The 57,671-nt window shown below is 73.7% G+C and carries 43 protein-coding genes (2 of these 43 cut by a window edge); 28 read left to right on the plus strand and 15 right to left on the minus strand.

The features are described from left to right. The 4 genes from ACZ6ZI_RS11685 to ACZ6ZI_RS11700 form a co-directional block, all read right to left on the minus strand. Window positions 1–957 carry the 5' portion of a cytochrome P450 family protein gene (locus ACZ6ZI_RS11685; protein ID WP_469518890.1) on the minus strand. The gene continues 213 nt to the left of window position 1, outside the view, so 957 of the gene's 1,170 nt are visible here — the first part of the coding sequence; it begins with the start codon at window positions 955–957; the stop codon falls past the left edge of the window. Then, window positions 954–1,178, minus strand: coding sequence for a hypothetical protein (locus tag ACZ6ZI_RS11690; protein WP_469518892.1), 225 nt, complete (start codon window positions 1,176–1,178; stop codon window positions 954–956). Before ACZ6ZI_RS11690 ends, ACZ6ZI_RS11685 begins: the two co-directional genes overlap by 4 nt. 142 nt (window positions 1,179–1,320) lie before the next feature. Next, window positions 1,321–2,124 (minus strand): siderophore-interacting protein, encoded by an 804-nt coding sequence (locus tag ACZ6ZI_RS11695; protein WP_469518894.1) that lies wholly within the window; start codon window positions 2,122–2,124, stop codon window positions 1,321–1,323. Window positions 2,125–2,137: 13 nt separating this feature from the next. Next, window positions 2,138–3,361, minus strand: coding sequence for an MFS transporter (locus tag ACZ6ZI_RS11700; RefSeq protein ID WP_469518896.1), 1,224 nt, complete (start codon window positions 3,359–3,361; stop codon window positions 2,138–2,140). A 64-nt stretch (window positions 3,362–3,425) separates the two neighbouring features. Here ACZ6ZI_RS11700 and ACZ6ZI_RS11705 point away from each other — a divergent pair, with 64 nt between their 5' ends. After that, a complete protein-coding gene (locus tag ACZ6ZI_RS11705; RefSeq protein WP_469518899.1) occupies window positions 3,426–4,415 on the plus strand; it encodes an ArsR/SmtB family transcription factor in 990 nt (329 codons plus the stop codon). A gap of 93 nt (window positions 4,416–4,508) precedes the next feature. Next, window positions 4,509–5,885, plus strand: coding sequence for an FAD-binding oxidoreductase (locus ACZ6ZI_RS11710; protein ID WP_469518901.1), 1,377 nt, complete (start codon window positions 4,509–4,511; stop codon window positions 5,883–5,885). 95 nt (window positions 5,886–5,980) lie between these two features. Here the strand turns inward: ACZ6ZI_RS11710 and ACZ6ZI_RS11715 are convergent, their stop codons facing one another. From ACZ6ZI_RS11715 to ACZ6ZI_RS11750, 8 genes are all read right to left on the minus strand, one after another. After that, the gene (locus ACZ6ZI_RS11715) at window positions 5,981–7,366 is read right to left on the minus strand and encodes a hypothetical protein (RefSeq protein WP_469518902.1); all 1,386 of its coding nucleotides are present in this window, start codon (window positions 7,364–7,366) and stop codon (window positions 5,981–5,983) included. A 109-nt stretch (window positions 7,367–7,475) separates the two neighbouring features. After that, window positions 7,476–8,828 carry an MFS transporter gene (locus tag ACZ6ZI_RS11720; protein WP_469518905.1) on the minus strand — a complete coding sequence of 451 codons (1,353 nt, stop codon included), beginning with the start codon at window positions 8,826–8,828 and terminating at the stop codon, window positions 7,476–7,478. 31 nt (window positions 8,829–8,859) lie between these two features. Further along, window positions 8,860–10,116: an ATP-grasp domain-containing protein gene (locus ACZ6ZI_RS11725; protein WP_469518907.1), complete on the minus strand. Its 1,257-nt coding sequence runs from the start codon at window positions 10,114–10,116 to the stop codon at window positions 8,860–8,862. A gap of 46 nt (window positions 10,117–10,162) precedes the next feature. Beyond that, window positions 10,163–11,362: an ATP-grasp domain-containing protein gene (locus ACZ6ZI_RS11730; protein WP_469518909.1), complete on the minus strand. Its 1,200-nt coding sequence runs from the start codon at window positions 11,360–11,362 to the stop codon at window positions 10,163–10,165. Window positions 11,363–11,450: 88 nt separating this feature from the next. Then, a complete protein-coding gene (locus ACZ6ZI_RS11735; RefSeq protein ID WP_469519576.1) occupies window positions 11,451–12,536 on the minus strand; it encodes a hypothetical protein in 1,086 nt (361 codons plus the stop codon). 71 nt (window positions 12,537–12,607) lie between these two features. Beyond that, window positions 12,608–13,963, minus strand: coding sequence for an aldehyde dehydrogenase family protein (locus ACZ6ZI_RS11740; RefSeq protein ID WP_469518911.1), 1,356 nt, complete (start codon window positions 13,961–13,963; stop codon window positions 12,608–12,610). A 1-nt stretch (window position 13,964) separates the two neighbouring features. Continuing rightward, complete coding sequence (locus ACZ6ZI_RS11745; RefSeq protein WP_469518913.1) at window positions 13,965–15,182, minus strand: DUF362 domain-containing protein; 1,218 nt, start codon at window positions 15,180–15,182, stop codon at window positions 13,965–13,967. Window positions 15,183–15,249: 67 nt separating this feature from the next. Beyond that, window positions 15,250–15,921 carry a cyclase family protein gene (locus ACZ6ZI_RS11750; RefSeq protein ID WP_469518914.1) on the minus strand — a complete coding sequence of 224 codons (672 nt, stop codon included), beginning with the start codon at window positions 15,919–15,921 and terminating at the stop codon, window positions 15,250–15,252. Between the two features lie 396 nt (window positions 15,922–16,317). Between ACZ6ZI_RS11750 and aroF the strand changes: the two genes are divergently transcribed. From aroF to trpD, 15 genes are all read left to right on the plus strand, one after another. Next, the gene (gene aroF / locus ACZ6ZI_RS11755; RefSeq protein ID WP_469518916.1) at window positions 16,318–17,388 is read left to right on the plus strand and encodes a 3-deoxy-7-phosphoheptulonate synthase; all 1,071 of its coding nucleotides are present in this window, start codon (window positions 16,318–16,320) and stop codon (window positions 17,386–17,388) included. Window positions 17,389–17,410: 22 nt separating this feature from the next. Next, entirely contained in the window at window positions 17,411–18,538 is a 1,128-nt protein-coding gene (locus ACZ6ZI_RS11760) for a class I adenylate-forming enzyme family protein (RefSeq protein WP_469518919.1), read from the plus strand. A gap of 2 nt (window positions 18,539–18,540) precedes the next feature. Then, complete coding sequence (locus ACZ6ZI_RS11765; RefSeq protein WP_469518921.1) at window positions 18,541–20,118, plus strand: isochorismate synthase; 1,578 nt, start codon at window positions 18,541–18,543, stop codon at window positions 20,116–20,118. Between the two features lie 5 nt (window positions 20,119–20,123). After that, window positions 20,124–20,993 (plus strand): ATP-dependent sacrificial sulfur transferase LarE, encoded by an 870-nt coding sequence (larE, locus tag ACZ6ZI_RS11770; RefSeq protein ID WP_469518923.1) that lies wholly within the window; start codon window positions 20,124–20,126, stop codon window positions 20,991–20,993. Further along, window positions 20,983–21,774, plus strand: coding sequence for a nickel pincer cofactor biosynthesis protein LarB (gene larB, locus ACZ6ZI_RS11775; protein WP_469518925.1), 792 nt, complete (start codon window positions 20,983–20,985; stop codon window positions 21,772–21,774). The genes larE and larB overlap by 11 nt, the downstream gene beginning before the upstream one ends. After that, window positions 21,771–23,096, plus strand: a complete 1,326-nt coding sequence (larC, locus tag ACZ6ZI_RS11780; RefSeq protein WP_469518928.1) for a nickel pincer cofactor biosynthesis protein LarC — start codon at window positions 21,771–21,773, stop codon at window positions 23,094–23,096. Before larB ends, larC begins: the two co-directional genes overlap by 4 nt. Window positions 23,097–23,099: 3 nt before the next feature. Then, window positions 23,100–24,293: an NAD(P)/FAD-dependent oxidoreductase gene (locus ACZ6ZI_RS11785; RefSeq protein ID WP_469518930.1), complete on the plus strand. Its 1,194-nt coding sequence runs from the start codon at window positions 23,100–23,102 to the stop codon at window positions 24,291–24,293. A gap of 108 nt (window positions 24,294–24,401) precedes the next feature. Further along, the gene (hisC, locus tag ACZ6ZI_RS11790; RefSeq protein WP_469518932.1) at window positions 24,402–25,505 is read left to right on the plus strand and encodes a histidinol-phosphate transaminase; all 1,104 of its coding nucleotides are present in this window, start codon (window positions 24,402–24,404) and stop codon (window positions 25,503–25,505) included. 364 nt (window positions 25,506–25,869) lie between these two features. Next, the gene (locus ACZ6ZI_RS11795; protein ID WP_469518934.1) at window positions 25,870–28,812 is read left to right on the plus strand and encodes an AfsR/SARP family transcriptional regulator; all 2,943 of its coding nucleotides are present in this window, start codon (window positions 25,870–25,872) and stop codon (window positions 28,810–28,812) included. Window positions 28,813–28,905: 93 nt separating this feature from the next. After that, window positions 28,906–29,940, plus strand: coding sequence for a 2,3-diaminopropionate biosynthesis protein SbnB (sbnB, locus tag ACZ6ZI_RS11800; RefSeq protein ID WP_469518936.1), 1,035 nt, complete (start codon window positions 28,906–28,908; stop codon window positions 29,938–29,940). A 113-nt stretch (window positions 29,941–30,053) separates the two neighbouring features. Beyond that, window positions 30,054–31,595, plus strand: a complete 1,542-nt coding sequence (locus ACZ6ZI_RS11805) for an anthranilate synthase component I family protein (protein WP_469518938.1) — start codon at window positions 30,054–30,056, stop codon at window positions 31,593–31,595. Further along, entirely contained in the window at window positions 31,592–32,188 is a 597-nt protein-coding gene (locus tag ACZ6ZI_RS11810; protein ID WP_469518940.1) for an anthranilate synthase component II, read from the plus strand. The genes ACZ6ZI_RS11805 and ACZ6ZI_RS11810 overlap by 4 nt, the downstream gene beginning before the upstream one ends. 23 nt (window positions 32,189–32,211) lie before the next feature. Further along, window positions 32,212–33,531: a class II 3-deoxy-7-phosphoheptulonate synthase gene (locus tag ACZ6ZI_RS11815; RefSeq protein WP_363053039.1), complete on the plus strand. Its 1,320-nt coding sequence runs from the start codon at window positions 32,212–32,214 to the stop codon at window positions 33,529–33,531. A gap of 262 nt (window positions 33,532–33,793) precedes the next feature. Next, a complete protein-coding gene (locus ACZ6ZI_RS11820; RefSeq protein ID WP_469518942.1) occupies window positions 33,794–33,997 on the plus strand; it encodes a hypothetical protein in 204 nt (67 codons plus the stop codon). A gap of 35 nt (window positions 33,998–34,032) precedes the next feature. After that, entirely contained in the window at window positions 34,033–35,130 is a 1,098-nt protein-coding gene (trpD, locus tag ACZ6ZI_RS11825) for an anthranilate phosphoribosyltransferase (RefSeq protein ID WP_363052702.1), read from the plus strand. Window positions 35,131–35,253: 123 nt separating this feature from the next. On the opposite strand, the gene ACZ6ZI_RS11830 is transcribed toward trpD, so the two are convergent. From ACZ6ZI_RS11830 to ACZ6ZI_RS11840, 3 genes are all read right to left on the minus strand, one after another. Then, entirely contained in the window at window positions 35,254–36,615 is a 1,362-nt protein-coding gene (locus tag ACZ6ZI_RS11830; RefSeq protein ID WP_469518944.1) for a cation:proton antiporter, read from the minus strand. Beyond that, window positions 36,602–37,312, minus strand: a complete 711-nt coding sequence (locus ACZ6ZI_RS11835) for a flavin reductase family protein (protein WP_469518946.1) — start codon at window positions 37,310–37,312, stop codon at window positions 36,602–36,604. The genes ACZ6ZI_RS11830 and ACZ6ZI_RS11835 overlap by 14 nt, the downstream gene beginning before the upstream one ends. Before the next feature lie 105 nt (window positions 37,313–37,417). Beyond that, a complete protein-coding gene (locus ACZ6ZI_RS11840; protein ID WP_469518948.1) occupies window positions 37,418–39,022 on the minus strand; it encodes a tryptophan halogenase family protein in 1,605 nt (534 codons plus the stop codon). Window positions 39,023–39,200: 178 nt separating this feature from the next. On the opposite strand from ACZ6ZI_RS11840, the gene sbnA reads away from it, so the two are divergent. From sbnA to ACZ6ZI_RS11895, 11 genes are all read left to right on the plus strand, one after another. Then, on the plus strand, window positions 39,201–40,238 hold the full coding sequence (gene sbnA / locus ACZ6ZI_RS11845; RefSeq protein WP_363052710.1) for a 2,3-diaminopropionate biosynthesis protein SbnA: 1,038 nt from the start codon (window positions 39,201–39,203) through the stop codon (window positions 40,236–40,238). A 126-nt stretch (window positions 40,239–40,364) separates the two neighbouring features. Continuing rightward, on the plus strand, window positions 40,365–40,628 hold the full coding sequence (locus ACZ6ZI_RS11850; RefSeq protein ID WP_249768267.1) for an acyl carrier protein: 264 nt from the start codon (window positions 40,365–40,367) through the stop codon (window positions 40,626–40,628). Beyond that, entirely contained in the window at window positions 40,625–41,893 is a 1,269-nt protein-coding gene (locus tag ACZ6ZI_RS11855; protein WP_469518951.1) for a beta-ketoacyl-[acyl-carrier-protein] synthase family protein, read from the plus strand. Before ACZ6ZI_RS11850 ends, ACZ6ZI_RS11855 begins: the two co-directional genes overlap by 4 nt. Beyond that, entirely contained in the window at window positions 41,890–43,014 is a 1,125-nt protein-coding gene (locus ACZ6ZI_RS11860; RefSeq protein ID WP_469518953.1) for a beta-ketoacyl synthase N-terminal-like domain-containing protein, read from the plus strand. Before ACZ6ZI_RS11855 ends, ACZ6ZI_RS11860 begins: the two co-directional genes overlap by 4 nt. 134 nt (window positions 43,015–43,148) lie before the next feature. Then, entirely contained in the window at window positions 43,149–43,892 is a 744-nt protein-coding gene (gene fabG, locus ACZ6ZI_RS11865) for a 3-oxoacyl-[acyl-carrier-protein] reductase (protein ID WP_469518955.1), read from the plus strand. A 46-nt stretch (window positions 43,893–43,938) separates the two neighbouring features. Further along, complete coding sequence (locus ACZ6ZI_RS11870; protein WP_469518957.1) at window positions 43,939–44,673, plus strand: DsbA family protein; 735 nt, start codon at window positions 43,939–43,941, stop codon at window positions 44,671–44,673. Then, entirely contained in the window at window positions 44,670–46,169 is a 1,500-nt protein-coding gene (locus ACZ6ZI_RS11875) for a condensation domain-containing protein (protein ID WP_469518959.1), read from the plus strand. The genes ACZ6ZI_RS11870 and ACZ6ZI_RS11875 overlap by 4 nt, the downstream gene beginning before the upstream one ends. Further along, window positions 46,166–47,422: an FAD-dependent monooxygenase gene (locus tag ACZ6ZI_RS11880; protein WP_469518961.1), complete on the plus strand. Its 1,257-nt coding sequence runs from the start codon at window positions 46,166–46,168 to the stop codon at window positions 47,420–47,422. Before ACZ6ZI_RS11875 ends, ACZ6ZI_RS11880 begins: the two co-directional genes overlap by 4 nt. A 137-nt stretch (window positions 47,423–47,559) precedes the next feature. After that, the gene (locus ACZ6ZI_RS11885) at window positions 47,560–47,787 is read left to right on the plus strand and encodes an MbtH family protein (protein WP_363052724.1); all 228 of its coding nucleotides are present in this window, start codon (window positions 47,560–47,562) and stop codon (window positions 47,785–47,787) included. A gap of 82 nt (window positions 47,788–47,869) precedes the next feature. Beyond that, window positions 47,870–53,131 (plus strand): amino acid adenylation domain-containing protein, encoded by a 5,262-nt coding sequence (locus ACZ6ZI_RS11890; protein WP_469518963.1) that lies wholly within the window; start codon window positions 47,870–47,872, stop codon window positions 53,129–53,131. After that, a protein-coding gene (locus ACZ6ZI_RS11895) for an amino acid adenylation domain-containing protein (protein ID WP_469518966.1) crosses the window boundary here: on the plus strand, window positions 53,128–57,671 show its 5' portion. The gene runs 1,996 nt beyond the window's last position; 4,544 of the gene's 6,540 nt are visible here — the first part of the coding sequence; it begins with the start codon at window positions 53,128–53,130; its stop codon lies off the right edge, out of view. The genes ACZ6ZI_RS11890 and ACZ6ZI_RS11895 overlap by 4 nt, the downstream gene beginning before the upstream one ends.

A 57,671-nucleotide genomic window follows, 5' to 3' on the forward strand; every position in this document is an offset into this window, starting at 1 on the left:
GTCCAGCCGGTGGGGGTCCGGGAAGGTCGCGGGGTCGCGGTTCGCGGCGCCGGGGGCGATCAGGACCGGGTGGCCCGCCGGGATGTCGACGCCGCCGATCCGCAGGTCCCGCGTGCTGTGGCGGAAGGTGGCCACGCCCACCGGGGAGTCGTGGCGCAGGAGTTCGTCGAGGGCCGCGGGGATCAGGTCCGGGGAGCGGGACAGTCGGGCCAGGGCCTCCGGGTGGCGCAGGAGGGCCAGGACGGCGTTGCCGATGAAGTGGGTCGTCGTCTCGTGGCCGGCCACGAGCAGCAGGGCGGCCAGGGAGACGGTCTCGTCACGGTCGAGGCCGCCGGCGGCGCAGTCGCGGACGAACGCGAGGTCGGGGGAGTCGGTGACCAGCCGGGTCAGATGGTCTCCGATGTGGTGGGAGGCGGCGTCGACGAGGGCGGTGTCGGTCGCGTCGAAGAGCTCGTGGGACCGGGCGGCGAGGGTGGCGCGGTCGGCCTCGGGCACGCCCAGGAGTTCGCAGACGACGGTGACGGGGAGGGGGACCGCCAGGTCCGCCACCAGGTCGATGTCCATACCGGGTCGCCAGTCGGCCGTGAGGGCGTCGACGATACGGGTGATCCGCGGACGCAGCGCGCGGACGCGGCCGGTGGTGAACAGCCGGGTGGCCACGCGCCGGTGGCGGGTGTGGTCGGGCGGGTCGCTCGCCAGCATGTTGCGGGAGATCGCCGGATGCAGGTCGCGCTGCGAGGGCCGGTCGGCGAAGAAGCGGGCCGTGTCCTTCGACAGCGCGGGGTCGGTGAAGGCCTCGCGGGCCTCCGGGTGACCGGTGATCAGGTACGCGTGGTGCCCGCCCGAGCCGGTGGGGATCCGCTGGACCGGGCAACCCGCGCGCAGTCGGTCGTACGTGGGGTAGGGGTCGGCGAGGAAGGCGGGGTCGCGCAGGGGGTCCCGGCGCGGGGCGCTCACGAGGCCGCGCCCGCGGTCGCGGGGGCCGGGCGGCGTGTGCGGGCGTCCGGAGCGACGAGGGCGGCCTCCCCCTCGGCGGCGCCCTCCAGGGCGAACGAGGTCGGTGGCGCCTCCATCGCCCGGGTACCCGAGGGGCGTTGCCCCCCGCGCCCCCGCGCCGCCCGGTGGGCGGCGCGGCGCAGGGGAAGGACGGTCGTGCCCGTCATGAGGGTGTCGATCATTTCGTGGCGTTTCTTCCGGTGGGTCAGTGGTGGACGGCGCGTCCCGGCTCTGGGCGCCGCCGGCCGTCCCTCGCCCACCGACACTCCGGTGCACGCTACCAATGCTCCGCCGACCTGAAGTGCGCCCGCCCGGACGCGGGCGCTACCAGGCGGACTTCGTGGCCTGCCAGGTGTCCTCGTCCGCGCCGCGGCGCCAGTAGCCGGAGATGGAGGCGGGGGTCGGGGCTTCGGGGTGGGTGGTGGCCAGGTGCCGGCGCAGGGTGCGGACGAAGTGGGCCTCGCCGTGGAGGAAGACTTGCGGGGTGCCCGGGGGGAAGGCGGCGGTGGTGACGGCCTCGGTCAGGGCGTCGCCCACGGGGCGCGGGCCGCGGTGGAGCCAGGTGACGGGGGTCGTGGTGGGCAGGGGTTGTTCCTCGGCCGGGCCGGCGACCTCGACGAAGGTGCGGACCGTGGCGTCGGCGGGCATGCGGGCCAGGGCCGCGGCGATGGCGGGCAGGGCGCTCTCGTCGCCGGCCAGGAGGTGCCAGTCGGCTTCGGGGGAGGGGGCGTAGCCGCCGCCGGGGCCGAGGAAGTGGAGGGTGTCGCCGGGGCGGGCGGCGGCCGCCCAGGGGCCGGCGAGCCCGGTGGGGCCGTGGACCACGAAGTCGATCGTCAGGCGGCCGGTGTCGGGGTCCCAGTCGCGCACGGTGTACGTGCGCATCCGGGGCCACTGCGCGCGCGGGAGGTCGCGGCGGATGGCGGCGAGGTCCGTGGGGTCGACGTAGTGGACGTGCGCGGGCGGGAAGAGGAGTTTGACGTAGTGGTCGGTGTAGCGGCCGGCCTCGAAGGCGTGCAGGCCGTCGCCGCCCAGTTCGACGCGGATCATGTGCGGGGTGACGCGCTCGGTGCGCAGGACGCGTCCGGTGTGGACGGTCGACCTGCGGGGTCGGGTCTCGGTTTCCGGCATCGGGACGGTCCTCTCAGTGCGCGGTGGGGGCGGAGGTTTCCTTGGCGGCGGCCGCCTCCATCGCCGCGTGCCGGCGGCTGATGCCGGGGCCCAGGGAACCGGCCGCGAGGGCGGCGGTGACGCCGAGGACGGCGGTGGTCCACCACAGGACCGGCGGGCCGGCGTGGGCGTACAGGGCGGTGCCCGCGGTGAGGGCGGTGAAGCGGGCGATGCCGCACGACCACTGGAAGGCGCCCTGGTAGCGGCCGCGGGCGTCCTCGGGGGCGATGCTCTGGATGATCGCGGAGTGGATGCCGCCGATGGAGGCCTCGCCGACGGACCACAGGACCACGGTGCCCGCGTAGGCCCAGGCGCTGTCGGCGACGCCGGTCAGGGCCACGCCGAGGGCGACCAGGATGCTCGCCGCCACGTAGACGGGCAGCGGCGGGATGCCGTTCAGGACGGAGGTGGCCACGGGTTGCAGGATGACGACCAGCGCCGCGTTGAGGGCGAACATCAGGCCGAGGGTGGTCGGCGGCAGCCCGTCGTCGCGGATCGCGAGGGGCAGGCCGGCCTCGATGAGGCAGTAGATCGCCACGGAGATCCCGAACAGCGGGAGCAGGGCGCGCATCAGCGGGTCCCGGAAGACCACGCCGTAGCCGCCCTTGCCGCGCGAGGGGCCGGCGCCGGGGGCCGGGGCGCCGGCGGGCAGCATGATCGCGGCGATCACGGCGTAGGCGAGGGAGGTGACGGCGTCCACCGTGAAGAGCAGCCAGTAGCCCTGGGTGGCGAGGAAGCCGCCGAGCATGCCCGCGCCGGCGGTGCCGATGTTCACCGCCCAGTGGATCAGCGAGAACGCGGACCGGCGCCGCTCCGGCTCGACGGAGTCCGCGAGGAGGGCGGACGCGGCGGGGCCGACCGTGCTGCCGGTGATGCTCAGGAGCGCGGCGGCCAGGACGAGGGTCACCAGGTTCGGGGCGACGAACAGCAGACCGTGCGAGACGGCGACCCCGAGCAGCCCGATCACGATGGTCGAACGGCGCCCGCGCCGGTCGGCGAGGAAGCCGCCGAGCAGCGGGCCGATCAGATTGCCCGCGCCCAACGCGCCGAGGACGTAAGGCACTTGTGAGGTGCTGATCCCGCGCGAGCCCAGGTAGTACACGAGGAAGGGGGTGACCATGAAGCCGAGCCGGTTGACGATCGTGCCCGCGAAGATGATCCAGGCCGTGCGGGACAGCCCACTGAAGGAGGAGAGCATGTCCCGGATCCTCGTGTCGCAGTACGCTGATGGCCATTGATTAAGAAATGCTTGAATCCATGGGGTGGTCGTCCTGGCGGAGCTGGCGTTCTCGGCGCGTGACCTGGCACAGACGCGGTTCGCCGTCTCCCCGATGTGGGAGGTCGTGACCAGCTTCCGGCTGCTGGGCCATCCCGCGCACCCCGTGCACCGACCCTGGGTCGAACAGGTGCGGCCGCGCATCGAGGCCGCCGGCCTGGACCGGGGGTGGCTCGCCGAGCTGATCCCGCCCTCCGGCTACCTGCCCGACTTCCTCAACCCGGCCCCCGCCGGACCCGCGCCCACCCTGGCCGCGGAGTTGGCCGCCATCACCGACGGGCCCCCCGAGCAGATCCGCCACGACCTCGACCACCTGGCCAAGCACGGGCGGCCGCGCGGCCCGCGCCTGCGCCAGCTGCGCGCCGAACCGCGGGCCCAACTGCCCCGACTGACCCAGGAGGTGGAGACGTACTGGGAGCTGGCCATCGCCCCGTACTGGGCGCGGATGCGGACCGTCCTGGACGCCGACGTCTTCCACCGGGCCCGCCAGGTCGCCGAACACGGCGCCGCCCGACTCTTCAACGAGCTCCACGCCTCGGTCAGTTGGGACGACAACGCGTTGCGGCTGGTCCGCCGACAGCGCACCCTGACCCGTACGACGGCCGGCGAGGGCCTGCTCCTTGTGCCGACCGTGTTCGCCGGGCCCCGTCTGCTGACCCGGGTCCGGATCCCCGATCCGCCCCAACTCGCCTATCCCGCACGGGGGGTCGGCGCCCTGTGGGAGGCCCGGCCCGTCGCCCGGACCGAGGCCATCGCCGCCGTGCTCGGCCGTTCGCGGACCCTGCTGCTCACCGAACTGGAGGCCCCCGCCTCCACCACCGAACTGGCCCACCGCACGGGGATCTCCCCCGCCGGCGTGTCCCAGTACCTCACCGCGCTGCGGGCGGCGGGTCTGGTCAGCGCCCACCGCGCCGGCCGCTCCGTCCTCTACGCCCGCACCTCCGTCGCCGAGTCCATCCTGGCCGCCGCCCCGTAGGATGCGGCCGTTCCCTCCGCGCGGGCCGACGCTCCACGAGCCCCGCGCCGCACCACCGTCACCCGATGTCCCGAGAAGACAGGCCGGCACACCGTGGATCGCGAACGACTCGTACGACACCTCAGCGCCGCGGTCGGGGCCGCCCACGTGCTGACGGACCCCGCCCTGAAGGCCTCCTACGAGAGCGACTTCACCGGTCGCCACACCGGCCGCGCCCGCTGCGTCGTCCGCCCCGCCGACACCGCCGAGGTAGCCGCCGTGCTGCGCCTGTGCCACGCGGCCGGGGTCCCGGTCCTCCCGCAGGGCGGCAACACCGGCCTCGTCGGCGGCTCCGTACCCGGCCCCGACGGGGACGAGGTCGTCCTGTCGCTGAGCCGGCTCACCGGGATCGGCCCCCTCGACCCCGACGCGCGGCGGATCACCGTCGGCGCGGGGGTGCCCCTGGCCGAACTGCACCGCCGGCTCCGGCCGCGGGGCTGGGACTTCGCCGTCGACCTCGCCGCCCGCGACTCCGCCACCCTGGGCGGGATGATCGCCACCAACGCGGGCGGGGAACGCGTCGTGAAGTACGGCACCACCCGCGCCAACGTCGCCGGGCTGGAGGCGGTCCTGGCCGACGGATCCGTCCTCGACCGACTGGCCGGGCTGCCCAAGGACAACACCGGCTACGACCTCACCGACCTGCTCGTCGGCAGCGAGGGCACCCTGGCCGTCGTCACCCGGGCCCGGCTGCGCCTGGTACCGCGCCCCGCGCACCGGGCCACCGCGCTCCTGGCCCTGGGCTCCCTCGCCGCGGCCGTCGGCGTCCTCGCGCGGCTGAGGCTGCTCGACTCCCTGGAGCTGGCCGAGTTCTTCACCGCCGACGGCCTGGCCCTCGTCCTGGAACAGAGCGGCCTGCCCGCCCCCTTCCGCACCGCCCATCCCGTCTACCTCCTCGTCGAGTGCGCGGGCCGCCGCGACCCCTCCGAGGAACTGGCCGAGGCGCTCGACGGGGCCGACGTCCGCGACGACGTCCGCGACGTGGCCGTCGCCCTCGACGCCCCCGACCGGCGCCGGCTCGCCGCCTACCGGGAACGGCACACCGAGTCGATCAACGCCGTCGGGATCCCGCTGAAGCTCGACGTCACCGTGCCCCTCGCCGTGCTGCCCGACTTCGTGGCCGAGCTGCCCGCGCTGCTGGCCGGCCGGGCCCGGCCGTACCTCTTCGGCCACCTGGCCGAGGGGAACCTGCACGTCAACCTCCTCGACGTCGCCGCCGCCGACGAGGAGGCGGTCACCGAGGCCGTGCTGCGACGGGTCGCGGCCGTCGGCGGCAGCATCAGCGCCGAACACGGCATCGGCCGCGCCAAGGCCCGCCACCTGCACCTGACCCGGTCGGCCGCGGACATCGCCGTGATGCGGTCGATCAAGGCGGCCCTGGACCCCGACCGGCTGCTCAGCCCGCACACCCTGCTGCCGCCCGGCCCCTGAGCGCCGCCCGCGCACGGACCGGAGGCCGCCGCGACACGCCGAAGGGCCCGCGGGCGAGCAGATGCCCGTCCGCGGGCCCTCGGGGGCGAGACGGCTCAGGCCACCGGGTCCGGGTCCGCCTGCGCGACCTGGTGCAGTACGCCGCCCACGTGCGCCCCGTGCGCCACGTTCACCACCACGTCCCCCGAGGACTCCGGGATGGCCCGGACGCTGGCCCCGGTGAAGCCGTTGACCCCGGTGACGATGCCCCACACCGGGCGGAAGCGCCGCAGCCCCCCGTCCTCCGCCGGCACCGACTCCAGGACGGAGCGGATCCTGCGCTGGATGACGTACGGGCTGCCGAGCGCCTCGTCGAGGTGCTCGCGCCAGCGCTCGGGGGTGACCTCGTCGGCCCAGCCCAGCACCACGCCCTTGCCACCGGACAGGGAGGTCGGCTTGAGGACCAGGTCCTCCCGGTGCTCGACGGCGTAGGTCAGCAGGTCGACGCGCGCGCCGTCCTCCAGGGTGACCGTGCCGGGCCGCACCATGCGCGTCCACGGCAGGATCCGGTCCAGGCTCTCCAGCACCTCGGGGGCGAACAGCTCCCGGTTGCGCTCGTCCGACAGCATCGCGAGGGCGCCCTTGCTGGCGTACGCGGTGGTGTCGAGCGGGGTGAAGACCTTGACCTCGCCGCGGTCCGCCGCCTCGAAGACGGGCCGGGTGAGCAGCTCGGCGTCCGGGGCCAGGACGTCACGGATGAGGAAGGTGCGCACGATGATGTCGACGGGCCGATCACGCAGCCACACGCGCCCGTCGCGCACCTCCAACTGCCCGAGGTGCGCGGGGTACGCCTCCAGACCGAGCTCCCCCCACCGCTCGCACAGCTGGGTCATGTAGGGGATCTCGTTCTCGAAGACGGTCGGCCACTCGGTCAGCGCGACCACCGGCCGGTCCCGCTCCGTGAACCCGCTCTCCACGAGGATGTTGGTGACCTGCTCGCGCAGCGAGTCGCGGAAGGTCAGCCCGTGCCGCTCGGCGAAGGCGGAGAGCGTCGGATGCGCGAGGAGTTCACGACACACGTCGACGTTGTCCATGCCGCCGACCGCGCTGCCGATGTTGAGCTCCAGCAGCTTGAAGCCCTCGCCGTCGCAGATCATGTCGGCGCGGGTCTGCCGGGTCATGGTCGCTCCCCGGTTGCTCATCACGGCCGCGACCTGCACCTCGTTCAGCCCGCCGGCGCGGGCGAACGCGGCGAAGTCCCCGCCGAACAGCCTCTCGGGCAGGCTCGCCAGTGCGGTCAGCAGGTGGTCCAGGTCGGCCGCGAGCCGGGTGTGCTCCTCGCGGCCCAGGAAGAGGGGGCGCGAGAGCCACTGCCCGCGCCCGTTCGGCTTGTCGCTGTTGAGGATCTTGTTCTCGGGGAGCCCTCCCAACAGCTCGCTCGTCGTCGGCTTGCCTTCGGCCAGCTCGGCCAGGTACTCCGCGGTCAGGGAGACGCGATCCATGCGGACCTCTTTCGGGTGTGGTGGAGGCGGGGGAATCGGGGAGCGGGCGGTGCGGGGGAGTTGGGGAGCGGGCGGGTCGGGGGAGTCGGGGAGCGGGGGAGCGGGCGGGTCAACCACCGCTGGTCGCCGCCGCCTTCGCGGCGGGGCGCGGTGGCGGGAAGGCCACCGCCGCAGGGGCCAGGGAGCGTTCGACGCGCAGCAGCAGGAGCCCGCCCAGCAGCGTCGTCGTCGCGACCACCAGCCACGGCAGCCGGCCGTCGACGGTGAGCAGGGAGGTGAACAGGGTGGGTGCCAGGGCGTAGGGCACGGACCAGGACAGCTGGTACGCCGCCAGGTAGCGGCCGCGCAGTTCGGCGGGCGCCGCGGCCTGGGAGAGGGAGCCCGAGAAGGTGCTGTGGACCATCTCGCCGAAGGTCAGGACGATCACCGCGAGGACCAGGCCCACCATCAGCACCGCCACGTTCTGCGGGCGGATCGTCCCCAGCACGATCTGGCCGACGAAGCCGCCCGAGAACAGGACCGCCCCGGCCGCCGCCGCCCGGGTGCGGGTGGTGAACAGGCGCCGGGCGTACGCGGCCACCGGCACGCCGATGGTCGCGCAGAGCACGGTGTTGACCAGGAACGCGACGCCCGTGAGCCCCTGGGGCACGTGCAGCCAGTCGATCGCGTAGACCGGCAGCAGCACGCTCAGGGTGGTGTAGCCGAAGGCGACCAGCAGGTTCGCGAGGGTGAGCGAGAGGAAGGGACGGTCCCTGGCGACGAGCCGGTAGCCGCCGCTCCGGTCGACCCGCGCACGGGCGCCGCCGGCGGCGCCGGGCGCGCCGGCGGGCGTGGCGCCGGGCGTGGCGCCGGGTGGGGTGACCTGCGCGGTGACGGGAGCGGCGCCGGGCGCGGTGACCGGCGTACGGGCGGCCAGGACCGCGGCGACCAGAAAGCTCGCCGCGTTCAGCCAGGCCGCCGCCAGGTAACCGGTGTCGCCGGCGCCGGCGATGAGCAGCGAGGCGACGAGGGTGCCCACGCCGAGCCCGGCGTTGCCGAGGCTGCGGCTGAGGGCCTGCATCCGGTCCCGGTTCTCGCCGTCGACCAGCTCGCCGAGCCGCGCCTGGAGGGTGGCCGGGAAGGCCCGGGTGCCGATGGAGGTGACCAGGGCGACCGCGGCGAAGGCGGTCGGCGAGTGGGCGAGGGGGAAACAGGCGAAGCTCAGCCCGCGCAGGACGTACAGGAACAGCTGCACCCGGCGGGCGCCGAAGCGGTCGACGGCGATGCCCGCCACCGGGAGCGCCCCGAGCCCGATCAGGCCGGTGACCGTGAGGACGAGGCCGATCGTCGTCAGCGGCAGCCCCGTGACGTGGAGGAAGAACACCAGGCTGAAGGGGACGTACATCCCGGTGCCGACCGCGTCGATCGCGATGCCGGCGGACAGGGCGCGTTCGCCGGGGAAGCGGGGGCGCAGGAAGGACATGGATCTCCAAAGCGGGCAGAGGGGGAGGGGCTCAGGTGATCTCGTAGAAGCCCGGCCCGTCCATGTACCGCGTGGTCAGCGCGTCGCGGGCGACGGTGCTGGCGGTCTCGTGCAGCAGGTACACCCGCAGCGGGAAGGTCCAGTCGTCGACCGAGGCGTGCACCGGGTTGCCCGGGGTGACGCGGAAGAGCACGTCGTGGAAGCTCTCCAGGGCGCGCAGTTCGGCCATCCTCGGGTAGGAGCGCAGCTCGCCCGCGACCGGCGCGACCATGTTCACGATCCGGGCGTGCCGCAGTACCTCGTACGCCTCGCCCCGGCGCCGCTCGAAGCGTTCGGGGTCGGTGCAGGCGTCCACCGTCCAGTCGAGCTGGCTCTCGCCGATCGCCGCCTCGACGGGTACGTGGACGTCGGCCCCGCACACCCGGGTGCCCGTCTCCACCAGGCGCGGACCCGCCGGGGTCAGCTTCAGCTCCGTGTGCGCGGGGCCGTTGCGGATGCCGAGGGCGTCGAGCACCAGCTCCGTGTGCTCGACCAGCACGTCCTGCTCCTCGCCGTGGCGGGTCATCAGCTCGGCGCCGGCCGGCAGGTCGCGCACCCCGTTGGCGCTCAGGTGGTGCATCTTCCAGATGTCGGTGACGCGGTGACGGCCGTGCAGGCTCACGGTGTTCACGATGTACTCGCTGCCCACGAGGTATTCCTGGGCGAGCACCGCGTGGTTGTCCTGGCCCAGCGCGCTGGTGCTGCCGATCAGCGCCTCGAAGGCCGCGCGGACCTCCCGCTCGTCGTCGCAGAAGTGGACGCCGTCGCTGCCGGCGCTGCTGACGGGCTTGAGGACGACGCGTCCCCGGTCCTTCTCGTACCAGCGCAGCAGCGTGTCGAGGTCGTGGGCCAGCACCTGTTCGGTGCCGGGTACCCCGGCCTCCTTGACGGTCTCGATCATGCGGTACTTGTCGCGGCGGGCCGCGCTCAGCGCCGTGCCGTTGGTCGGCAGGCCGAGCGCCTCGCCGAGTCGGTCGGCGAGGACCACCGCGCGTTCGATGCCCGGGACCAGGGCGCGCGGGGCGTGCGCGGCGAGGGCGGCCAGGGTCCGGTCGAGGTCCCCGTCGTGGACGACGTTGGCGACGAAGTCCCCCGGCCGGAAGCTCTGCGCGTACGCCGCCGGGATGGTGGGGGTGCTCTGTACGTGGACGCAGTCGTGGCCCCGCGCCCGGAACAGCGGGGCCAGGCAGCGTGCGCTCGCGTAGGCGTCGACGATGACGACCGGACGGGCGGCCGGATCAACACTCATGGATTCCCTCGACAGTGGACGGTACGGACGGGCGCGCGGCGGCGCGTCAGTCGACGGGCTCGGTGGTGATCGTGACGGCGGCCACGGCGGCCTCGCAGCGGGCGACGGCCTCCCCGGCGTCGGCGCCGACCGCGATCACATGACCGCAGACCCGGTCGACGGACCAGGTCAGAGGGGGGACGACGGTCCCCGGCTCGGCCTTCAGATCGAGGGTGATCCCCTCGCCGAGGGACGCGGGCAGGTCCACGGAGGTGACCACGCCCGGCTGCGCGGACAGGAAGCGGATCGCCGCGCCGGCGCGGGCGGCCGGCGGGTTCGGGTCCCAGGCGTCGATGCCGAGGGGGACCGCCACGGCGCTGCGGACCAGGTCCACCCCGTAGGCGTGCCGCACCAGTTCGGGGATGCTGTCGCCGCCGGCGCGGTCGTGGGACTCGATGATCCTCAGCCCCGCGCCGGTGATCATGATCTCGGTGTGGGCGGGCCCCTCGACCAGGCCCACGGCGTCCAGCAGCCGCGCCGTCAGCTCGACGATGTCGGCCCGGGTCGATCCGTCCACCCGGGCCGGGACGGAATGACCGGCTTCGATGAACCCGGTGCCGCCCTTGCCGAGCAGCTTGTCCGTCACGGCGACGACGGTGTGTACGCCGTCCCGGGAGAAGCTCTCCACGCTGACCTCGTGGCCCGTGAGGAACTCCTCCGCCAGCATCCGGTCGCGCCCGACGGCCTCGACCTCCCGCCAGGTCGGCGCGACCTGTTCGGGCCCGTCGACCTTGTGGACGTGCCGGCTGCCGCCGTAGTCGAGGGGCTTGAGCATGGCGGGGCCGGCCAGCTCCGTGACGAACTCCAGCAGCTCCGCCTCGCTCTCCACGACGCGGAAGCGGACGGGCGAGAGGCCGACCTCGGCCAGCCGGCGCCGCATCGCGGACTTGTCCTTGAGCATGCGGACGGTGCGCACCGGGTTGCCGCCGAGGCCGAACTCCTCGTTCAGTCGGGCGGCGGCGATCAGTCCCAGTTCGGCGGGGGAGAAGAAGCGGACCACCGGCTGTTCGGCGAAGACCCGGCGGCCGGCGGCGACGGTGGCCTCCTCGTTCGCGAGGACGGTCTCGACGACCTGGACGGTGTACTTGCGGGCGACGGCGGGGTCGTACACGCCCGGGGTGTGGAGCATGACCACCTCGCAGCCGAGGTCGTGCGCGGACTTCAGTACGGCCGGGCGGCCGCCCAGCAGGGCGATACGCGGCGCCATATCGGGATCCTTCCGAGGGGTGGGTGCGGTGGTGCGGGTGGTGCGGTGGCGCCCACCGGCGGGCGGACCGGCCGGCCGGGCCCCTGGGTCAGCCGCCGACGAGGGTGACGTTGTCGCCGAACCGCATCAGCTCGCGGTACGACTCCGCCCGCGCGTGGCGCATCGTGCGCAGTACGGCGATCGCGCTCTCGGAGTCCTCCCCCTGCACGATCGACCGGTCGTCCCCGACGAGCTTGGCCGTGATGACGACGTGCTTCTCGATGTCCTGGAGGTCCGCCTCCAGCAGGGCGTCGCGGGCCGCGGCGAGTTCGGGGTCGGTCGCGGCCAGCTTGGCGAAGGGCTCGGCGGAGACCCGGATCAGGTGGCGCATGGCCTTGCGGAAGGACTTGTGCTCGGGCTGGGTGCGGCCGGTGAGGGCCACCGGGCAGGCCGGCGCCGCCATCGTGGGGCGGACCGTGGCCCCGTAGCAGGCGGCGGACATGTCGCCGGAGTGCAGCATGGCCGCCGTGAATCCGCGTACGTGGACGATGGCCTCCTCCACGGCGGCGAGCGCCGCGTCCCGGTCGGCCGCCCGGAAGGCCGCGACGGCCCGGTTGACGGCGTCGGCCGCGGCCAGGTTGAGGACGAAGTAGAAGTGGTGGGTGACGATCCACCGCGTCAGCTCGTCGGTGCCCGGGACGTACGGGGCACCCGCGGGCGGGGCGGCGAGGTCCGCCGGCCGCCCGTCGGCGGGGAGCAGGCCCTCCAGGATCCGGGCCATGGAGAGCACCTCGGCGGCCTGGTCGTTGAGGTCGAGGCGGGCCTCACGCAGGTCGGTGAGGGTGCGGGCGAGGACCGTCGTGACCTCGGAGGTGAGGTAGGCGTCGCTCAGCGGGGCCGTCCTGACCCCGAAGTAGGTGTGGTTGGGCACGATCGGGACCAGGGACGCGGTGTCCATCGGGTCGACGTGCGCGGCGGCGGCGAGTCGGTCGAGCAGCTCCACCGCCGCGTCGGTGGCGGCCTTGACGGCGGCGCCCGCCCCGAGCGGGTTCAGCAGCTCGGCGTGCAGGTGGTCCAGGCCCGCGACGGCGGCGCCCAGCGCCCGCGCGACGGGTTCGGAGGGGCGGGTGCTCGCGCGCACCAGGTTGTCGGCGGGCAGCACCACGAGGGGGATGTCGGGGCAGGCGGCAAACATGTCGGTCACCTCGGGAGGTCGGGACGGCCGGAGAGAGGGCGGCACGGGCGCGGCCGCGTGCCGGTGGGCGGTCATGCCGGGGCGGCGTACCCGCGCGCCTCGTTGAGGAACTGCCCGAGGTACCCGTCGTGCGGCAGGTACGGGTCCTTCCACCAGTCGGGGACGCGCCCGTGCAGCACGGTGCGGACGCCCGGGCTGTCGAGGGCCTCGGCGACGAGGGAGGCGTCTTCGGTGAGCAGGGTCAGGGCCAGGGAGTCGTCGAGCGGGGCGATGCCCCGCGCGCGCTGCCAGGGGGCGACCCAGACGCAGGGGAAGGGCAGTTCGGTGGCGAGGCCGGGATGGTCGGCGTCGTCCACGCACATCACGGCGGGGCGCAGGGCCACCGCGTCGTCGGCGACGAGGGGCAGCGGGCCGTCCTCGTGGTGGCCCGCCATGAGGTCCGGGGCGCCCCGGGCGGCCCGGTCGAGGGCCGCGCGCAGCCCCTCGGCCTCCGCGCGGGGGCGTACGGGCAGCACGGCCCGCTCGTCGGTGACCGGGTGGGCCGGGAGCGCGGCCAGCCGTTCGGCGAGGGCAGCGGCCAGGGCCCGGTGGTCGCCCGAGGTGAGGACCGCGGTGGTGTTCGTGCAGCGGACGCCGCCGTCGCCGGCGATCTCGGCGACCAGGTGGTCGAGGGTGGCCCCGTCGTACGGGCCGTCCACCAGGACCTTGCTGCGGCCGGGGCCGCGGACCAGGACCCGGTCGTTGCCGCGCAGCCGCGCCACGGTGTCCTCGCCGCCGTAGACCAGGGACAGGTCGGCGGTGTCCACGAGGGCGTCGGCGGCGGCGTGGGAGCCGGGCAGCAGGCTGATCCACCCCGGCTCCAGACCGGCTTCGAGCAGGGCCCGCACCAGCCGCAGGGGGGTGAACGGGTCCCGTGCCCCGGGGCGGACGACGACCTTGTAGCCCAGCGCGAGTGCCTGGAGCCAGGCGCCGTGCGTGGCGGGGTGGTTGCTGGGCGCCACGACCCCGAAGACGGAGCCGCGCCGCACCCAGCGGGCGCCGCGGCCGGTGCCCGTCGGGGTCTGCGCGTCGAGGATCCCGCCCAGGCGGGCGCAGGTGTCGGCGACCCGGGCCAGGGTCCGGCGGGCCACGGTGACGGGCACGCCGGAGGCCAGGGCCTGGAGGCGGCAGTACTCCTCGGGGGTCGTGCCGCCGAGGGTGGCGCCCGCGAACAGGGCGCCCGCCTTGGCGAGGACGGCCAGGCGTTCGTCGCGGGTCGTGGGCGGGGCCTGCCGCGCGGCCTTCACGGTCAGCCGGGTGACCAGGGCGGGGGCCTCGTGGACGGTGGCGAGCGGGGCGCCGTCGACGCCGTGCAGGATCCGGGTGTCGCGGGAGGAGCGTTCCCGTCCGTCGCGTATGACGGGTATGGCGGGTATGGCGAGCGTCATGTCAGACCAGCTCCTCGGGTGCGGGCCAGGGGAGGTCGGCGGTGTGCGGGGCACCTTCGCTGGGGACCCGGAACTGGGTCCGCTCCGGTTCGGTGACGTCGAGCCCGAGGGCGTGGCGCAGGCCGGCCGTCTGGATGGCCCGCGGGGGGCAGCCCTCCAGGTAGACGCCGGCCTCGCGGTGTTCGTAGAGGGCGTTGCCGACCAGGACGACCGCGCCGCGCAGGGCGGGCAGGCGCTCCATGGGGCCGGAGACGAGGGTGATCTCCCCGGGGTGGGCGAGGAGTTCGGCGCGCAGCAGGTGCATGGCGGCGGCGAGCCAGCGCCGGCAGTCGTCGCAGGCGGTGTCGGCGTGCACGTGGATGCCCTCGCGCGGCGGCGTCAGGTCCACGGGCGCGCGGTCGAGGGTGAACGCCACCTCCTCGATCTTCGCTCCCCGGACCTCGATCTCGTCGAGGCCGCCCGGCCCCAGGCCCCGGCGGTGCGCGTCGCGCAGGTAGGCCAGTTCCCAGGCCTCGACGCCGGCGACGGCCGCCATCGTGAGGTCGAGGGCGACGGCGTTGCGGGAGGCGGAGAGCAGGCCGACCTCGCGGGAGACGCCCTCCATCGGGTAGTTGCCCTCGATGACGGTCATGGCGTCGCAGACCACGAGGTGTTGGGGGCGCAGCAGGTTGAGGTCGACGATGGACTCCTCGACGCCGGCCATGTGGACGACGCGGGTGGTGAACCCCGGCAGCAGCCCGACCAGGTTCTTCATGGCGTTGGTGAGCACCACGCTGGAGTGGGTGCGCAGTTGCGGGGCGCCGATGAAGAAGTCGCAGTCCAGGACGATGTCGGGGATCGCCATCGGCACCCGCAGGGAGGTGGCGCCGGGCAGCTGGGTGATGCGCAGGGGGCGGTCGTCGAAGCTGACGACCTGCGCGTGGCGGTGGACCGGGCTGTCCTGGAGGATCTCCTTGAGGACGTGGGTGCGTTCGGCGACGAACACCTCCGCTCCGCGTTCACCGGCCCGTTTGGCGAGGGCCAGCAGGAGTTCCGGGCTGGTGCGGAACCCTGGCTTGCGCTGGAACATGTTGGGCTTGATGACGACGCGGTCGCCTCGACCGACGTCCCGCAGGGGATCGCCGAGCAGGTCCAGTACGTGGGCGACCGCCGCGTCGACGGCCTCGGCCGTGGCGGCCTCGGTTCGGGTGAGGGCAACGGCCGTGGGCTCGCCGGTCATGTGAACTCCCTTGGCGTGCGCGGGGCGTGGGGCCTGGTCAGGGGCAGGGCCCGGGCCAGGGACCGGGTCAGAACTGCCAGCCGTCGAAGACGACGGCGCGCGCCGGGGCGGCCTCGACGCCGGCGACCTTGATCGGCAGGGCCATGAGCTGGACGACCGTGTTCTCCACCTGGTCGAGGCTCTGGATGTTCTCCAGGATCGGGATGCCGGCGGCCAGCAGGCGGCGGTGCACCTGGCCGCTGCGGTCGTCGGGGCGCTCGGTGATGCAGTCCATGCCGACGAGGGAGGCGCCGTTGTCGACCATCCAGTCGGCCGAGGAGAGGGTGAGGTAGGGGGGCTTGTCCCAGTAGTCCTCGCGGCCGAGGTAACGGTTGGGGTGGTCGGTGCGGATGAGGAGCCGGTCGCCGGGCTGCCACACGTCGCGCAGCGCCTCCTCCAGGTCCTCGCCGGTGACCGGATCCAGATCGCGCTTGTGGGACAGATCGGCCACGCATGCCCGGCCGACGAACGTGTCCAGGGGGACCTCGTCGATCTTCTCGCGGTCCTCGAAGAAGTGGTAGCCGGACTCCACATGTGTCCCGTTGTGCGGGAATATCTGCAGGTCCGAGAATGTCCGGCCGCCGCGCGCGGGGTCCGTTTCGGGAGTCATCGCCCGACGGATGCCGAATTTCGGGTACCAGGGGGCGTCGTAGGAGGGCATTCCCTCGTGCCAGCCCTGGCTAATGTCAATCATCTTCATGATCCACTCCATCTGATTGAGCAGCGAACATTTTTTGTCACGGCTGCGCGGGGAGCATGCGGAAGCTAGCACGGAGGCACCGGGTACAGGGGTGGTCGTCCGGGTCGTCGGGATGACCAACTCGCGAAGTTCCCGTGAGAGTTGGGGCCGCGGCGGCATGACTTTCTACCACAGCGTGGCGGCTCCACGTACAGCCTGCCAGGCATTTCTATCTGGATTTTAACCTTCCAATTGTGTGCCTCCGGAACCCGCTCCTTCGGGTAATTTCCGGCCACTTTTCGATCTTGGCCGGAAGTGTGTACGGAGGCGTGGCCTCCATATCTGGTGGTTGCTTGGCCAAAACCCGATGCGCTAGCCTCGCCGCGATCTGAACGCCGAAATCCAGTGATTGATCAAATGGAAGGCGCCGACGTGATTGTGGTTCTGCATTCGCACGCCACCCGTGAACAGATTGAATCCGTCAAGGAAAGACTCCACGACCGCGCGATGTCTTCCGTGGTCGTATCCGTCATGGAATCCACCATGGTCGTCAGCGAGGGGATCGCCCCCGCCGAACTGACGTCGACCGTGGAGGAACTCCCCTTCGTCGAACGCGTCGTCACGGTCCCCGGGACGCAGCGTCTGACCAGTCGGCTGCTGCGGCCGGAAAACAGCCCGGTGCGGGTCGGCAATGCCGTCCCCGCGGTGTTCGGAGGGCCGGAATTCGTCGTCGTCGCCGGCCCCTGCGCCGTCGAGAGCCGGGAACAGATGAACGCGGCCGTCGACACCGTCGTCGCGAGCGGCGCGGCCGTCCTGCGCGGCGGAGCCTTCAAGCCCCGCACCTCCCCGTACAGCTTCCAGGGCCTCGGGGTCGCGGGCCTGACCCTCCTCGCCGAGCAGCGCACGCGCACCGGACTGCCGGTGGTCACCGAGGTCGTGACCCCGAAGGACGTGGAGGTCGTCGCCGAGGAGAGCGACATGCTCCAGATCGGCACCCGCAACATGCAGAACTTCGAGCTGCTGCGCGAGGCCGGCGCCTGCGGCCGGCCCGTCCTCCTCAAGCGCGGCATGTCCGCGACCGTCGAGGAGTGGCTGCTCGCCGCCGAGTACCTCATGCACACCGGCAACGGCGACGTGGTCCTGTGCGAGCGCGGCATCCGCAGCTACGAGCGCAGCACCCGCTTCACCCTCGACCTCAGCGCCGTTGCGGAGGCGAAGCGACTGACCCACCTGCCGGTGATCGTCGACCCCAGCCACAGCACCGGACGGCCCCACCTCGTCGGGCCCATGTCGCTGGCCGCCGCGGCCTGCGGCGCCGACGGTCTGATCATCGACGTGCACACGGACGCGCGCAACGCGATGTGCGACGGCGCCCAGGCGCTGGACGGCGAGCAGTTCGCCGCCGTCATGGGCCGCCTCGCCCCCGTCGTCGAAGCCGTGGGCCGGACGCTCGCCCCCACCCGGGCGCACACGCTCGCCTCCGTCTGACCGCATCCTCCTGGAGACCCACATGCCGGACGACACTCCTGAGCCCTTCACCGCGGACCTCGCACCGGAAGAGTTCATCCGCGCCGCGATGCAATGGCACTTCTCTCCCGAAACCGGTTCCCCGTACTGGGTGAAACGCGCCGCGCAACTGGACTTCGACCCGCTGACCGACATCGCGACCTGGGAAGACCTCGACCGTTTCCCCGATGTCAGCGAGGAATGGCGCGACATACCCGTCGACGCGCTCGTCCCCGCCGGAATCGGCCGACAGGGCTGGAACTTCCAGGTATTCGACAGCGGCGGCACCACCGGACGCCCCAAGCGCATCGTCGAATCGCACTCCCGCCGCAACGGCGTGCTGTGGGTGAGCACCGTCCTGGCCGAGCACGGGATTCCCGGCGAGGGCGACGGACACTGGCTGCACATCGGGCCCACCGGACCGCACATCGTCGGCCGGTCCATCGGTCTGCTGGCCCAACTGCGCACCACCTTCTGCCACTACATTGACTTCGACCCGCGCTGGGTCAAGAGCAGCGTCAAGCAGGGACGGGCCGAGGAGGCGGGCCGCTACGTGCGCCACATCCTGGCGCAGGCCCACGACGTCCTGGCCACCCAGCCCGTGTCCGTCCTGTTCGCCACCCCGCCGGTGCTGGAGGCCATCGCCGCCGACGAGCGGTTGCTGGACCTGGTCCGCGAGAAGGTCCGCGGCATCATCTGGGCCGGCACCAGCGTCAGCCCCGAGACGCTCGCCGTCTTCGAGGACGAACTCTTCCCGCAGGCCGTCGTCGTCGGCCTCTACGGCAACACGATGATGGGCATCGCTCCGCAGCGTCCACGCGCCGGTGGACAGGACGCGGGCGGACAGTACGCGGGCGGACAGGACGAGGAACGCTGCGTCTTCGTCCCCTTCCACCCCTACAGCCGCGTGACGGTCGTGGACCCCGACGACACCCTCACCCCGGTGGCCCACGGCGAGCGCGGCCAGGCCAGGATCAGCCTCGTCTCCCGCGACCTGCTGCTGCCCTGGACCCTGGAGCGGGACTCCGTGGTCCGCGTCCGGCCCACCGCGCGGTACCCGCAGGACGGCCTGGCCGACGTACAACCCCTCACCGTCGAGGGCGGCCCGACCGCCATCGAAGGGGTGTACTGAGCATGGCGACCCCGTCCCGCACCGCGCCGCCCCGCACCGCCCCGTCGTCCCGTACGGCGCCGCCCCGCCCCGCACCCACCGCACCCGGCGTCGCCCCCGCCCCGCCGCGCCCCGGCGACCCGCTCGACCCCACCGACCCGCGCGGCCTGCTCGCCACCTGCGTACGGGCCGCCGACCGGGCCCGCCGCACCGGACGCCCGACCCTCGCCGCCTGGGCCGCGCCCTTACCCGGGGTGGACCCGCTCGCCCTCTGGGGCCGGGCCAGGCTCCACACCCCGCGCGCCCTGCTGTGGCGGTCGGCCTGGGACCAGGGCTCCCTCATCGCCCTCGGTACCGCGCACGACCTGCGAGGACACGGCGCCGACCGGGTGCGCTCCGTCCGCGAGGAGTGGACCCGGCTCGTCCGCGACCTCGTCGCCGGAGGCACCGGCGACGACGCCCTCGGCACCGGCGAAGGCCCCCTGGCCGTTGGCGGCTTCGCCTTCGCCCCCGACCGGGGAGCATCACCCGGGCGGCTCCCCGACACCCTGATGTGGGTCCCCGCGCTGCAGATCCGCAGCCTCGAACCCACCCCGGAGGCCCCCCGGGCCCCCGGCCACGCCGAACTGCGGCTCAACGCCGTACTGTCGCCCGGCGACGACCCCGAGCGCGCGGCCGAGCGACTCGCCGCCCTCGCCGCCGCCTGCCTGCCCGCCGAGGCGGACCCGGCGTCGGAGCCGCCCGCGGCGCCCCCGTCGCCCGCCGCCCGCACCCACACGTGCGCCGAACTCCCCGCCGCCGAGGACTGGAAGCGACTGGTGCGCGACGCCACCGACGGCATGCGCGCCGGCGCCTTCGAGAAGGTGGTGCTGGCGCGCGAGCTGCGCGTCACCGCGTCCCGCGCCTTCGACGTGCCGCGCGCCGTACGCCGCCTGCGCGAGGCCAACCCCGCCGCCACGCTCTTCGCCGTCGACCACGACGGGCGCACCTTCCTCGGGGCCACCCCCGAATACCTCGTACGCGTCGACGGCCCCACCGTGCACGCCCTCGGCCTGGCCGGCACCACCCCGCGCGGGGCCACCCCCGAACAGGACGAGGCCCACGAGCGGGAGCTGGTCGACAGCGCCAAGATCCGCCACGAGCACGAGGTCGTCGTCCGGATGCTGCGCCGCGCCCTCGCCGACTCCTGCGCCGAGGTCGAAGCCGAGACGCCGCCGCGCGTGGTCAAACTCGCCACCGTGCAACACCTGTCCACGAAGGTGCGCGGCCGGCTGTCGGGCGACTCCCCGACGGGCGTCCTCGACTTCGTCGAGTGCCTCCACCCCACCCCCGCCCTCGGCGGCCACCCGCGCGCGCAGGCCCTCGACTGGCTCGACCGCAACGAGGGCCTCGACCGCAGTTGGTACGCCGGAGCCGTCGGCTGGGCCGACCACCGGGGCCAGGGCCAGTTCGCCGTCGCGATCCGCTCCGCGCTCCTCGACGGCGCCAACGCCTCCCTGTACGCGGGCTGCGGGCTCGTCGCCGACTCCGACCCGCAGACCGAGTACGAGGAGACCTGCGCGAAGCTCCAGGCCATGACGTCCGCCCTCGAAATCGAGTGACGGGCATGCGGCCCGACCCGGACGACCCCGTCCCCCTCGACGGACTCGCCGCCCTGCACCGCCGGCTGACGGAACTGGGATCGGTGGTCGTCGCCTTCTCCGGCGGCACGGACTCCGCCCTGCTGCTGGCCGCGGCCGTGCGCGCGCTCGGCCCCGGCCGGGTGCTCGCCGCCACCGGGGACTCGGCGAGCCTCTCCCACCGCGAACGGGACGGCGTACGGGAGATCGTCCACGAACTGGGCGCACCCCACACCTTCGTGGCCACCCACGAGATGGAATCCCCCGGCTACCGCGAGAACTCCCGCTCCCGCTGCTGGTTCTGCAAGGACGAACTGGTCGGCCGGCTCGTCGCGGTGGCTGCCGAACACGGCCTCGCCCACGTCGCCACCGGGACCAACGCCGACGACCTCACCGACCGCTTCCGCCCGGGCATCCGGGCGGCCGCGGCCCACGGCGCGGTCACCCCGCTGGCCGACGCCGGCCTGACCAAACGGCAGGTCCGCGCCGCCGGCCGGCACTGGAACCTGCGCACCTGGGACAAGCCCGCCGCACCCTGCCTCTCCAGCCGGGTCGCCTACGGCCTGGCCATCACCCGCGAACGCCTCGCCCGGGTGGACGCCGCCGAACAGGCCCTGCGCGACGGCCTGCGCCGCGCCGGCATCGCCAGCTACGACCTGCGGGTCCGCGACCTGGGGCGGCGGGCGCTGATCCAGGTCGACCCGGCGGCCGTCGAAGCGGTCGCGGCCTGCGCCCCGGCGCTGGACGCCGTACGCCGCACCGGGTTCGCCTCCGTGGAGGTCGACCCCCGCGGATTCCGCTCCGGATCACTCAACGAGACCGAAGAGACCAGGGAACAGATCGGCCATGGATCGTGAAGAAGTCCACGCACTGCTGACGCGGGTCTCCTCGGGAGCCGAAACCGCCGAGGAGGCCCTGCGGACCCTGGTCCGCGGCCCCCTCGACGGCGGCGCCGACCGTTCGGGCACCCGGGACCTGGGCTTCGCCCGCCTGGACACCCACCGCGCCCTGCGCACCGGGGACCCCGAGGTGGTCTACGGCGCGGGCAAGACCCCGGAGCAGACGGTCGCCCTGCTGGAGGCGCTCCGCGACCAGCCGGGCGGGCGCTCCGGCCTGGCCACCCGCCTGCCCGACGAGGCGCTGGAGGCGGTCTTCGCCGCCTTCCCCGGGGCCCGGATCGACCCCGTCGCCCGCTGCGCCGCCGTCGGCCCCCCGCGCGAAGGCGCCGGCGGCCGGGTCCTGGTGGTCACCGCCGGCACCTCGGACGAACCGGTGGCGCGCGAAGCGGCCTTCGTGGCCCGGGAGTTCGGCTGTGACGTCGACCAGGTGCGCGACGTCGGGGTGGCCGGCATCCACCGGCTGCTGGCCGTCCGCGACGAACTCGACGCGGCCGACTGCCTGATCGTGGTCGCCGGCATGGACGGGGCCCTGCCGAGCGTGGTCTCCGGGCTCGTCGGCGCCCCCGTCATCGCGGTCCCGACCAGCGTCGGCTACGGCGCGGCCTTCGGCGGCATCGCTCCGCTGCTCACCATGCTCAACTCCTGCGGTCCGGGCGTGGTGGTGTGCAACATCGACAACGGCTTCGGGGCGGCCGTCGCCGCCGCGCGCATGACCCGTCGTACGGCGGTGAAGCCGTGAGCGCGGCGACCGACGCCTGGTTCGACTGCTCCTCGGGAGCCTCCGGCGACATGCTCCTGGGCGCGCTGCTCGACGCGGGCGCGCCCCTGGACGAGGTCCGGCGAGCCGTGGACGCCGTGGCCCCCGGCGAGATCACCCTGCGGGTGGAGCGCGTCACCCGGTGCGGGCTGGCGGCGACGAAGGTCCACGTCGACACCGCGCACGACGCCGCTCACGACGCCGCTCACGACGCCGGGCATGACCCCCATCACGATCACGACCACGACCACGACCACCATGACCATGACCACGACGACCACGACCACGACCACCCTCGTCCCGGTCACTCCCACCACCGCACCTGGGGCTCCATCCGCGCCACCCTCGCCGCCGCCGACCTCCCCGAGGCGGTACGGGAGTCGGCCCAGTCCGTGTTCGCCCGCCTGGCCCGCGCCGAGGCGGCCGTCCACGGGATCCCGGTGGACGACGTCCACTTCCACGAGGTCGGCGCCCTCGACGCCATCGCCGACGTCGTCGGCGTGTGCGCGGCCTTCCACGCCCTGGGCCTCACCACCGCGACCGCCACCCCGCTGGTCCTCGGCAGCGGACGGGTCCGCGCCGCCCACGGCGACATCCCCGTCCCCGTACCGGCGGTCCTGCGCCTGCTCGCCGACCACGGCGCCCCGGCCCGCTCCGGCGAACTCCCGTACGAGATGTGCACCCCGACCGGGGCGGCGCTCGTCCTCACCCTCTGCTCCGCCTGGGGCGCCATGCCCCCGCTCACCCTGAGCGCCCTCGGCACCGGGGCCGGCTCCCGGGACCTGCCCGGACAACCGAACGTGGTCCGCGTCGTCCTCGGCACCCCGACCGGACCGCCGCCGCCCGCCGTCCCGGAGACCGGCACGGAGGCGGTCGTCGTCAGCGCCAACGTCGACGACCTCGACCCGCGGATCTGGCCCCAGGTCCTGGCGCGCCTCATGGCCGTCGGCGCCTCGGACGCCTGGCTCACCCCCATCCTGATGAAGAAGGGCCGCCCCGCCCACACCCTGTCGGTGCTCTGCCCGCCCGCCCTGCTGCCCCTGGTGCGCGAGACGATCACCACCGAGACCTCCACCATCGGCACCCGCACGCACACCGTGGCCAAGAGCGAACTGGAACGCGCCTTCACCACCGTCTTCCTCGACGGCGCCCCCGTCCGCGTCAAGGTCGCCACCCTGCGCGGACGCACCGTCAACGCCCAGCCCGAGTACGAGGACGTGGTGGCCGCCGCCGAACACCTGCGGATCCCCGTCAAGACGGCCCTGGCCAAATCGATCGCCGCCGCACAGGAACCGGAGGCCTGAGCCATGAGGAACGTGATCGTCGTCGGCGCCGGACTCGCCGGCCTGCGCACCGCGGAAGCCCTGCGCGCCCAGGGCTACGAGGGCGGACTGACCCTCGTCGGAGCCGAACCCCACGCCCCCTACGACCGGCCCCCGCTCTCGAAGGCCGTCCTCGCCGGCGCGACCGACGACACCACCCTGCCCGCCGACTGGGACGCGCTCGCCTGCGCCCCGCGCCTCGGCGTACGGGCCCGTGCCCTGCGCCCGCACACCGGCCGGTCCGGCGGGGTCCTGGAGACGGACGCGGGCGCGCTGGAGTACGACGGGCTGGTCCTCGCGACGGGCGCCACCCCCGTCCGGCTGCCCGGCGAGGGTCCGCAACACGTCGTACGGACCCTGGACGACGCGCGCGGCCTGCGCGGCGCCCTCGCCCCGGGCGCGCGCGTGGTCGTCATCGGCGCGGGCTGGATCGGCGCCGAGGTGGCGGGCGCCGCCGCCGCGCGCGGCTGCCGGGTCACCGTCCTGGAGTCCGCCGCCGCCCCGCTCGCCGGCGCCCTCGGCACGGCGGCCGGGGCCCTGACCGCCCCCTGGTACGCCGAGGCCGGCGTCGAACTGCGCTGCGGGGTGGCGGTGGCCTCGGTGGACGAGGGCGGGCCGACCCTGACCGACGGCACCCGCGTCGAGGCCGACGTGGTCGTGACCGGCGTCGGGGCGCGCCCGGAGGTGGACTGGCTCGACGGCAGCGGGCTCGCCGTCGACCGCGGCGTCGTCGTCGACGCCTCGCTGCGCACCTCACGGCCCGAGGTGGTGGCGGTCGGCGACTGCGCCGCGTGGTGGTCGCGGCGGTACGGGCGCCGGCTGCTCGTCGAGCACTGGGACACCGCGCTGAACGCCCCCGAGACCGCCGCCGCGAGCCTGCTGGGCCACGACGCCGTCTACGACGCGGTGCCGTACTTCTGGTCGGAGCAGTTCGGGCGGATGGTGCAGTACGCGGGCCACCAGGCGGCGGCCGACCGGAAGGTGTCGCGCGGCGCGCCGGACGGCTCCGACCGGGCCGTGCTGTGGCTCGCGGGCGACCGGTTGGAGGCCGTCCTCACCGTCGACCGGCCGCGTGACCTCGTACAGGCCCGGCGACTGATCGCCGACGGCGTCGCGCTGGACGTCGACCTGCTCACCGATCCGGACGTGCCGCTGCGCAAGGCCGTCCGCACCTCCTAGGGCCTGTCGTCACACTCCCGCCTGCCTCCGGGCGACGACAGGAGTGTGACGACAGGCCCCAGTACCGCTGGTACCGCGCGACAGAACGAGAGAAGGAGAGACCCCCGCATGTCCGAACCCGCCCGCCCCGCGCCGACGACGCCCCGGTTCCGCTCGGTGCTCGACCGGATCGTGGGCTTCACACCGGCCAAGGCGGTCGTGTCCCCCCAGGGCCGCTCGTACCCGCTCGCCGCGAACGAGAACCCGTACGGGCCGCTCCCGTCGGTGGTCGAGGCCATCCGGGAGGAGGCCCTCGCGGTCAACCGCTACCCGGACAACCACTGCGTCGAGCTGATCGCCGCGCTCGCCGCGCGCCTCGGTGTCGCCGAGGACGAGATCGCCGTGGGCACCGGCTCGGTCGACGTGACCCGGATGCTCCTGGAGGCCGTCGCCGAGCCCGGCGCCGAGGTCGTCCACGCCTGGCGCTCCTTCGAGGCGTACCCCTTCCTGGTCAGGCTCTCCGGCGCGACGCCCGTCGAGGTCCCGCTGCGCGACGGGGCGCACGACCTGCCGGCGATGGCCGACGCGATCAACGCGCGGACCCGGCTGGTCCTCGTCTGCAACCCGAACAACCCCACCGGCTCCGTCGTGCGCCGCGGCGAGCTGGAGGCCTTCCTCGACCGGGTGCCCGCCGACTGCCTCGTGGTCGTCGACGAGGCCTACCACGAGTACGTCCGCGACGCGGAGGTCCCCGACGCCCTGACCCTGCGGGCCGGCCGGCCCCACCTGGTGGTCCTGCGCACCTTCTCGAAGGCCTACGGGTTGGCGGGGCTGCGCGTCGGCTACGCGGTCGGCCACCCGGTCGCGATCGCGGCGATCCGCAAGGCCTTCGTCCCCTTCGGGGTGAGCGGCCTCGCCCAGGCCGCGGCGCTCGCCGCGCTGCGCGCGGGGGCCGAGCTGAGCGCCCGGGTCGACGTCACGACGGCCGAGCGCGCCCGCGTCCGCGCGGGACTGACCGAGCAGGGGTGGAGCGTCGACCCCAGCGAGGCCAATTTCCTGTGGCTCCCGCTGGGCGAACAGGCCCTCGCCTTCGCCGCGCACTGCGCCGAGGCGGGGGTGGCGGTGCGGGCGTTCGCGGGCGACGGGGTGCGGGTATCGATCGGATCCGCGGAGGAGAACGACGCCTTCCTCGCGGCCACGGCCGCCCTTGCGGCGGTCTTCGCCGGGGACTGACCGGAGCACGGTGAACAGGCCGCCCGCCGGGGCAGCGCGTCACGCGCAACCTCGGCGGGCGGCCTTCGTTGGTTGCGGTGACGGGTTTCGAGGGCCCCGGCGGGGGCTTCCGGTTTGCCGCCGATTGGCTTGATGTTTGCCCTCCCGACGAGGACCCGGGGAGAGCCCGAAGGATGAGTTCAAGCCAATCGCCACATGACGGATCAGCTTTCGGTCATGGGTGCCCCACCAGCCACATGGCTTGTGCCGTGCCTCTTTTCTGTCAGCGACAGACAGGTAGGCTGCACAGGCTGGCCGGGCCCGGTCAGTGACGGGGGGAGACACATTGGGCGAGCGACTCAGTTTCAGAATTCTTGGTCCACTTATGGCCACCGTGGGGGAGCGGTCGGTTCCGGTAGGAGGTGCCCGGCAACGTACGATTCTGGCCCTTCTGCTCCTGAGTCCCGGGCGGATTGTGCCGGTTGACACACTCGTGGACGTAGTCTGGAACGGGAGGCCTCCGGCCACCGCGCGCACCCAGGTCGCGATCGTCATCGCGGCCCTGCGCAAGGCCTTCAAGACCGAGGGCGTGACCGACGAGGTCATCGCCACCGCGCATCCCGGGTACCTGCTGCGCGCCGACGGCCACGCACTCGACACCGCCACCTTCACCACCCTGGTGGCCGAGGCGGAGATCGCCGTACGCGAACAGAGGCCCGCCGACGCGGCCCGGTTCTACGCGGAGGCCCTCGCCCTGTGGAGAGGCCCAGCCCTGGCCGGGGTGACCGGCCAGCTCGTCGAGGACGAGGCGGCCCGCTGGGAAGAGGTCCGCATCAACGCCTACGAGGCGCTGACGAGTGTGCAGCTCGACCTCGGACGCCACCAGCTCCTGCTGCCCGAACTCGCCGCGACGGTAAGAGAACACCCTCTGCGCGAACGCACCCGCTACCACCTGATCCTCGCGCAGTACCGGTCGGGCCGGCGCGCCGAGGCGATGGAGAGCTTCAGGGAGGCGCGCCGCCAGTTCATCGACGAACTGGGCATGGAGCCGGGCCCCGAACTCCAGGAACTGCACGACGCGATCCTGCGCGACGACCCCTCACTGGGGGCGGCGCCCCTGGAGGCCGCGCCGGAGCCGGCGCCGACCCGGGGACAGGTCGTCCCCTCCGAACTACCGCCCGACGTACCCGGGTTCGCGGGGCGGAGCGAGGAACTCGCCTCCCTCGACACCCTGGTGGACGGCCAGGGCGACGACGGTGCGCGCACCCCCACGGTCGGCCTGATCACCGGGGTCGCGGGCGTGGGCAAGACCGGTCTCGCCGTCCGTTGGGCGCACCGGGTTACTGAACAGTACCCGGACGGAAGGCTGTTCGCCGACCTGCGCGGCTATGACGAGCACCACGCCCCGACCACCGCGGGCGACATCCTCAGCCGATTCCTGCGCTCCCTCGGCGTCGACAGCGACGACGTGCCCAACGGGCTGGAGGACCGGATCGCGCTCTACCGCAGCGTGCTCGCCGAACGCCGCGTGCTGATCGTCCTCGACAACGTCCGCACCTTCGCGCAGATCCGCCCGCTGCTGCCGGGCGGAGGCGGCTGCACGGTGCTGGTCACCAGCCGCGAGCAGCTGGAGCAGCTCATCACCTGGCCGCAGCGGGCCCGCGTCCACCTGGGCCTGCTGCCCGAGGAGGACGCCGTCGAGCTGCTGGGCCGGATCGTCGGCGAGGCCCGGGTCCTGGCGGCGCCCGCCGAGTCCGCGCGGCTCGTCGAGCTGTGCGACCGGCTCCCGCTGGCCCTGCGCATCGCGGCCGCCCGGCTCGCCTCGAAGCCGCACTGGACGGTGCGCCACCTCGTCACCCGGCTCACCGACGGCCGCCGCCGGCTGGACGAGCTGAGCCAGGGCGAGTCCCAGATCCGGGCCAGCTTCGAACTGAGCTACCGCTACCTGCACAAGGACGCCGCCCGGCTGTACCGGCTGCTGGGGCTGCTCGGCGTACCCGACTTCACGGCATGGGTCGGGGCCGCGCTGATGGACCAGGACGTCCTGGACGCGGAACGGCTCATAGAGCACCTGGTGGACGCGCAGTTCCTGGAGGTCGTCGGAGTCGACGCCACGGGCCAGCTGCGCTACCGGTTCCAGAACCTGATGCGGCTGTACGCGGACGAGTTGGCGCGGGCGGAGGAGAGCGAGGAGGACCGCCTGGAGGCCTGCGACCGGGTCTTCCGCACCTGCCTGACCATCGCGGAACAGGCGCACCGGCGGGAGAACGGCGGCGATCACGACATCGTGCACGGCGAGGTGCCGCGCCGGGAGATCGACGCGTTCCTGCTGGACGAGTTGGTGACGTCCCCCTTGGAATGGTTCGAGGCGGAACGTCTCTCTCTGGTGGCGGTCGTCGAGCAGTCGGCCCGGCTGGGCATGCACGATCTCGCCTGGGACCTCGTCAACACCATGCAGGTGCTCTTCGAGACGCGCAACTACCTGGAGGACTGGCAGGAGTGCAGCAACCACGCCCTCGACGCGGCGCGGGCTGCCGGCAACCTCCGCGGGCAGGCGGCCATGCACATGCAGTTGGGCGTGGTCGAACTGCGGCTGCGCCATCTCTCCGAGTCGGCCGAACGGCAGGAGACCGCCTTCTCGCTCTACCGAGAGGCGGGACACGCCCATGGCGGGGCGCTCGCGCTCAGCAACCTTTCGCTCATCGACCGGATCCGGGGGGACTACGAGCAGGGGATGGCGCGACTGAAGGAGGCGCTGCCGGTGTTCCGGGAGGAGGGCGACCGGGTGGCCGTCGCGTCCGCGCTCCACAACATGGCCCAGTTCGCACTCGACCAGGGCTGCCCCGAGTCCGCGCTGGAGCTGAGCCAGGAGGCCGTCAGGGTCTGCGAGAGCAATCCGGGCGGCAAGCGGGGCATGGCGTTGGCCACGTACAGGCTGGCCCGTTCCCATCACGCGCTGGGCCAGTTGGAGTCCGCGGAGAAGGCCTTCGCCGACGTCGTCCACCTCGTCAAGGAGAAGTCCGACCTGATCGGCCTCGCGTACGCGCTGCTGGGCCTGGCGGAGACCCGGAGGTCGGCCGGGGCGGTCGCGTCGGCGGAGGAGACGTACCTGGAGGCGCTGGACCTCTCGCGGCGCAACCACACGCCGTTGTTGGAGGGGCAGATCCGCCTGGGCCTCGGACAGCTCCACTGCGGCGACGACCGTACGGAGGAGGGCCGCGCGCACGTGACCGCCGCGCTCGCCATCTTCCGGGGGATCGGCTCCCCGCCCTGGGAGGAGAAGGCCGTCGGCGCGCTGCGGGAGCTGGACGCGGTCGCACCGGGATGAGGTCGGGCCGCGTAACCGGCCAATAACCCCGCGATAAGTGCGCTCCCTAGCGTCAACGCAGACGAGAAAACCGCCCAAGTTGTGGAGTCTGCGATGTCACGTACGGCCGGTGCGCCTTCCTTTGCCGTGATTCCCGGTGCCCAGGTGCACGAAGTCCTCGACGGCCGTGCGCCCGATGTGGTCGGATTGATCGAATCCGCTTATCGGGTGCACGGCGAGGGCGGGACGGTGAATCCGCCGTCCTATTTCCTGCGCTTTCCCGACCGTCCGACCTCGCGGATCATCGCGCTGCCGGCGTCCATCGGGGGAGAGGCGCCGGTCGACGGCCTGAAGTGGATTTCCAGCTTCCCCGAGAACGTGGCGGCCGGAATTCCGCGCGCCTCCGCCGTGCTGATCCTCAACGACCCGGAAACCGGCTACCCGATCGCCTGCCTGGAATCCTCGATCATCAGCGCGGCCCGTACCGCCGCCTCCGCCGCCCTGGCCGCCGACCGGCTCAGCCCGGCCGGTCGCCGCCCCCGCCGGATCGGCTTCTTCGGCGTCGGCCTCATCGCCCGCTTCATCCACCAGTACCTGGCGGGCACCGGCTGGGAGTTCGACGAGATCGGTGTGCACGACCTGTCCACCGAGCACGCCGAGGGCTTCGCCGACTACCTCGCCCGCTCCGGCGAGCAGGGTCCGGTCACCGTCCACGACAGCGCCGAGAAGCTGATCCGCGAGAGCGACCTCGTCGTCTTCGCGACCGTCGCCGGCACCCCCCACGTCACCGACCCGGACTGGTTCACCCACAACCCGCTCGTCCTGCACGTCTCGCTGCGCGACCTGTCGCCCGAGGTGATCCTCTCCGGCTTCAACGTCGTCGACGACATCGAGCACTGCCTGAAGGCCGACACTTCCCCCCACCTCGCCGAACAGCTCACCGGCAGCCGCGAATTCGTCGACGGCACCCTCTACGACGTGCTCTCCGGGCGGCTCGCCGTCCCCGAGGACAAGCCGGTGTTCTTCTCCCCCTTCGGACTGGGCGTCCTCGACCTCGCCGTCGGCCGCCACATCCACGACACCCTCCGCGAGCAGGGCCGCCTCGGCGTCGTCGAGGACTTCTTCCACGAGATGCGCCGCTACGGCTGAGTCCGCGCCGCACCCCCCACACGCCCTCCACGCGCCACGCCCCCCACACGCCCCCCACGCGCCACCCCCGCCCGGTCAGGCCCGGTCCCGAGCCCTCCGAGGAAAGAGAACCAGTGACCACACTGCTCGACACCACCACTCGGGCGCCGGCCGACGACGGCCGCCCCCCACTGCGCGTCCACATCGAGGAGACCCCCCTCGACCCGCACCCGCCGATGGAGCTGTACGAGGCCCTGCGGGCGCGGTTCGGGCAGGACGTCTTCCTCCTGGAGTCCCTGGAGAGCCCCGAGTTCGACGGGAACTCCGCCGTCGTCGGCTTCGGCCGGCTCGCCGAGCTGCGGATCCACCCCGGGCGGATCTCCGCCGTCGGAGTCCCCTCCGTACTGGCCCGCCTCTCCGAGGTCGCCGACCGGCTCGGCCTGGCCGTCGGCCCCGGCGGTGACCGTCTGTTCGAGCGCCCCGGGCAGGTCTGGGACGTGCTGCGGGCCGTTCAGGCCTCCTTCGACGTCGACAGCCCCCGCCCCGACTACGCCTTCGGCTTCCTCGCCACCATCGGCTACGGAGCCGCCTGGTACATGGAGGAACTGCCCGAGCGGCCCGCCTCCGCCGACGGCGCCCCCGACCTCGTCCTGACCCTCTTCCAGGACACCGTCTGGTACGACCTCGACGCCGGCACCGCCGTCCGCCTCGCGGCCCGCGCCGGGGGCGCCTTCGGCCCCGACGGCGGCCCCGCGGCGCGTACCGACCTCGCCGGGATCGTGGAGCGGCTCACCGCCGGCATGAGCGAGCCCGCGGGTCGCACCCCCGGGGCGCCCGCGCCGAGCGCCGTCCGCGACAGCACCGACGAGGCCTCCTTCCGGGCCCACGTGGAACGCTGCCTGCGCCACATCGGCGTCGGCGACATCTACCAGATCCAGATCGGCCACCGCATCGAGGTGGACAGCGCGCTGACCCCCGCGGACGTCTACCGGCGCCTGCGCGCCCGCAACCCCTCCCCGTACATGTACCTCGTCCCCCGCGACGGCTCGACGCTGATCGGCGCCAGCCCCGAGGTGCTCTTCCGGACCGAGGGCGACCGCATCGTCATGCGCCCCATCGCCGGCACCACCCCGCGCAGCGGGGACCCGGAGGTGGACCGTCCGCGCATCGAGGCCCTGCTCGCCAGCGAGAAGGAACGGGCCGAGCACGTGATGCTCGTGGACCTGTGCCGCAACGACATCGGCCGGGTGTGCCTGCCCGCCACCCTCGACGCCCCCGAGGTGATGACGGTCGAGACCTTCTCGCACGTCTTCCACCTCGTCTCCACCGTCGAGGGCCTGCTCGCCCCGGGGGAGGACACCTGGTCGGCGCTGGCCGCCACCTTCCCCGCCGGAACCGTCACCGGCGCCCCCAAGATCCGCGCCATGGAGATCATCTCCGAACTGGAGTGCGAACCGAGGAACATGTACGCGGGCGCCGTCGGCCTCGTCGACGTCCGGGGGTGGTCCCGCCTCGCCCTGTGCATCCGCACCGTCACCCACGACGGGTCGACGTACTCCACCCAGAGCTGCGCCGGCATCGTCGCGGACTCCTCGCCCGCCGCCGAGTGGCGCGAGACCCTGCACAAGATGGGAGCGGCCTACTGGGCGCTCACCGGTGAGGAGCTGCTGCCGTGAAGGTCCTGCTCGTCGACGCCTACGACAGCTTCACCCACATCATCGACCAGTACCTGCGCACCCTCGGCGCCACCACCGAGGTCGTCCGCTCCCGCACCCAGACCCCGGGCGCCCTCGCGGCGCGGCGCCCCGACGCCGTGGTCCTGGGCCCGGGCCCGGGACACCCCGCCGAGTCGGGCCACGTCGAGCTGGTGCACCGCTTCGCCGGGCGGGTGCCGCTGCTCGGGATCTGCCTGGGCCACCAGGCCATCGCCCTGGCCCACGGCGGCCGGGTGCGGGTCGCCGACCGGCTCAAGCACGGCAAGACCAGCGAGGTCACGCACGACGGCGCGGGGGTCTTCGCCGGCCTCGGCACCACCATGACCGCGACCCGGTACCACTCGCTCATCGTCGAGCAGCCCCTGCCGCCGGAGCTGATCGCCACCGCCCACGCGGTCGACGACGGCTACGTGATGGGCCTGCGCCACCGCACCCTGGCCGTCGAAGGGGTGCAGTTCCACCCCGAGTCGATCACCATGGTCGGCGGCATGCGGCTCCTGCAGAACTTCCTGACCACCGCACGGACCCCGTCCGCAGACACCCTCGTCGGGTGACAAAGGAGCATCTCGTGGAGCACGTGGATTCCTGGCGGGCCCTGCCCGCGGCACAACAACCCGAGTGGCCCGACCCCCGGGCCCTGGACACCGTACGGACGCGCCTGCGCGACACCGTCCCGCTGGTGGTGGCCGCCGAGTGCGAGCAGCTCAAGCAGAGGCTCGGCGCCGTGGCCCGGGGCGAGGCCTTCCTCCTCCAGGGCGGGGACTGCGCCGAGACCTTCGCGGACGTCCGCGAGGACTCCGTACGCCGCAAGGTGCGCACCCTGCTCCAGATGGCGCTCGTCCTCCAGTACGCCGCCTCCGTACCGGTCGTGAAGATCGGCCGGATGGCGGGGCAGTACGCCAAACCCCGCTCCAAGCCCACCGAGACCCGCGGCGGGGTGACCCTGCCCGCCTACCGGGGCGACGCCGTCAACGGCTTCCCCTTCGAGCCGGGGGAACGCGAACCGGACCCGGAGCGGCTGCTGCGGATGCACCAGGCCGCCGCCGGCACGCTGAACCTCGTACGGGCCTTCACCACCGGCGGGTACGCGGACCTGCGCCAGGCGCACGCCTGGAACCAGGACTTCGTGGCCCGCTCGCCCGTCGGCGAACGCTACGCGGCGCTCGCCACCCAGATCGACCAGGCCCTCAACTTCATGCGGGCCTGCGGGGCCGACGAACGCATCCAGCACGCCGTGGAGTTCTTCGTCAGCCACGAGGGGCTGCTGTTGGAGTACGAGGAGCCGCTGGTCCGGGAGGACCCGGTGACCGGGCGCCACTACGCCACCAGCGGTCACATGCTCTGGATCGGGGAGCGCACCCGCGACCTCGACGGGGCGCACGTGGAGTTCTTCTCGAAGATCGCCAACCCGATCGCGGTCAAGCTGGGCCCCACCACCGACTCCGACACCGTGCTGAGGCTGATCGAGCGGCTCGATCCCGAACGCGAGCCCGGCCGACTCACCTTCATCGTCCGGATGGGCGCGGGCCGGGTCCGCGACCGGCTGCCCGAACTGGTGGAGAAGACGGCCGCGGAGGGGGCGCCGGTGGCGTGGGTGAGCGACCCCATGCACGGCAACACCTTCGAGGCCCCCTCGGGCCTCAAGACGCGGCGCTTCGACGACATCGTCGACGAGGTGAAGGGCTTCTTCGAGGTCCACCGCGAGCTCGGGACCCATCCCGGGGGCGTGCACCTGGAATTCACCGGGGGAGACGTCACCGAATGCGTGGGCGGCGGCGAGGAGGTCAGTCTGGACGGACTGAGCGAACGCTACGAGTCCACTTGTGACCCCCGGCTCAACCGAACGCAATCGCTCGATCTGGCCTTCCTGGTGGCCGAAATGTATCGGGAACGCTGAGCCTCCGCTTCTCGCATTGTCGCCGTCGGGTCGGCGAGGGACTTTCAAGCGTCCCTCAGGCGGACCGAGGGCGGTGGTCAAGGGGGGTCCCGAAGTTCGTTATCGCCATCGGGACCCCCTCTGATCAGCGGTTATATCGCCATTATCGAAATCCTGTGGCTCCGATGTACGCAGCGATATCAGCTCGAAGCCGCCCCTTCCTAGTGTTCTTCTCACCGGAACAGACCGGAGCTCAAGCAGAAGCCGACGGGGGAGAACAGAAATGCAGATCACGTGGCGCACCCAGGTCAAGCGCATCACCATCGCGATCATCGCGGCGGTGGCCGTCGCGGGTGGGGCGCAGATCGCGAACGAGGGTGCGGCGGAGAGCGCGAGCAGCGTGACGGCGGACGCCACCATCCCGCAGGCTCCGGCTCGTCCGACCGCGACCGCGTCCGCGTCGCCGGACCACGACGAGTGGAACTGAGCCTCCACACGAACCCACCCACCGAGGGGATCCAAGTGACCACCGTCAGACCAGAACCGGCCGTACGACAGCGCACCTGGCCCGTCCTGCTGGAGACCCTGCTCGCCGGTCGGGACCTGGCCGCCGCCGACACCGCCTGGGCCATGGACCAGGTGATGCGCGGCGAGGCGACCGACGCCCAGCTCGCCGGCTTCCTCGTCGCCCTGCGCGGCAAGGGGGAGACGGTCGGCGAGTTGGAGGGCCTGGTCCGCGCCATGCTTCACCACGCGGTTCCCCTCGACGTACCGGGCGCCACGGTCGACGTGGTCGGTACGGGCGGCGACGGAGCCCGTACCGTGAACATCTCCACGATGTCCGCCATCGTCGCGGCCGGCGCCGGCGCCCGGGTCGTCAAGCACGGCAACCGGGCGTCGAGTTCGGCCTCCGGATCCGCCGACGTGCTGGAGGCGCTGGGCGTGACCCTGCGCCTCGCGCCGGCCCGGGTGGCGGCGCTGGTGGAGGAGGCGGGCATCACCTTCGCCTTCGCCCCCGACTTCCACCCGTCCATGCGCTACGCCGCCACCGTCCGCAAGCAGCTGGGGATCCCGACGGTCTTCAACGCGCTCGGGCCGCTCACCAACCCGGCCAGGCCCACCGCCCAGGCGGTCGGCGTGGCCGACGCGCGGCTCCTGCCCCTGATCGCCGGGGTGCTGGCGCGCGGCGGCGGCAGCGGACTGGTCTTCCGCGGGGACGACGGGCTCGACGAGCTCAGCGTCACCACGACCTCGACGGTGCTGAGCGTCGAGGGGGGAAGGGTTCGGGAGGAATCCTTCGACCCCCGCGACATCGGCATCCCGTTCGCCCCCGTGGACGCCCTGCGCGGCGCCGACGCCGTGTACAACGCGGCGGTGGCCCGACGGCTGTTCGCCGGCGGGGAGCGCGGGGCGGTGCGCGACGCGGTGCTGCTCTCGGCCGGCGCGGCGCTGGCCGCGGGCGAGCCGGCGCGGGGCCGCGACGTCACCGAGCGGCTGCGGGCGGCGGTCGCGCGGGCGGCGGCCTCCCTCGACTCGGGGGCCGCCGAGGCCGTGCTCGACCGCTGGGTGCGCGCCGCCGCCGGACACGCCGAAGCGCCGCTCGCCGCCGCGGGGCGGTGAACGGCGACGCCCGCAGACGCCGCCGTGCGGCCGGGCCGGTCCCCTGGGAGGGGGGACGGCGCGGCCGCACGGCGGTGCGGGCGGTGCCGGGCGGTGCCGGGCGGTGCCGGGCGGCGGCCGTGCTCAGGGCCCGGACGGCGCCGCGGTCGTGGCGGTCGCCGGGGCCGCGCCCGCAGTCGCCGGGGCCGCCGCCTTGGCCGGCAATCGCACCGGTTCGTGGGCCAGGGGGCCGTCGGGCAGGTTCCCGGAGTCCTCGCCCGGTGGCAGGCCCCGCCGGATCCAGGACAGCGCGGGTGAGGTGACGGCGGTGGTGACGAGCGCCATCAGCACCAGCATCGTGAACAGTTCGGGTCCGATGACACCGAGCTCCAGGCCGAGGTTCAGCACCACGAGCTCGGTCAGGCCCCGGCAGTTCATCAGCGCCCCGATCTGCATCGAGTCCCGCCAGGACTGGCCACTGGCCCGGGCCGCGCCGGTGCTGCCGCCCCACTTGCCCAGGAAGGCGACGGCCATGATCGCGGCGGCCCACACCCACATCATCGGGTCGCCGGCCAGCAGTCCGACGTCGGTCTTCAGCCCGGTGTTGACGAAGAACAGCGGGAGCAGGATCGGGATCGTGAAGGCCCGCAGCCGCGCCGCGCACAGCTCGATGACGCGGGAGCCGCGCGGGGTGATCACACCGAAGACGAAGGCGCCGAACAGGGCGTGCACGCCGATCTGGTCGGTGGTGAAGGCGGACAGGCACAGGCCGCTGAAGAGGACCACCAGGACGACGGAGTCGACGGTGCGGGCGGCCCGTACGGCCCACTTCGCCAGCAGCGGCCGGACCGCGTAGATCATGAAGGCGAGGAACAGCGCGGCGAGGGCCGCGGTGGTGAACGCCTCGACGGGGGAGCTGCTGGTGCTGACGGCGACCACGGCGGCCAGCAGGCACCAGGCGGTCACGTCGTCCACGGCCGCGCAGGCCATGGCCAGCGCGCCGATGCGCGTGTTGTACATGCCCCGGTCGGTGAGGATCCGGGCGAGCACCGGGAAGGCCGTGATGCTCATGGACACCGCGATGAACAGGACGAACGCGAGCTTGGAGACCCCGTCGGGGGCCATCGTGTCGTACATCAGCAGCGCCAGGCCCGTGCCGAGGAGCAGCGGGAGCGCGATGCTCGCCTGACTGACGGAGATGGCCGTACGACTGTGCCCGCGCAGGGCCGAGAGGTTGAGCTCCAGGCCCACCAGGAACATGAACGCCAGCAGACCGATGTTTCCGAACGCCCCGGTGAACGGCAGGACCGTCCCGGGGAACAGCCATGTCTGGGCGTCGGGCCACAGCCAGCCCAGCAGCGAGGGGCCGAGCAGGATGCCGACGGCGATCTCGCCGATGACCGGCGGCTGACCCATGCGGCGGAAGAGCATCGCGCCGGCCTTGCAGGCGATGATGACCGCGGGGATCGCGATCAGCAGGTCGGGAAGCGGGTCACGGGCTGACACGGGCGGCCTCCTTCGCGGTGCCGGCGACGGCCGGGGCGACGGGCCGGTCGGCCGCGACGGAGGCGGCGGGGGAGGGCGCGGAGGCGGGTGCCGCCTGGACCGGGGCGGCGGATATCGCCGACAGGGGTGGGGCCGCGGCGGGCGGTCCGGGGACGCCCGTGGCGTCGGTCCAGCGGGCGTATCTGCGCTTGCCGTAGAGCAGGGGGTCGACGTCGTCGTGCTGCGAGACGCGGGTGACGCGCACGAACACCGCCGTGTGGGTTCCGAACTCGACCGCGTGGGTCACCTCCCCGTCCGCGATGGCGTGCGCGGCCTCCGTCAGGTGCGGGCCGCCGGCCCCCAGCGGGAGGCGCCACTCGGTGCGCTGGAAGCGGTCCGCGGCGCCCGAGGCGAACAGGTCGGCGACGGGGCGGGCGTTCTCGTGGAGCAGGTTGACCGCGACGTGACCGGTCTCCAGGACGGTCTGCGCGGTGGGGCTCTCGGTGCGCAGGCACAGCACGATGGTCGGCGGGGAGAGCGCGACGCTGGCGAGGGAGCTGCAGGTCATACCGCGGGGTTCGGAGTCCGCACCGATCGTCGTGATCACCGATACGCCGGACGGGAAGGCCGCCATCAGGGGCCTGATGTCGGTTTCGACCGCACCGGCGGACGGGCTGCCGGGACGGACGGACGGGGACGGCTGGGGCGTGTGGGACATGACTGGTTACTCCTGAAGCTGGGGTGCGGCGCGGGCCCGGAAGCCGGAGGGAGGGGCCGGCTCCGGGCCTGCGCACCGGAAGCGATCGGGGAGGGAGCTCGGGGACTACTGCTTGCCGTGCAGCTTGCGCAGGTAGTCGTAGGTGCTCGGGAGGGTGTCGAGCAGGTGCTGCTGCTCCTGCTTCACCTTGCCGAACATGGCCTCGGCGCCGGCGACGGAGTCGGGCTTGTGCGCGAGGATCGGCAGCGGGGCGTCCGGCTCCAGACCGAGGCCGGCGAAGACGCAGTAGTAGCTGCCGTTCGTCCAGAAGTTGCGGAATTCCGCCTCGAAGTTCCCGTAGTACGTGGACTCGTCCGCGATCGGGGAGTTGATCGCCAGACCGGCCTTGTACGCGGAGATCTTCTCCTGGATGTTCTGCGGGAGCGTCAGCTCCTTGTTCGCCCGCCAGAACGGGGTGTCGTTGCGCGGGGCGTAGTAGAAGTGCGCCTGGATGAAGTCGCGGGTGTCGTCGAACATCACCTCGATCTCACGGTTGAAGCTGTTGGCCAGCTCGGGGTTGAAGTTCCGGTCCGGGAAGTGCTTGGCGAGCTGGTAGATGGCCGCGGTGATGAAGTAGATGCCGGTCGATTCCAGCGGCTCCAGGAAGGCGGAGGAAAGCCCGATGCTCACCACGTTGTTGACCCAGGCGCGGCGGTTGCGGCCGACGCGGAACTTCACGTGGTTGAACTTCGTCGTCTCCGGGTCCAGACCCCACAGGGCGCTGAATTCCTTGGTGGCCTCCTCCTTCGTCGTGAACTTGCTGGAGTACACGTAGCCGGAGCCGAAACGGCCCAGCATCGGGATCTTCCAGGTCCATCCGGAGGACATCGCGATCGCGGAGGTGTAGGGCTCGATGCCGTTCGCCTCGTCGTCGTGCGGGACCGCGGTGGCCACGGCGCTGTCGCACAGGAGGTGGTCGCTCATGTCGATGAACGGCTCCTCCATGGCCTGGTTGATCAGCAGGCCGCGGAAGCCGGAGCAGTCCACGAAGAGGTCGGCGTCCAGCACCCGGCCGGCCTTGGTGTGCAGGGCCGTGACGAAGCCGCGCTCGTCCTTCTCCGCGTGCGTCATCTCGTCCTGGACGTGGTGGACGCCCTGCTTCTCGGTGGCGAAGCGGCGCAGGAAGTCGGCGACCAGGGCGGCGTCGAAGTGCCAGGCGTAGCGGGTGGAGGGGGTGCCGTCGATCCACTTCGGGGACAGCTTCGCGTCCATGACCGGGGGCTCGCGGAAGCACGCGTAGTCGAACGGCTCGTCCGTCTGGCCCTCCAGCTTCGACTTCGCCCAGTAGTGGGACATCGGGACGTTGTCGCTGTCGGGCAGGATCCCGAACGGGTGGTAGAAGTGGTCCGGTCCGCCGTTCTCCAGCGTGCGGGCGTTCGGCTCGCCCTGGCCGCCGGTGCGCCAGTTGACGAAGCGGACCGCCATCTTGAAGCTGGCGTTGCACTCCCGCATCCACTCCTCCTCGGCGATGCCGAGGTAGTCGAAGAGGACCTTGTGGAGGTTCGGGACGGTGGCCTCGCCGACACCGATCCGCGGAATGGCCGGCGCCTCCAGGACGGTGATGTCCACGGTGCCCTGGAGCGCCTTGCCGAGATAGGCGGCGGTCATCCAGCCGGCGGTACCGCCGCCGAGGATGACGACTTTCTGAATGCGCGAGTCGGTGCCGGTCATGTGAGGGACTCTCTCTTCCGTCTGCATGGGGAGTTCCGTGGTGCGATGTGCAACAGATTCCGGCCGGCCGCTATGTGCCGGCTATAACCGGTCGTATGGCGGCGATATAGCGGATTGGCCGAATCTCGTCACGCTGTATCCGCACCCCGCAACTCCCAGCAGAGGATGGCTGCATCAGATGCCGTACGACGAAGGGACGAAGGGAATCCTCTCTACCGTGGGAGGAACTCCGCTCATTGAACTGGAGCGTTTGCTGCCGGGCCTCGGCTCGCGGGTGTTCGCCAAGGTGGAGCGGTTCAATCCCGGAGGAAGTATCAAGGACCGCTCGGCACTTTCCATGGTGCTGGCGCGCATCAGGACCGGGGAACTCGTTCCCGGCAGGTCGACCGTCATCGAATCGAGTTCCGGCAACCTCGCCATCGGACTCGCCCAGATCTGCGGCTATTTCGGACTGCGTTTCATCTGCGTGGTGGACGCCCGGACCACCCGCCAGAACGTGGCGATCCTGCGGGCCTACGGGGCCGAGGTCGAGATCGTCGTCGACCCCGACCCGACCACCGGCGAGCTGCTGCCGGCCCGCCTGCGCCGCGTCGCCGACCTCGTCGCCGAGACCCCGGACGCCTACTGGCCCGACCAGTACTCCAACCCCCTCAACCCGATCGCCCACCAGACCACGATGCGCGAGATCGCCGAGGCCCTCGACGGCCGCGTCGACCAGCTCGTCGTGTCCGCCGGCACCAGCGGAACCCTCGGCGGCTGCGCCGAGTACATCCGCCGGCACGGCATGACCACCACCATCAACGCGGTGGACGCCCTCGGCAGCGTGCTCTTCGGCCCGCAGGAACGCCGCACCCGGCTCATCCCGGGCCACGGCGCGTCCGTCGTGCCGCGGCTGCTGCGTCCCTCGGACGCCGACCGGGTCATCCACGTCAGCGACCTCGACTGCGTCGTCGGCTGCCGGCGGCTCGTCCGCCACGAGGCCGTCCTCGCCGGCGGCTCCTCCGGAGCCGTCGTCTCGGCGCTGGAACGGATCGCGCCGGACATCATCCCCGGCTCGAACGTGGTGCTCGTCCTGCCCGACGGCGGCGACCGCTACCTGGAGACGATCTACGACGACGCCTGGGTGTACCGGCAGTTCGGAGAGGTCTCGCACCTCTGGAAGGACGACCGGTCCGCCGGCCTCACCCCGAGCCTGGTCGATATAGGCCACCGATAGCGGCCGCTCCCACCATCGATCCATCGGTCACAACGCACGTCCCCCACCCACCCACCCCACCGGGCGTCCACCCGGCACGGCACCGACAGGTCCGTCCCGGACCGCCCTTCATCGGAGGTACTTCGGATGACCACCCAGATCCCCGCCCTCGACGCCGAGCGCAAGGAGCAGATCAAGGAAATCGTCTGCGACATCCTCGAACTCGACCTCGACGAGGTCACCGAGACGAGCCTCTTCAAGGAGGAGCACGACGCGGACTCCCTGCGCACCATCGAGATCCTCGCCTCCCTGGAGCGCGTCTTCGGCATCACGCTGGAGCAGGCCGAGCTCAGCCGCATGGTCAACCTGGTCGGCGTGTACGCCGTGATCGCGGAGGCCGAGGGCAAGTGACGTACCGGACGGCCGCGACGGGGCAGCGCGCCGCTGCCCGGCACCGGGTGGTGATCACGGGTCTCGGTGTCGTGACGAGCATCGGCACGGGCGTGGACGCCTTCGCCGAGGGCCTGCGGGCCGGACGCAGCGGGGCCAAGCCCATCAGCGCGTTCGACACCACCGGCTTCGCCCATTCCAACGCCTGCGAGATCACCGACTTCGAGCCGGAGGCCTGGCTGCGGGAGCTGCCGGCCGACGAGCTCGGCCGGGCCGCCCAGTTCGCGGTCGCCGGGGCCCGTATGGCCGTGGCCGACGGCGGACTCACCGAGGCCGACGTCCGGGCCCGGCGCTCCCTGGTCTCCATCGGCACCACCGACGGCGAGTCCCGCGACCTGGACCACCTCACCGGGCTCCAGGTCGCCCAGGGCGAGGACACCCTCGACCCCGTCGTGGCCCGCCGCGTCTGGCCGGGCCGGCTCTCCGCCGGCATCGTCCGCGAACTCGGCCTGGAGGACGTGGAGACGGTCACCGTCCCCACCGCCTGCGCCGCCGGGAACTACGCGGTCGGCTACGGCTACGACGCCATCAGCTCCGGAGACGTCGAGATGGCGCTCTGCGGCGGGGCCGACGCCCTGTGCCGCAAGACCTTCACCGGCTTCTACCGGCTCGGCACCATCGCCCCCGACGTGTGCAGGCCCTTCGACGCCGACCGACAGGGCATCCTCACGGGCGAGGGCGCCGGCATCCTCCTCATGGAGTCGCTGGAGTCCGCGCTGGCCCGCGGCGCCCGGATCTACGCCGAGGTCCTCGGCTACGGCCTGTCCTGCGACGCCAGCCACCCGGTCGCCCCCGACCGGGACTCGATCGCCCGCTGCATCACCGCGGCCCACGCCAACGCCGGCATCACGCCGGCCGACGTGGACTTCATCTCCGCGCACGGCACCGGCACCAAGGCCAACGACGTCACCGAGGTCGGAGCCATCCGCCAGGTGTTCGGCGAGGACCTGCCGCGCACCGTCTCCATCAAGTCGATGATCGGCCACACCATGGGCGCCGCCAGCGCCCTGGCCTCGGCGGCCTGCGCCCTCGCCCTGCGCGAGGGGTTCATCCCGCCCACCATCAACCACCGCACCACGGACCCGGAGTGCGGCGTGGACTGCGTACCGAACGAGGCGGTCGAGGCCGACCTCAAGGTCGTGCAGAACAACGGACTCGCCTTCGGCGGCAACAACGCCGTCCTGGTCCTCGGCCACTGGGAAGAAGAAAGGAGCGCGGTCGCATGAGCACGGACACGGCAACGGACACGGCAACGGACACGGACGCGGAGCCCCGCGGGCGCCGGCTCGTCATCTCGGGCTGGGCCGTGACCTCCCCGTACGGGCTCGGCCGGCGGTCCTTCGCCGAGGGACTCCTCGCGGGGACCGGGGCGACCGCCCCCGTGGACGCCGACACCTGGCCCGTCTCCTACGAGGACGCGGGCCTGATCCCGGACTTCGACATCAAGGCGGTCCTCGGCCGCAAGGGCACCCGCTCCATGGACCGGGCCACCGGCATCGCCGTCGTCACCGTCGGCGAACTCCTGGAGGACTTCGGGCAGGGCCTGGCCGCCGACCCGGAGAAGACCGGCCTCGTGCTCGGCACCTCCGGCAGCGTCCAGTCCATCATGGACTTCACCAAGGACGCGCTGACGGGGGACAAGCCCTACCTCGTCGACCCGGCCCGCTTCCCCAACACGGTGATGAACTGCCCGACGGGCCAGAGTGCCATCCGGCACACCCTCAAGGGCCCCAACGTCACCGTCTCCGGCGGATCCGCCACCGGCCTGCTGGCCCTGAACTACGCCTCCCGGCTGCTGCGCGGCGGTCACGCCAACGCGCTCCTGGCCGGCGCGGCCGAGGAGTTCTCCGTCCAGCGGGCCCGGCTGGAACGGGTCGCCGACCACGGCGGCGCCGAGGCCGACCCGCTCGGCGAGGGCGCTGCGCTGTTCCTGCTGGAGAGCGGGGAGGCCGCCCGCGAGGGGGGCCGCCGGGTGCTCGCCACCGTGCTCGGCTCCCGCTTCCGGGCCTTCCCGGAGACCGGACGGGCCGGGGCCGCGCTGTCGCGCTGCGTCGCCGAGGTGCTCGCCGACGCCGGCGTGGACGCCGCGGACGTGGCCCTCGTCGCCCCCGGCACCCCGCCCGGGCTGCTCGGCAAGCAGGAGGAGGCCGCGCTGGACGGCGTGGCGGGCGAACGGATCACCGTACGCCCCCTGGTCGGCGACGCCACCGCCGCGTCGGCCGCGTTCCAGCTGGCCGCCGTCCTGGCACACGCCGGTGCCCGGCCCGCCCTGGTGGACCGGCTCGCGCTCGTCACCGCCCTGGACCGGGACGGCACCGTCGGAGCCACCCTGCTGCGGCTCGGCTGACCCGACGGGGGGCGCCCGCCCGCGCCCCCCGGCCCGGCCCCCGCGCCCCCCGGCCGGCCATCCCCCCTCGCACCCCTCCCACCCCATCCCCGATTCCACGCGTCCCCCGCGTCCCGAAAGAGAGGCATCTATCCATGTCCGAGACACCGAGGCCGGTAGCCCTCGTCACCGGCGGCTCACGCGGCATCGGCCGGGCCGTGGTGGAGACCCTGGCGCGGGACGGCCACGACGTGGCCTTCTGCTACCAGTCCAACGAGGAGGCCGCCCGGCTCGCCGCGAAGTCCGCGCGGGCCCTGGGGGCACGGGTGCTCTTCCGCCGGGTGGACGTCACCGACCGCGAGCAGGTCCGCGCCTTCACCGCGGAGGCCGAGACGGAGCTGGGACCGGCGGACGTGCTCGTCACGGCCGCCGGCATCGTCCGCGACAGCCACCTCGCGATGATGAAGGACGAGGACTGGGACGCGGTCGTCCGCACCAACCTCGACGGCACCTTCAACTTCGCGAAGGCGCTCGCCTTCCCGATGATGAAGCGCCGCCGCGGCACCATCATCACCCTGTCCTCGGTCGCCGCCGCCGGCAACCCCACGCAGAGCAACTACGCGGCCACCAAGGCCGGGATCATCGGCTTCACCAAGGCCCTGGCCAAGGAATCCGGTCGCAGCGGACTGCGCGCCAACGCCGTGGCCCCCGGTTTCATCGCCACCGACATGGTCGGCGGCCTGTCCGAGAAGCACGCCAAGGAGATGACGGCGCGGATCCCGCTCGGCCGCTTCGGCGAGGCCCACGAGGTCGCCGAACTGGTGTCCTTCCTCGCCTCCGACCGTGCCGCGTACATCACCGGACAGGTCTTCCACATCGACGGCGGACTGGTCGTCTGACCCGGCCCGACCAGTTCGACCCGACCCCACGACAGAGGAGTCCGACATGGCCGGCCGTGCCGCCAAGCCGCCCCGCTTCTACTTCAACCTGCGCAGCCCCTACAACTTCTTCGCCCTGCACGACCTGGAGCGCGACCACCCCGAGCTGCTCGACCGCCTCGAATGGCGCCCCTTCTGGGAGCCGGACGAGACCGCCTCCGCACTGCTGGAGCAGGCGCGCGGGCAGTTCCCGTACACGCCCATGACCCGTGCCAAGCAGTTCTACATCCTGCGCGACGTACGCCGCCTTGCCGCGGCCCGCGGTCTCGCCCTGACCTGGCCGGCCGACCGCGCGCCGTGGTGGGAGCCGGCCCACCTGACCTGGTTCCTCGCCGTCGACGCCGGCCTCGGCCGGGAGTGGGTGGCCCGCGCCGGGCGCGCCCGCTGGCTGGAGGGCCGCGACATCTGCGACCCGCTGACCGTCGTCGAACTCGCCGTGGAGATCGGCCTCGACGCCGACGCGGTCAAGGGCGCCGTCGACGACCCGGAGCTGCGCGAGCGCGCCACGGCGGCGCTGCTGGACGTGCACCGCGACGGCGTCTTCGGCGTCCCCTTCTTCGTCAACGGCAGCGAGCCCTACTGGGGCCTCGACCGGGTCGCCGAGTTCGCCGCCTCCTTCGACGACGCGGAGCCCGCGAAGCCCGCACCGGCCGCCGAGCCGGTCGAGCCCGCCGAGGCCGAACTCGCCGCCGTCGGCGCCGGCCGCACCACGGACATGAGCCACGCGGGAGGCTGCGGATGACCGCCGTGACCGCCGTGACCGCCGTGACCGCCGTGACCGCCGCGACCGAGCCCCCGGCCGCCGTGCGCGCCCTGCCCCTGACCGCGATCCAGCGGTCCATGTGGACGGCCTACCGGGTCTCGCCCGAGGCCTCCGCCTACAACATCGTCATGCCCCTGCGGCTGCGCGGCCGGGTCGACCCCGTCGCCATGGACGCCGCCGTCACCGCCGTCGGCGCCCGCCAGGAACTGCTGCGCTCGGTCTTCACCGAGAGCGCCTCGGGCGTCCAGCGCACCGTCGGCGACGAGCCCCTGGTCCGCCTGGAGGTGCGCGACCTCGACGGCGTCGACGAGGAGGGTCTGCACCGGGCCGCCGAGGAGGCCGGGGCCCGCCCCTTCCGCCTGGAGTCCGGCGCCTTCCGCGTGGTGCTGCTGCGCCGCACGGACGAGGACTGGGTCCTGGTCACCTCCGCCCACCACATCGTCAGCGACTTCACCTCCCGCTGGCTGCTGGTGCGCGACGTCCTCGACGCCTACGAGGGCTTCGCGACCGGTCGCGAGCCGCGCTGGCGGCCCATCCCCGGCTCCTACGACGACCACACCACCGAGGAGCTGCGCTACACCGCCTCCGACGCCGGCCTGCGCGCCGCCGAACTGTGGAAGGAATCCGTCGGCCAGGCCCCCGCCGCCGAACTCCCCCTGGACCGCCCGCGCCCCGCGCTGCGCTCCTACCGGGGCGGGACCGTCGTCCGGGAACTGGCCGAGGACACCACCGCCGGCCTCGCCGGGGCGGCGGCCGTGGCCGGGGTCACCCCGTTCGCGTACCTCCTCGCGGTCTTCCAGGCCCTCACCCACCGCTGGACCGGCCAGGACGCCTTCGTGCTCGGCGTGCCCGCCACCAGCCGCATGGGCCGGGCGCAGCGCGACGTCATCGGCTGCTTCCTCAACACCATGCCGGTCCGGGCCGACTTCACCGCCGGCTCCACCTTCCGCAGCGCCGCCGAGCAGGCCGGGCAGCGGGTCATGGGCGGCATGGTCAACGTCCGCTACCCGTGCGCGCTGGCCTTCCCCCGGGCCACGGTGTTCCGTACCGCCCTGTTCCTGGTCCAGATGGACCGCATGGAGCCGCCGGTGCCGAACGTTGCGCCGGGCGCCACCGAGGGCCCGTCGATCCCGTACGCCGGGCTGGACATCGCCCTGATCGACGTACCGCAGCAGGAGGGCCAGCTCGACCTGCTGCTGCGCATCGAGCAGACCCCGCAGGGCGTCACGGCCGTGTTCTCCTACGACACGGACGTGCTCGACCGCGAGACGGTCGACCGCTTCGCCGACGGCTACGAGCGGATGCTCGCGGCGGCCGTCGCCGAGCCCGACACGGCCGTCGCCGACGTGGAACTGGCCGGCGAGGGGGAGCTGGCCGCGCTGCTGGCGCTGGGCTCCGGCGGCGGAGCCGACTTCGGCTCCTTCGACGCGGCCGACGACTTCGAGTCCTTCGAGAGCGCCTGGGAGTACCGGTGAGCGTCAAAGTGGCCGTGATCGGCGCCGGACTGGGCGGTCTGACCGCGGCGGCGGCCCTGTACGCCCGTGGTCTGGACGTCGAGGTGTACGAGCGGGGCGAGGCCCTGCGCGAACAGGGCGTCGGCATGCACCTGGGACCGAACGGCACCCGGCTGCTGGAACGCCTGGGGCTCGGACCGCGCCTCGCCGAGCTGGCGGTGCGCCCCGAGGCCCTGGAGGTCCGGGCCTTCCACAACGGCGCGAAGGTCGCGGAGCAGGAGATGGGGGAGGCCTGGGAGAGCCGCTTCCGCGCCCCCTACCTCACCGTCCACCGCGGTGACCTGCACCGCATGCTCGCCTCCCTGGTCCCGGACGATCGCGTCCACACCGGGCGGGAGCTGGTCCGTTTCGCGGAGGACGCCGACGGGGTGCTGCTGGAGTTCGCCGACGGCACCAGCGCCCGGGCCGACGTCCTGATCGGCGCGGACGGCGTGCACTCGGCGGTGCGCCGCGCGGTCGCCGGCGAGGACGCCCCCGTCTACTCCGGCAACAGCGCGCTGCGCGGGCTCGTCGACGCCGCGGACGTGCCCGACCTGGACCCGACCCGGATGTACATGTTCGCGGGCCCCGCCGCCCGGGTGCTGTGCTACCCGGTCGACGGCGGGCGGCGGTTCACGTACGTGGCCGTCACCCCCTCCCCGGAGGGCGACGCCGAGTCGTGGACCTCCGCGGGCGACCGCGCCGACCTGGACGCCGTCCTCGCCGGCTGGGCCCCCGAGGTGCGGGCCCTGGTGGACGCGGCGGGCGAGGTGCGCCGCTGGGCCCTGTACGACCGGGCACCGCTGGAGCGCTGGAGCACGGCCCGCACGACCCTGCTCGGCGACGCCGCCCACCCGATGCTGCCGCACCACGGCCAGGGGGCGAACCAGGCCGTGGAGGACGCGGTCGCGCTCGCGGTGTGCCTGGCACGGGCGACGGAGGACGCCGAGGGGATCACCGCCGCGCTGGAGCGCTACGAGGCGCTGCGCCGGCCGCACACCACCCGGGTGCAGCTCGGCTCCCGCGAGGGCGCCCGCCCGGCCCCGCCGCGGGGCGACGCCCGCCCCGGCGGGGTGGCCGCCGCGGCCGCGGACGTCACCTGGATCCTCGACCACGACGTCGAGGCGGCCCTGGAGGCGGCCCTGGAGGCGGACCCGGAGGAGGACGCCCCCGCGGCCGACCCCGCCCCCGTCGCCGCGCCCGACGCCGCACGGGAGGGCGCGCTCGCCGCCTGACCCGCCCGCCCACGGGCCCCCGACGCCAACCGGCGTCGGGGGCCCGTTCGCGTGCCGGCACGTATATGCGCTCGATAGGGCATCGATAGCGCCCTCTTCAAGGATGGGCGACACCTGACCACGCGAAGGGAACAGCGATGAGCGAACAGCAGACCGACCAGGCGCCGGAGACGGCGTACCGCGTCGTCCTCAACGACGAGGAGCAGTACTCGATCTGGTGGGCGGACCGCGAGCTGCCCGCCGGCTGGAACGCCGAGGGCTTCGAGGGCACCCGCGAGGAGTGCCTCGCCAGGATCACCGAACTGTGGACCGACCTGCGCCCCGCGAGCCTGCGCCGTCGGATGGCCGCCGGTACCGCCGCCTGACCATCCGGACGTTCGGGCGATCCCGGGCCCCAGGGCACCGGGACGCGGCCGACGCCACCACGATCCCGATGAAGGAGAGAACGTGAACGACCGTACGCAGTCGGGATCCGCCCCCGGCCGTCTGCTGCTGCCCGCCCTGTTCAGGGCCCAGGCCGCCCGCAGCCCCGAGGCGCCGGCCGTGCTCGCCGCCGACGGCGCCGGCCTGACCTACGCCGCCCTGGAGCGGCTCGCCGTCCGTCACGCCGCGGCGCTGCGCGCGGCCGGGGTGGCCCCGGGCGACTTCGTCGGGGTGTGCCTGCCGCGCGGTCCCGAGCTGGTGGCCGCGCTGCTCGGCGTCTGGTTCGCGGGCGGGGCCTACGTACCGCTCGACCCGACCTATCCGCGGGCCCGGCTCGCCCTGGTCCTGGAGGACTCCGGCGCGCGGGTCGTGCTCACCGGCCCCGGCGCCGCCGACCGCCTGCCCGGCTCGGTGACCCCGCTGGACGTCACCACCCCGGACGGCACCGCCGCGGTCACCGCCGAGGACTCCGCCGCCTTCCCCGTGGCGCCCGACCCGGCCCGACCCGCGTACATCCTGCACACCTCCGGCTCCACCGGCCGCCCCAAGGGCGTCGTCGTGCCCCACGCCGGCATCGCCAACCGGGTCCGTTGGCTGGCCCACCGTCACAAGCTGGGCCCCACCGACCGCTTCCTCCTCAAGACCACCATCGGCTTCGACGCCGCCGGCCTGGAACTGTTCTCCCCGCTGATCAGCGGGGGAGCGGTGGCCATCGCCCCGCAGGACGCCGAACGCGACCCCGCCGCCCTGCTGCGCGCCGTCGCCGACCACGGCGTCACCGTCCTCCAGGGCGTCCCCTCCGTCTACCGGCGCCTCGTCGAGCAGTCCGGCCGGGAGAGCGCCGAGGCCCTCCGGCTGATCTTCAGCGCCGGCGAGCCGCTGCACGCCGAACTCTGCCGCGCCCTGGCCGAACTCGCGCCGCGCGCCGAGATCTGGAACACGTACGGGCCCACCGAGGCCTCCGTCGACATCACCGAGCACCGCTGGGACCCGGCGCAGGAGACCGGCGCCGTCCCCATCGGCCGCCCCATCGCCCACATGCGGACCCTCGTCCTCGACCCGGCCGGCCGGCCCGTGCCCGTCGGCGTCCCCGGCGAACTGCACGCCGGCGGCGTCGGTCTGGCCCTCGGCTACCAGGGCCGTCCCGACCAGACCGCCGAGCGCTTCGTGCCCGACCCCTACGGTCCGCCCGGCGAGCGGCTCTACCGCACCGGCGACCGGGTCCGCTGGCTGGCCGATGGCACCCTCGAATACCTCGGCCGCCTCGACCACCAGGTCAAGGTCAACGGCGTCCGCATCGAGACCGGCGAGGTCGAGGCCGCGCTCGCCGCCCACCCGTGGGTGCGCGCGGCCGTCGCCGCCGCCGTTCCCGACGGCTCCGGCGGACACCGTCTCGTCGCCTGGGTCCAGTCCCGCGGCGAACACCTGCGCCCCGAGGAGCTGCGCACCTTCCTGCGCCGGTCCCTGCCCGACCCGCTGATCCCGTCCGTGTACGTGCCCGTCGCCGAGTTCCCGCTCACCGCGAACGGCAAGATCGACCGTTCGGCGCTGCCCGACCCGGTCGCCGCGGCCGCCGCCGCCGAGAGCGCGCACGTCCCCGTGCGCACCGCCGCCGAGCGGGTCGTCGCCGAGCAGTGGGCCGCCCTCCTCGACATCCCCGCCGCGCGGATCGGCGCCGGCAACGACTTCTTCCAGCTCGGCGGGGCCTCCCTGCTCCTGAGCCGGCTCGCCCAGGCCCTGTCCGAGGCCTCCGGCGTCCGGGTGCCGCTGCGGGCGCTGTTCACGGCCACCACCGTCGAGGCCCAGGCCGCGCTGCTCGCCGAGGACCCCGCCACGACCGACGAGCCCGGCACGCAGGGCACGGACGGCCCGGGGGAGAGCGCCGCCGAGGCCGCCGTCCGACCGGTGCCGCGCACCGCCGAGGGCCTGCCGCTGTCGCCCGGCCAGCAGGGCCTGTGGCTGATGGACCGGATGCGGCCCGGCAGCGCCGAGTGGAACGCGCCGGTCTTCATCACCCTGCCCCCCGGCTACGCCGACGAGACCGTCGCCGCGGCCCTGACCGCCCTCGCCGAGCGCCACGAGATCCTGCGCACCCGCTACGCCCTGCGCGGCACCGAGCCCGTCCAGATCGCCGACGCCGACGCCCGCGTCGAACTGCGCACCACCCGCGCACGGACCGCCGCCGCGCGCAACGCCCTCATCGAGGACGAGTTCGGCCGCCCCTTCGACCTGGAGAACGGTCCCGTCTGGCGGGCCCTGAGCGTGCGCGGCGACGACAGCCTGCACCTGGTGCTGTCCATCCACCACATCGCCTGCGACGGCTGGTCCTCGGTGGTCCTGGAACGCGACCTGCTCGCCCTCGCCGAGGCCGCGCACCGCGGCACGCGCGCCGAACTGCCCGCGCTGCCCGTCCAGTACGCCGATCACGCCGTCCACCAGCGGCGCCGGCTGGCGGGTTCCGCCGCGGCCGAGGAGAGCGCCCACTGGAAGGAGGCCCTCGACGGGATCCTGCCGGTCGACCTGCCCGCCGACCGGCCCCGCCCGGCCGTCCGCGACGGGGTCGGCGCCGCCCACGTCTTCACCGTCCCCGCCCCCCTCGCCGAACGGGCGGCCGCCCTCGGCCGCGGCCACGGAGCCACCCTCCAGCAGACCCTGCTGACCGTGTTCTCCACCCTCGTGGCCCGCCTCACCGGCCAGTGGGACGTGCCCGTCGGCGTACCCGTCGCCGGCCGCGAGCGGCCCGAGGTCGCCGACGTCGTCGGCTTCTTCCTCAACACGCTCGTCATGCGCTGCGACGCCCCGGCCGACGCCCCCTTCACCGAGGCCCTGGTCCGCGTCCGGGACACCGCGCGCGGCGCCTTCGCCCACCAGGACCTGCCCTTCGACCGGCTCGTCGCCGAACTGGACGAGGCCCGCGACCCGGCCCGCACCCCGCTCTACCAGGTCATGTTCGACCTGCACGAGGAGGGCCGCACCGGCACCGCCACCGCCGAGGGCGACATCGAGGCCTTCCGGGGCGCCTGGCGCAGCGCCCGCACCGACCTCACGTTCGTCCTCCAGCGGCAGGGCGACGGCTCGCTGCTCGGCCTCGTCGAGTACGCCACCTCCCTCTTCGACCCCGCCACCGTCGAACGGTTCGCGGACGGCTGGGTCCGGCTGCTGGAGTCCTTCGTCGACGAGCCGGGCACCCGCCTCGACCGGGCGTCGATGCTGCCCGACGCCCTGCGCCGAGAACTCCTCGCGCTCGGCCCCGGCGCCCCCGAGCCCGGCGCGTCCCGCGCGTCCGACGACACCGTGCACACCGCCGTCGAGGCCGTCGCCCGTACCTCCCCGGACGAGATCGCCGTCGTCTGCGGAGCGGAGCGGTGGACCTACGGCCGCCTGGAGCGCCGCGCCGAGGCCTTCGCCCGGCGGATGCGGGAGCTGGGCGCGGGCCCGGAGACCACCGTCGCCGTCATGCTCGGCCGCACCCCCGACCTGATCGCCGCCTACCTCGGCGCCTGGAAGACCGGCGCCGCCTACGTGCCGCTCGACCCGGCGGCCCCCGACGAGCGGCTCGGGTACGTCCTCGACGACTCCCGCGCCGGGCTGCTCGTCTCCGACCTGGCCGGCGCCGCCCGGCTGCGCGGCCGGCACGACGGCCCCTGGCTCGCCGCGGACACCGACGAGCGACTGGCCGCCTTCGACGCCGGGCACGACGTCCCGGACGCCGGGCACGACGCGGGCAACCGGGTCACTGACGCCTCCGCCGGCGGTGCGGCGCTCGTCGCCGCACCCGGTGCCACCGCGCTCGCCGCGTGCAGCGACCCGGCCCTGACCGCCGACGGCCTCGCCGCCCGGTCCGCGGCCGACACCGACCCGGCCGGGGACCGTCCCGGCGAGCGGGCCGACTCCGCCCGCCTCGCCTACATCATGTACACCTCCGGCTCCACCGGCCGCCCCAAGGGCGTCGCCGTCGAACACCGCACCCTGCTCGCCATGCTGCGCGCCTCGCAGGCCCACCTCGACTTCGGTCAGGGCCCCGACGACGCCTGGCTGGCCCTCGCCCAGCCCACCTTCGACATCTCCTGCACCGAACTGTTCATGCCGCTCGTCGCGGGCGGCCGGGTCGTCCTGGCCCGGGAGCGGGACCTCGCCGACCACGCCGCGCAACTGCGGCTCATCGAGGAGCACGGCGTCAGCCACCTCCAGGTCGCCCCGCCGCACTGGCAGATGCTCATCGACGCGGGCCTGGGCCGGCGCCCCCTCGTCGGCCAGACCGGGGGAGAGCCCTGCCCGCCCGCCCTGGCCCGCGAGCTGTCCCGCCGCCTGCTGCGCTTCGTCAACGAGTACGGACTCACCGAGACCACCATCGCCGCCACCCGCTGGGACGCCGACGACGACGCCACGTCCGTCCCCGTCGGCCGCGCCTACCCGCACGTGAGCGCCCGCGTCCTCGACGCCTACCTGGAGCCCGTCCCGTACGGGGTCACCGGCGAGCTGTGCATCGGCGGCGAGGGACTGGCCCGCGGCTACCAGGGCCGCCCCGACCTGACGGCCGCCACCTTCGTGCCCGACCCGTACGGGGCGCCCGGCTCCCGCCTCTACCGCTCCGGCGACCGCGCCCGGATGCTGCCCGACGGCACCCTGGAGTTCGCCGGCCGCGCCGACGGCCAGGCCAAGATCCGCGGCCGCCGGGTGGAGACCGGAGAGGTGCAGGGCGTCCTCGCCGAACACCCCGGCGTCGCGCAGTGCGCCGTCGTCGTCCACGGCAGCGGCTCCACCGCCGCGCTCATCGGCTACTGGGTCCCGCGCGACGACAACCCGCCCGGCGACGCCGCCCTGCTCGACCACTGCGCCCGCCGCCTGCCGGACTACATGGTCCCCGCGCTGCTGGTGCCGGTCCCCGAGATCCCGCTCACCCGCCACAACAAGGTGGACACCAAGGCGCTGCCCGCCCCCGACCTGACCGCGGCCCTCGCCGACGAGCCCTACATCGCCCCCGAGGGGCCGGTCGAGGAGATCGTCGCCGAGATCTGGGCCGAGGTCCTCGCCGGGGAGGACGGCGGCACCCGCCGGATCGGCGCCCGCCAGGGCTTCTTCCGGATCGGCGGCAACTCCGTCCTCGCCGCCCGGGTCATCGCCCGCCTCCAGGAGGAGTTCGACGTCGAGCTGCCGCTGCGCGCCGTCTTCGAGCACCCCACCGTCGCCGGCCTCGCCGCCGCCGTCGAAGAGGCCGTACGCATCGAGATCGAAACCCTCGACCACGCCGAACTCGCCATCGCCCACAGGGAGTACCAGCCGTGACCGCACCCACCGCACCCACGCAGGAAGAGCTGCGGGCGGAACTGCTGCGCAGACGGCTCGCCGGCCGCGCGGGCCGCGGCGCGGGCCGCGCCCCCGCCCGTACCGGCATCCCGCGCGTCGACCGCACGACCCCGCCGGCGCTCTCCGCCGGCCAGCGCCAGCTGTGGTTCCTGCACCAGCTCGACCCGGACAGCCCCGAGTACCTGCTGCCGCTCGCGTACCGGCTGCGCGGGGACCTCGACGAGCGCGCCCTGCGCCGCTCCTTCGACGCCCTCGCCGCCCGCCACGAGATCCTGCGCACCCGCTACGTCCTCGACGGCGACGAGCCCCGCCAGCTCATCGACCCGGCCGGTCCCGTCGACTACGCGGTCGCCGAGGTCACCGGGGTCGCCGAGGCCGACCGCGACGCCGCCGCCACCTCCTTCGCCCAGGCCCGCGCCGGCGAGGTGTTCGACCTGGCGACCCAGGCACCGCTGCGGGTGCGCCTGCTGCGCCTGGCCGCCGACGACCACGTCCTGGTCGTCGTCATGCACCACATCGCCTGCGACGCCCTGACCCGGCCGCTGCTCCTCGCCGACCTGGCCGCCTGCTACCGGGCCGCCGGCGCCGTCAGCGGCCCGCTGGAAGGCGTCCTGCCCGAGCCGCCCGTCCAGTACGCCGACTACGCGGCCTGGCTCAACGCCCGCCAGAGCGGCCCCGCCGCCGAGGCCGCCCTGGACTGGTGGCGCGGCCGGCTCGCCGGAGTCGAACCGCTCGGCCTGCCCACCGACCGCCCGCGCCCCTCGGTGCGCGGCTGGGGCGGCGCCGTCGCCGAGTTCGACGTGCCCGCCGCCGACGCCGCGCGGCTGCGCTCCCTCGCCGAACGCGAGGGCGCCACCCTCTTCATGGTCCTGCTCAGCGCCTACCAGGCACTGCTGGGCCGCTACACCGGCAAGCAGGACGTCGCCGTCGGCACCGCCGTCTCCGGACGCACCCGCCCCGAGCTGCGCCAGATGGCCGGCTACGCCTACAACAGCCTCGTCCTGCGCGGCCGTTGGCAGGGCGACCCGGGCTTCCGGGAACTGCTCGCCGGCAACCGCGCCGGCGTCCTGGACGCCTTCGACCACCAGGACACCCCCTTCGACCGGATCGCCGACGAGCTCGAACCCCAGCGCGACCTGTCGACCACCCCGCTCTTCCAGGTGATGTTCGACCTGGCCTCCGGCCAGGGCTCCGACAGCCCCGACCTGCCCGGCCTCACCGTCGGCCCGGTCGCCGCCCAGGGCCGCATCGCCCGCTTCGACCTCACCATGCACCTCGCGGAGCGCCCCGACGGCTCCCTGCACGGAGCCCTGGAGTACGCCACCGACCTGTTCGAGGCCGCCACCGCCGAGCGGATCACCGGCCACTACGCGGCCCTGCTCACGGCCGTCGCCGACGCCCCGGACGCCCCGCTGTCCACCCTGGACTTCCTCGGCGGCGCCGAACGCGCCCTGCTGCTCGACGGCCCCGCCGAACCGGTCGGCGCCCCCGTGGACGCCACCGCCCTGCGGCCCGTCTTCGAGACCATCGCCGAACGGATCGCCGAGACCCCGGACGCCGTCGCCGTCCGGCACGCCGACGGCGACCTCACCTACGCCGCGCTCGACGCCCGCGCCGACCGCTTCGCACGCCGCCTGCTCCAGCTCGGCGTCCGCCCCGACGAGACCGTCGGCGTCCTCCTCGACCGCGGCCCCGACCTCGTCGCCGCCCTCCTCGGCATCTGGCGCGCCGCCGCCGCCTACGTGCCGATCGACCCGGGCTACCCCGACGAGCGCATCGCGTTCATGCTCGGCGACACCGGCACCCGCCTCGTCGTCACCCAGGCCCGGCACGCCGACCGCTTCGAGGACGCCGAACTCGTCGTCGTCGACGACCCGGCCGAGCGGACCGCCCTGGCCACCGCCGAGGCCGAACTCCCCACCGCCTCCGACCTCGACCGGCTCGCCTACGTCATCTACACCTCCGGCTCCACCGGCCGCCCCAAGGGCGTCCTCATCGGCCACCGGGGCCTGGCCAACTACCTCACCTGGACCGTCGGCGCGTACGCCTCGGCCGGCACCGGCGGCGCCCCGCTGTTCTCCTCCGTCGCCTTCGACCTCGGCGTGCCCGACCTGTACGCCCCGCTGATGACGGGGCAGGCCGTCCACCTCCTGCCGCAGGACTTCGACACCGCCGACCTCGGCACCCTGCTCGCCGCGGGGGGACCGTACGCCTTCATCAAGCTCACCCCCGGCCACCTCGACCTGCTCTCCCAGCAGCTCACCGACGAGCAGGCCCGCGACCTGGCCGGACTGGTCATCGCCGCCGGCGACTCCTTCACCCACCGCCTCGCCGAGCGCTGGGCGGCCGCGGCCGGCCCCGACGGGACCCGCCTGGCCGCCGAGTACGGCCCCACCGAGATCACCGTCGGCAACTCGGCCCACTTCCTCGCCGCCGACGGCACCTGCGACGGCCCCGTCACCACCGAGCTCGTCTCCATCGGCCGGGCCATCCCGAACACCACCATGTACGTCCTCGACGAGCGGCTGCGCCCGCTGCCCCTCGGGGTCCCCGGCGAGGTGTGGATCGGCGGCACCGGCCTGGCCCGCGGCTACGCCGGCCGCCCCGACCTGACCGCCGAACGCTTCCTGCCCGACCCCTACGGCGCCCCCGGCGCCCGGATCTACCGCACCGGCGACCTCGCCCGGGTGCTGCCCGACGGCACCCTGGACTTCGTCGCCCGCATCGACCACCAGGTCAAACTGCGCGGCTACCGCATCGAACTCGGCGAGATCGAGTCCGCCCTCACCGCGCTGCCCGCCGTCGAGGAGGCCGTCGCCCTCGTCCGCGAGGACACCCCGGGAGACAAGCAGCTCGTCGCCTACGTCGTCCCCGCGCCCGATGCCGCCGAGGAAGCGCTCGCCCCCGCCGCCCTGCGCGACGCGCTCGGCGAGGCCCTGCCCGCCTACATGATCCCCTCCGCCTACCTCGCCCTCGACGCCCTCCCGCTCACCGCCAACGGCAAGCTCGACCGCCGCGCCCTGCCCGCCCCCGGCCGCGAGGCCACCACCGTCGGCGAACACGTCGGGGCCCGCGACGACGCCGAGGCCTCCATCGCCGGCGTGTGGGCGAAGGTCCTCGGCCTGGAGACGGTCGGCGTCCACGACAACTACTTCGACCTCGGCGGGGACTCCATCCGCGCCGTCACCCTCGTCGGCGCGCTGCGCGAGGCCGGCTGGGAGACCACCGTCCGCGACGTCTTCGAACACCGCACCGTCGCCCGGCTCCGCGAGGCCCTCGGCGACCAGGTCGGCGACGGCGCCGCCGAGCGGACCGACGGACCCGTCGCCCCCTTCGCCCTCATCGGCGAGGAGGACCGCGCCGGCCTGCCCGCCGACGTCACCGACGCCTACCCGGTCTCCCGGATCCAGGCGGGCATGCTCGTCGAGATGCACGGCCGCAGCGGCGAGAACCGCTACCACAACATCACCTCCTTCCGGATCCGCGACGAACTCCCCTTCGACCCCGCCGCCTTCCAGCGGGCCGCCGACCTGATCGTGGAGCGCCACGAGGTCATGCGGACCTCGTTCGCCCTCTCCGGCCACAGCGAGCCCCTCCAACTGGTCCACGCCGTCGACACCGTGTCGATGCCCTGCCTCTTCGAGGACCTGCGACACCTCCCGCGCGAGGACCGCGAGGGAGCCCTGTGGTCCTTCGCCGACCGCGACCGCGAGGACCTCTTCGACCTGGCCGTCGCCCCCCTCATGCGGATGGCCGTCCACCTCGTCGACGACGAGAGCTGGTGGCTGTCCATCACCGAATGCCACCCCGTCATCGAGGGCTGGAGCTACCACTCCCAGCTCATGGAGCTGCTCCGCGCCTACCGGGCGATCCGCACCGGCGGCGAACCCGACCCGGCCCCGCCGGTCCCGGCCGTCCGCTACGCCGACTTCATCGCCGGCGAGCTGCGCTCCCTGGAGTCCTCCGAGGACCGCGACTACTGGCGCGAACTGGTCGACGGGCACGAGAAGTTCACCATCCCGACCGGCTGGGCCGGCGACGGCTCCGCCGCCGACGAGCGCTACCGCATGGACATCGGGCTCGGCGAGATCGAGCCCGGCCTGCGCGCCCTCGCCTCGGCCGCGCAGGTCCCGTACAAGAGCGTCCTGCACGCGGCGCACAGCAAGGTCCTGTCGCTGCTCACCCGCTCCGGGGCCTTCCGCGGCGGCATGGTCGCCGACGCCCGCCCCGAGGAGGCCGGCGCCGAACGCGTCTCCGGCATGTACCTCAACTCGGTGCCCTTCCCCTACCGCAAGGGCGCCGCGACCTGGGGCGAACTGGCCCAGGAGGTCTTCGCCCGCGAGGTCGAACTGTGGCCGCACCGCCGCTACCCGATGCCCGCCATGCGCGCGAGCGGCGGCGAGAGCCACCTCATCGACGTGCTCTTCCACTACCTGGACTTCCACCAGGTCGACGTGGAGCTCATCGACATCATGGCCAGCCGCGACGACAGCCCCAACGAGTTCCCGCTCGTCGTCGG

It is taken from the genome of Streptomyces sp. NPDC103540 (assembly GCF_055584445.1).

Bases quoted from the DNA above. Each gene is read 5' to 3' on its own strand.
- larE (WP_469518923.1), top strand. From the start codon at position 20,124: ATGCGGCCCGACCCGGACGACCCCGTCCCCCTCGACGGACTCGCCGCC.
- ACZ6ZI_RS11730 (WP_469518909.1), bottom strand. From the start codon at position 11,362: ATGGCGCCGCGTATCGCCCTGCTGGGCGGCCGCCCGGCCGTACTGAAG.
- ACZ6ZI_RS11820 (WP_469518942.1), top strand. From the start codon at position 33,794: ATGCAGATCACGTGGCGCACCCAGGTCAAGCGCATCACCATCGCGATC.
- ACZ6ZI_RS11850 (WP_249768267.1), top strand. From the start codon at position 40,365: ATGACCACCCAGATCCCCGCCCTCGACGCCGAGCGCAAGGAGCAGATC.
- ACZ6ZI_RS11885 (WP_363052724.1), top strand. From the start codon at position 47,560: ATGAGCGAACAGCAGACCGACCAGGCGCCGGAGACGGCGTACCGCGTC.
- larB (WP_469518925.1), top strand. From the start codon at position 20,983: ATGGATCGTGAAGAAGTCCACGCACTGCTGACGCGGGTCTCCTCGGGA.
- ACZ6ZI_RS11720 (WP_469518905.1), bottom strand. From the start codon at position 8,828: ATGTCCTTCCTGCGCCCCCGCTTCCCCGGCGAACGCGCCCTGTCCGCC.
- ACZ6ZI_RS11795 (WP_469518934.1), top strand. From the start codon at position 25,870: ATGGCCACCGTGGGGGAGCGGTCGGTTCCGGTAGGAGGTGCCCGGCAA.
- ACZ6ZI_RS11840 (WP_469518948.1), bottom strand. From the start codon at position 39,022: ATGACCGGCACCGACTCGCGCATTCAGAAAGTCGTCATCCTCGGCGGC.
- ACZ6ZI_RS11760 (WP_469518919.1), top strand. From the start codon at position 17,411: ATGCCGGACGACACTCCTGAGCCCTTCACCGCGGACCTCGCACCGGAA.
- sbnB (WP_469518936.1), top strand. From the start codon at position 28,906: ATGTCACGTACGGCCGGTGCGCCTTCCTTTGCCGTGATTCCCGGTGCC.
- aroF (WP_469518916.1), top strand. From the start codon at position 16,318: ATGGAAGGCGCCGACGTGATTGTGGTTCTGCATTCGCACGCCACCCGT.
- hisC (WP_469518932.1), top strand. From the start codon at position 24,402: ATGTCCGAACCCGCCCGCCCCGCGCCGACGACGCCCCGGTTCCGCTCG.
- ACZ6ZI_RS11875 (WP_469518959.1), top strand. From the start codon at position 44,670: ATGACCGCCGTGACCGCCGTGACCGCCGTGACCGCCGTGACCGCCGCG.
- ACZ6ZI_RS11735 (WP_469519576.1), bottom strand. From the start codon at position 12,536: ATGTTTGCCGCCTGCCCCGACATCCCCCTCGTGGTGCTGCCCGCCGAC.
- ACZ6ZI_RS11870 (WP_469518957.1), top strand. From the start codon at position 43,939: ATGGCCGGCCGTGCCGCCAAGCCGCCCCGCTTCTACTTCAACCTGCGC.
- ACZ6ZI_RS11715 (WP_469518902.1), bottom strand. From the start codon at position 7,366: ATGGATCGCGTCTCCCTGACCGCGGAGTACCTGGCCGAGCTGGCCGAA.
- ACZ6ZI_RS11835 (WP_469518946.1), bottom strand. From the start codon at position 37,312: ATGTCCCACACGCCCCAGCCGTCCCCGTCCGTCCGTCCCGGCAGCCCG.
- ACZ6ZI_RS11725 (WP_469518907.1), bottom strand. From the start codon at position 10,116: ATGAGTGTTGATCCGGCCGCCCGTCCGGTCGTCATCGTCGACGCCTAC.
- ACZ6ZI_RS11740 (WP_469518911.1), bottom strand. From the start codon at position 13,963: ATGACGCTCGCCATACCCGCCATACCCGTCATACGCGACGGACGGGAA.
- ACZ6ZI_RS11765 (WP_469518921.1), top strand. From the start codon at position 18,541: ATGGCGACCCCGTCCCGCACCGCGCCGCCCCGCACCGCCCCGTCGTCC.
- ACZ6ZI_RS11785 (WP_469518930.1), top strand. From the start codon at position 23,100: ATGAGGAACGTGATCGTCGTCGGCGCCGGACTCGCCGGCCTGCGCACC.
- ACZ6ZI_RS11750 (WP_469518914.1), bottom strand. From the start codon at position 15,921: ATGAAGATGATTGACATTAGCCAGGGCTGGCACGAGGGAATGCCCTCC.
- ACZ6ZI_RS11745 (WP_469518913.1), bottom strand. From the start codon at position 15,182: ATGACCGGCGAGCCCACGGCCGTTGCCCTCACCCGAACCGAGGCCGCC.
- ACZ6ZI_RS11690 (WP_469518892.1), bottom strand. From the start codon at position 1,178: ATGATCGACACCCTCATGACGGGCACGACCGTCCTTCCCCTGCGCCGC.
- sbnA (WP_363052710.1), top strand. From the start codon at position 39,201: ATGCCGTACGACGAAGGGACGAAGGGAATCCTCTCTACCGTGGGAGGA.
- fabG (WP_469518955.1), top strand. From the start codon at position 43,149: ATGTCCGAGACACCGAGGCCGGTAGCCCTCGTCACCGGCGGCTCACGC.
- ACZ6ZI_RS11860 (WP_469518953.1), top strand. From the start codon at position 41,890: ATGAGCACGGACACGGCAACGGACACGGCAACGGACACGGACGCGGAG.
- ACZ6ZI_RS11695 (WP_469518894.1), bottom strand. From the start codon at position 2,124: ATGCCGGAAACCGAGACCCGACCCCGCAGGTCGACCGTCCACACCGGA.
- ACZ6ZI_RS11700 (WP_469518896.1), bottom strand. From the start codon at position 3,361: ATGCTCTCCTCCTTCAGTGGGCTGTCCCGCACGGCCTGGATCATCTTC.